A 45,301-nucleotide genomic window follows, 5' to 3' on the forward strand; every position below is an offset into this window, starting at 1 on the left:
TGCAGTTTTCAAGGTTCAAAGAACTCTAACTGAGTTCAAAATATATCTAAAAATACATTTCTGTACTTTATTCAAAAAATATCATTTTAGGGCTTGACTTTTAATAGTTAGTCTCCTTACATATATTGTTTTATTTGCTCTTTTTTCTCTTCAATAATAAGATTATACAATGCGTCAGGCCCATTATACGCAATAAAATCCAAAAAGGAGTTATTGCGATAATCTTTCAAACCATATGTATCTCCTTGAATAATTTTGGAATAATCGTAATATATTATATTAATCCCCGCTTGTTTAAATACATCTTCATCAATATACGTTTTTCCCCCAGAACCACATACATAATTAGTACAATTACTCTTAATACATAACTCAATTAGTTTTCCATTACGGTCAGTAGAATCAATCCCCATTTTTGATGAATATTTTTCTTCCGGTTTAAATCCTAAAAGATCAAAGGCAATATTCATGCAACTAACATTATATGAAGCTAAATCAAATATATTGTACGTTTCTTTTATTAAAAGTTCTAGATAATCTAATACCCACTTATTATATGGTGCTTTTGAATAGTTACACTGAAAATGCTTATACAAATGTTCATTTAAGGAACGTGTATCTTTCAACTTGATATTATTTATTTTTTCAAAATAATCAGCTTTTTCTATCGGAGCAGTAAACAAAACAGGACGTTGTTCTGAATCTCTAAGGAAAACCCTATTCTGCCACTCTCGTCTCACATATTGAACATTATCATAAATCACCCATATATCTGAAATAGCAATTTTAATAAACACTTTCATCCTTGGAAGAAAATTTGGTTGATGTATAACTATTGTATTATTCACAGACTCCACCTCCTTAAGTATCAATAATTTCATACCTATATTGCTCATTATCTAAAAGAAGCATTTTTTTTTGACCTTCAAATTTAAAACTATTGAAAAGACTCATAGCTCGTTTAAAATATGACTTACTCAAATCATACTCCTTTGTCAAAAAATAATATTTTGCCATATCCTTATAATACATTCCAACATATATTTTATCTAATTTTTTACCAAGAAGTCGAATAATAGTTTCCAATTCCTTTTGAAGTTCTGTTGCATTTTTACTATCATTCATCTGAAGATAAAATTGAAACAGCCGTCTTTTATTTTGAAACATTTCAAATAAGTCTGTAGTTGTAGATGTCTTATTAATATCGATTATGATATCCTTATCTTTTGTCAATAAATATAACTGTCTTGTTAATGTATCTGAACTATTGAAAATATATTTCTTTTTAGAAATATCATGTATAGCGTCAACACATATCCTATATGCCTTTTCAATGTTCCCTCTATGCTCAAACACAATGGAATACAAGTAGTATATTCCACAATACAATTCAACGTAATCTTGAGACGCATAAAATAGATTTTCAACAATATTAATTGCTTTCTCAAGATATGATTCTGCCTCTTTAAATTTTTCAATATTACCGGTATTAATTATTAAATAAGCAACCTGTTTATATAATTTTGCCATTTCAAATGAATAGTAATTTTCTGTTTGAACTTCATATTTACTAATATGAAATTCATATATTTTGATTAGTTTTTCATAACTTGCATACGTTAAATAATCCCTTTGCAAATTAACATTAATAGCAGCAATGGTTAATTCTAAGTTAGCATAAACCGGAGCAATAATATGTGATTCACTTATGGGTTTTTCTTTTTTTTTAGTTCTTCTAATAAATCCAGAATCCCCTCATGAGAACCAGTTTTATTTTCATACTCTATAATAGTAATATTTTTATGTTTACGTAAATATTTCCTTTCAAGACTTGAAAACTTCCCCTTTTCCACTGCCATATAATGATTTCTATTATTTCCACTACTTATAGCGTTTATATAATCAATCAATTCATTCATATCTGGATCTGACATGCTATATCCAATAAAAAGAAATGTATTTGTCAATAACAAAGACTCCATCAATTCTTGCATTACTTGATTTTTATATATACACTCCAAATATCCCTGAAGCCCTAATACAATTGTTGCCTGACGTTCATATGTTCCATGTAATTTTAATAAAAACTTATCTTCAATCTGACATAAATTTTCACTAATATCATTTTGAGTCCAAGCTTTAATCTTTTTAGGTGCATATCGTTGAAATGCATCTTCAATTAAAGTATCAAAATTAGTTGTTACAATTGCCCGAAAATTCATTTTACAAAGAAGCGGGTAAATTGGGTCATTTGGTTCTAATCCATGAAACATCTCAGACAGGAACGACTGAAATTCTGTTTTTTTCAATTCATCAATTACTATTTGTGCCACAGAGATAGACTTATTATCTTTAAGCATTTCTAATAAAATTTGTTTTTCTGTAGCATCAAAATAATCTCGTCTATATGCATATTCAACGAGTTGTTTTACAAACTCATTCCAATTTGGAACACTTGTACCGTCAACCCGTTTTATGCGTGAAGAAATTCCCGCACCTACAAACAAAACACATTTTTCCTTTATATAATCTTCTTCTAAAGGATATGGAATCATAATATCAACTCCCTTCTAACACAAATAAATTTTTCTATTAAATAAACAAAGCTCTGCCAAATTTCGTCCCTACAAATGTCTTATCAGGTCCAAAAGTTGACAGAGCAATTTCATCGGTTGCTCATTCTGATTGTTTCAGAATATGGTTGTCAGTTCATTTTACTATATTCTATCCTATAACGCTAAAAATTTCAATAGTTCAGCAACTAATCTGACATTTTTCTTATCTCAGAAAAGGCTCTATTCACCTTTCCTAATATTACCTTCACATCACTACCAATATTACATTTAAACAAAGCATTTACAACCGATCCAAATTCATCATTTATACATAAATAGTCAAACCCTTCACTAATAACATTGTTTAATTTGTCTAGCGTATATTCCCAAAAATCCTTACTTAAAAAATCTGCCCGTAATTCTAACAAATCTGTCTTATCTTCGACAGCTTCATAAATATGTTCATAATAAGGGGTTATTAACCAATATGCAACTTGTAGCGGTCTGTATCTCTCAATCGTATCGTAACTGTGTATTGTTTTTTGTCCTATTACATCATTAAAAAATGCACCAAAATGAGGATGTTCTCCTGCTATCCGTTCTGCATAATGTTTTTGATAACCATGAATAAACCTATGCATTTTTTCCGTTTCACTCTTTCGAATTGTCATATAAATCAATGTACACATATCTAATAACAACTCAATTGAAAAAATCTCAGCATCAATTACATCCTTGAAGATACTCCTATAGTTTCCATGTGCAATTTTATTACGAATGATATTATTAAAATAATACATGAAGTATTCAACAACTTCTGTATAGATTTCATCTCCTATATCTAACAAATATTGTATCTTCTCTTGCAATACTGCACTGGTATACATTTCTAATTTTGTGAATCGTCTAAATGTTGTACTATCCATCAAATAATCAGCAAACATGCCTTCAATCTGTATTGGAACAACATGATTAAACATTTCAAAGTCACTATTTTGAAATAAGGTCAAACATTTATTCAGTATATCTTTCCGATTCCTTAAGCAAACACTCTCTTCAATCATTATTTTAACTTCTTCGAATAGTGCATAATCAGATATAAATTTCTTTAAAGTTTGAAGATAACCTTCTTTATCCACTTCCTTCTGGGAGTTCATATCATCTATTGCCGGAACTTTACTTATGAATTCTCGATATTCGTTTATACGTTCTTCCTCTGTTTTTGTGTACGAAGTCATATAAAAATTTTTCCGGGCTTTTCACCTATAACATATATTTTAATTTTATAGAACAATGCATATGGTCTATCCAAATCATCTTCAACTATCTCTATAATACTGCGATATGATGAAAACTCCATTTCAGCATTGACTATTGTATCTGTAGATAAATATAATGCCTTTTTCCTTAACTTATCATCAATTTCATCTGCAGTCTCACAATTACATAATTCTGCTAAAGACTGCTGCAAGTACTGCCTTTCAAATTGAATAATCGCCTTTCTCGTCCTAAGAGAATTACACTTTTTTGCGGATGTAAGTACTTCTGTCTCATCATCACTCAAATCTCGCATTAAAGAATATGTAGATTTTCTTCTTTGTAATTCCTTCATTCGATCTTGCGTTATTCGTAAATCTTGATTAATGTGCTGAATTTCAGAATCTATTCTTGTAATCAGATTCGTATACCTCGTTCCAATCAATTCATCATACTGCTCTTTTACCGCTGTGAACTGCTCTTTTGGAAGTTTTTCAATTCCTAGAATTTTACAGCATCCCAAATAATAATCATCCATACTGTCAAATTTTAAATTCTTTGGTGCTATTGTACGAATAACTGCTTTTACAAGAGCATCTCTCGCATTATCTACATCTAACAATTTATTAAAATAATATTTTCCCAACTGTGTAATTGATGTCTGTGCAAAAATATCTGGCTCAATACTTTTTCCAAGGATATCAATTAAATGTACGTGTATCTTCCTACAAATCTTATTTTCTTCTTCTGTCATATTTTGCCTCGACTTTATATTTTATTTGGATTTATTCTACCATATCCACCTACATTTTACTATCCAAAAAAGAGCAAGAAAAAAAGCCGATCAGGAATCGCAACTCCCAATCGACATCTTTTCTTACTCCTCTCCATTTTTACATTCAATCTCCGTTCCGTCCAAGAAGACCACCAACAATGTTCCATCTTCAAAAACCTTGATGTGGTCCAGTGTTTTCAGCATGAAGTCCGTATCCATCTCCGTCAAAGGCTTTGCCCCATCGGTATATTCTATGAACTTCTCCGCCCGATAACTTTCCAAGAGGTTCTCGCTCTGCAGCTGTTCCGTCCACTGCTCCATAAAGTCCTCTCGGTTCTCCACCAATGCGTTCCAAGCCATCAGATAAGCCTTTATCAGCGTTTCTTCCTCTACGTGGCGGTTGGCACATCCCATAACTCCTTTGACCTTGTAGCGTTCACTGCATTGCCATACCTTACGGTCAACTCCCGTACTGCTCCGCCAGCCTTTCCGTGCAAATACTTTATTACAGTCTCCGCAAATTATCTTGGATGCAAATGGATTGCTTTCCGGCCGGTGGGAATAGGAGTTTGTCCCATGCTCCTCCAGATACTTTTTCCTGCGTTTTATTTCAAGCTGTACACATTCCCATATCCGCTTTGAAATGATGGCATCGTGGTCATCCTCCACATAAAACATCTGAATTTCCCCTTTGTTCTGTGTACGTTTCTTGGTGAGGAAATCCACCGTATAACTTTTCTGCAGTAAGGCATCACCCTTGTATTTTTCATTCTCCAACATACTCATTAAGGTTGTGGACTGCCACTTCGTACCGCCATCCCAATTTTTCACACCTTACCGTTCAAAAATCCTCTTGATGTAATCGGTTGTTTTTCCGTCCATGAATTCCTGATACAGCCGAACCACAATCGACTCCTGTGTCCTATTGATTACCAGCTTCCCCGTTTCATCCGTATCGTAGCCAAGAAAACGCTTTGTATCTTAACTTTGGAGACAGTTCATCACAAAAACCTATAAAATACCAATCTCTTAAAGAATCCGAAAAATTGTTTCTTTCAAAATAACCATAAATCCCCTTGTACTGAGGTGTGTATAATCTAGTATGGAAGCAGACACATTTGTTTTCCAAATGAAAAATACTGTCTGCTTTTCTTGGATCACTTTCTGAATTAAAGTCAATAACCTGCTTGCGAAAAATTGTATGTATGTAACGTTCTAAAATGGGGGTGCCTGCATTCTTTGTTTCCCGGCTCGGCTTTCGGAACTTCCATGATTCCGGCAATGCCAATCTCTCCAGTTCCGCTAAATATCCGTACCAATCCGGTACATATGCAAATTCAAATAAATCCGGTGCTATCATCTGTTTCCTCTTTTCCTGTGGTTTTCTGTACTCATATCTGTTTTCTGTCTTTGCTTCCATCTCTTTCATCATGAGCCTCCTTTTTATTTTCTCTTGAAATATAAAATAGGTGTATCGCAATTCTATCGTTCTGTGAATTGCGATACACCTATCAATGCGTTTTTATCCATGAACAAATTTCAGTAACTTCAACAAACATCGTATTCTGTGCTGTTTCCTTGCTTCCATGTAATTTCTCCTTTTATGGTGTAGTTCGTTTCATCTTACACCTGTACTCTATTGTAATTCATAATATTTACCCTGTAGTGTAAACTAGCACTGAGGTGAATTGTAATGCATGACTATGTAAAAAATCTTGCGAAGGTAGTCCGGGCTGCCAGAGAAGAATCCCATCTATCTCAAGCAGCATTAGCTGAACAAATAGGTTGTGATGAGCGTACAATACTAAATATTGAAAACGACCGTGGTAATCCCAAGTTCGAAGTATTGTGCCAGATCATCGCTTATTTACACATTCATGCAGACCGTATTTTCCACCCTGACACTGCTACGGATGGGGTGAAAAAACAAAAACTGTTATTGATGCTACAGGAATGTGATGAGCAAGAGGCAGCCGAGATTCTTCCAGAAATTGAATACCTCTTAGCACTCATACATAAAAGAGGTAATTCAAACGAATAAAGGAACCAGCTAATCCGTTGTGATTCTGGTTCTTTTCTTTTTGTTGCCATCTCCAAATCTTACTCTTGTAATATTTCAATTATTACACGAGTAAGATTTCAAGTCAATATGTTTTTTATGAAATTGACAACCACATAAATAACGTCTATAATATATTTATTACAGCCGTAAGATTTAAGGAGGGATTTGAAATGAGCGATTTACCACAGATTTCTGAAGCTGAATTTGAAGTTATGAAAATCGTATGGAAACATGCACCGATCAGTACCAATGAAATAACAGATAAATTATTACAGACCACAAGCTGGAGTCCTAAGACGATACAGACTTTAATCAAACGTCTCGTAACAAAAGGCGTTCTGACTTATGAAAAACAGAGCCGAGTGTTTGTTTATACCCCAGTCGTGAAAGAAAGCGAATACATCGGCCAGGAAAGCAACTCTTTTCTGGAACGATACTATGACGGGGATATCACTGCCATGCTGTCTGCCTATATAGAAAATGACAGACTGTCTGAAACAGAAATAGACACCCTACGTTCCCTTCTTTCCAAGAGGTCAAAAAAAGGAGGAAATTAACGTGGCTAATTTTATGATACGCTTTTTAATATGCAATGTATTTATCAGCGGTATCATCGGAATTCTTTTGATAGCCAAGCGGATATTCAAAGGCAACCTATCCAGCCGGATGCAGTATAATCTGTGGTTCCTGCTACTTGGATTGTTAGTAGTTCCTTTTATACCGTTCCGTTTAATTGGGTTTCCGCAAATCCTCTCGTGGCTCAGTAGCCTGAAAAGTTCTCCTACTTCTGGCACCAGAACCGCCATAGGAGAAGCTGCGGGGATCAATCCAGCCGGAAATTCAGACTGGATGAATGACTTTGCCCTTTCGGTAAATAGTGAGACTCCATCCAGCATCGGATACATACTATTTGGAATATGGCTTGTAGGCATCCTTGCAATGATTATATTGGTAATCAAATCCTCTATCCGCTTACAGAACTTGAAAAAATCTGCACTTCCCCTTCAGAACCCGGAAGTCCGAAAACTATATCATCGATGTATGAAAGAAATGGGAATTAACAGAAATATCCATGTTTACAGTACTGCATTTTTGAAATCTCCGATTATTGTTGGGCTTTTGAAACCTTGTATTTATCTGCCGATTCATCTCATCTCAGATTATAACGAATCGGACATGCGATACATGCTGTTACACGAGCTACAGCACTATAAGCACAAAGATGCTATTGCCAACTATCTAATGAACTTTGCCGGAGTAATATATTGGTTCAATCCTCTTGTCTGGTATGCTCTGAAAGAAATGCGTAATGACAGAGAGGTTGCCTGTGACACCTCTGTTTTAAAGATGCTTGAGGAGGATGATTATGCAGATTATGGTAATACACTGATCAATTTTGCGGAAAAGATTTCACTTACTCCATTTCCGTTTGCCGCCGGTCTTGGTGGAAACATGAAGCAGATGAAACGGAGAATTATCAACATTGCATCTTATGAGAAGCCGACATTTATAAAAAGAGTAAAAGGTATGACTGCATTCATGTTGACTGCTGTCCTTCTCCTTGGATTCGCACCTTTTATTTCTACATACGCAGCAGATGGAAGCCACTACCAATGGGATTCCTCTTCTGAGAATATTTCCTATGTAGACCTCTCCACATACTTCGGAGAATACGAAGGCAGCTTTGTTTTATACGATTTGGAAAACGATGCATGGAGTATACATGACATGGAGCATGCCACCTTACGGGTTGCTCCAAACTCCACCTACAAGATATACGATGCTTTGTTCGGATTGGAAGAAGGCGTCATTACACCGGAAAATTCGTTCATTGCATGGAATGGAGAAACCTATCCATTTGAAGCATGGAACGCAGATCAGACCTTACAATCTGCAATGAACTCCTCTGTGAATTGGTATTTTCAAACAGTAGATGAACAGCTTGGAGCCTCTGACGTTTACAGCTATGTTCAAGAAATCGGATATGGTAACGAAAACATGAGTGGCGATTTCTCCTCTTATTGGATGGAATCCTCCTTGGAAATATCTCCAATAGAACAGGTCGAACTTTTAACCAAGCTACAGAATAACAGTTTCGGCTTCGCCCCTGAAAATATCAATGCAGTAAAAGATGCCATCTGCCTTTCAGCTTCCGATGCCGGAACATTCTACGGAAAGACCGGAACTGGCCGTGTAAATGGTCAGGATATTAATGGATGGTTTGTTGGCTTTGTCGAAACGGAAGATAATACATACTTTTTTGCCACAAATATTGGAGCCGATAGAGATGCTACCGGAGGCAACGCAACTGAAATAACCATGTCTATCTTGTCAGACATGAATATCTGGGTATCACAGAAATAACAAAAACGAGTAAAGGTTAACTGTAGAATTAACTTTTACTCGTTTTTTTCCATTATCTTATTAATTGTTTTTTCTTTTTTAACTACTACTTTTTGCAATATTCATAAATATTAAATGGTTCTTCTCTTTTTTCAAATAAGATATCAGCTTCTTTAATAATCTTAATAAGTTCTTCTGTCTCTACACCTACTGTTTTTAGTACAAGTAACTTTTTTTCATTCGTTATGAGAAAGAAAAAACCTTTGTACAAAAAGACTCTATCTATTTCTTTAAGTTCACAGATCTTTTTATCTTCTAATTTTATTCCCTGAACATCAATTTCCACTTTGTTATATCTTGATTTATTCCATACAAATTCATGGACATTATTTTCAAATTTTTTTCCCTTAGATTGAAACCAAATAATCCAAATCAATGCAATAATAGAAATCCCCATTTCCACATAAAACATCGGATAACTCTTTACAAAATAGCAGCCGATTGATAACAAAAATAATACTGGTGTCATTATATAAATAATTTTCCTTCTATTATTTTTTGTCTTAAGTAATTGATATGGCATAGCATATTCTAACGAAAGCATATACTCTAATGCTTTTCTATCTTCATCGGTCATAATAGACTTTATAATCATTTTTACACCATCCTTCCATATTGGCATAAATGCCATAATTGGCACAATAGAAATATGTAAAATATGAAGCTACTGATTTTACTGATTTTGGAAATATATTTCATAATTCATCTTGCTCCTTTTTAGTGTCCACGAATATCTATCTCTTTCAGCAAAGAATTCCCATCTCCCCACGAATACACAATGTAATATCCTTTACTCTCTATCTGCTCCGCAAATTGCAATGTACTATGATCGACCACTTCAATCTCTTGTCCTTCTTGGATATCTACAAGATATTCCCACTCATTACTTCTGTACCCTGAATAGTAAGCATCCAATTCTTCCAAAGACAAATCACTTCGAATTAAAATTGCTCCGAAATACTGCATTCCATTTCCGTTACCTGTCAGCTTCCCTGCCCGTGATATTGACTCTATCAATTCCGTTTTCTCTGGCAGTGGTGTTTCACATAATTTCTTTTCCACTTTATAAGCAGTGTGGTTATTTATAAGCGGAATTGAAATCACACCGCCTATTAATACAACTGCTGCCAATATTCCAACTAGTTTTAATTTCTTCATGTGTCCTCCTTCCTTTTCTTACATCTGTAAGATTACCACAAAACACAACTATTATCAAATCATTCTTTAATTCGGTATTGGTAGTCTGGTATGTGCATAATTCCGTCATTCAGAATTTCATTCCCTAAATACTGAAAACTGCCATCCTCTGCAAACCTTATCGTAAGTTCATGAGTTATAACTGCATCATCACATATAACCATATCACAAACTGCATCAACGGTTAGTGTAATTGTTCCATCTCCATTTTCTCTTATATCAATTACTTCTGGCAAAGAAGTACCAAAGAACGTTGGTGCATAATTAAGGCAACCAAGACGCACCCAAGCGTAAGTCTGGTTTTCCTCATCAAATACTGCATATTCCCGTATCTGCTCTGCCGTCACCGGAAGATACTCCATAATTAAATTTTCAAATTCCTCTTTTGGTATTCCATTTGGGTAATTCTCAGAATTAAACTTTTCCTGGTATTTCATTGCATACAGATATTCATATATCCCATTATAATCCAGTTCTTCCATATGCTCTGTATCCCAATTGGAACATAAGAGGTTATTTCCCTGATATCCCAGACCACGCACGCATTTTTCAGACATTTCACGCTGTTCCTCTGTCATTGGCTTTACTCTGATCAGACAGCTCCCATCCACCATCTCAGTTACTTCCGGATACTCTGGTACACATAGTTCATAACAAAACCACCCTTTACCCGTATATTTCCACTCTTTGATTCTGGTGTAAGAAATGTATGATGTTCCTGGTGTATTATTATCATTCCAAACGCCTCTTGTACTTACGATGTACATATCTGTTCCATCGAAAATAAATTTCATTCTTCCTACGCCACCATCATCATATATCTCATAAATTACTACAGCGCCGCTTTTCCCATCCATGCATTCATTGAGAAATTTATCTACATTTTCATAATTTCCCATATTAGAATACAAAACCAATGTAGCAACCGGACATCCTGTTTCCATTATTTTCTTCTGCATTTTAAAAATTGTTTCATCTTCCAAAACAACATTAGAAGCTGCTCCTTTATCTGCATCTCCATAAATGTCAGAAATACGTTCCATCATTTCTATACAGTCATTTTCAGCTTCCACCGCTTCCTGTTCGTCCACGGGAAGATTGTAGCCCTTTTCCCACTGTTCTGTAGCCTCTTCCTCTGCACTTTTTGTTTCCTCTGTGGAAGATACCTCTTCTGTATCTTTCTCAAGAGTTTCGCTTGTAATACTATCTTCCTTCCCACAGGCACACACACAACACCCAATCAGAAATGCCGTAATCAGTAAAATATTCATTTTCTTTAATACCATAAAATTATCCTTTCCTTCGAAATCACCTTTGCTGTGATTTTGCTATTGGCGGCAATTCCAATTCTATTTGCTCTATAGAATTAGAAAGATACCTGAAAGTTCCGTCTTCAAACGGCTGAACTACAACCGTATTCCTAAAAGCGAGGTCAGAATTATAATCCGGCCATACACCATCCACGATAAGTGTGAGCGTTCCATCCACATTTTCCGTATAATCTACTACTTCTCCAAAAGGTGGATACGGGCTGGCATAAATCATTTCATATTCATAACTGTTGCTGTCTTTATCATATCCACAATGTTCTCGCAACTGTTCTATAGATACCGGAAAATAAGTGGTCATTATCCTTTCATATTCCTCTGCCGGAATCTTCCAATCTTTAGTTTTGAGATTTTCGCCTGTATAAATCCGATAGATATCTTCATACATACAAGGCATAAGAATATCCTCTACATTACTGCTGTCCCAATTTGTGACAAGCACATTATAATTCACATAGCTTAGTCCTGATATGTATTCTTGCGTCAATTTCCGGCAGTCTTCCGGAAGCGGCTCTATTCTCCAATACTGTCTCAAACTTGCATGTGTAATCACATATTCATATGCGTAGATAAAATACCCTTTTTCTGTAAGTTTAATTTCTGTCACATTACTTATGGAAGTTCCCTGTATTTCGGGTATTCCACCTTTCCTCCACTTAATTCCAATATAATAGGTCTGTAATTTATCTTCCCTATATATAAAAGTTATTACTCCAATCAGCCCATCCCGCTGCACATCAAATATTGTAACCATCGAATCCTGACCATTCTGATAATCTGCATAAAAGTTTTCTACTTCCTCATGGTTCTGCATATTGGTATCTTCTTCCACACTTACCAGACCACTCTTCCCCAATTCCTCCACCACCATTTTTCGTTGCTCGCTAGTAAATTCACTAATGCCAGAAAAGTAACTTGACTCATCCACAATTTCAACATCTTTATATATCCCGCTAACTGATTCTGCCGCTGCCAAAGCTATGCTTTGCAGATGCTGCTTTTCCTCATCAGAAATAAGACAATCACTGGCTTGCGGAATAAACCAATATGCTGAATCTATAGAAGTTTCCGTATCACTTTCTTCTTTCGTTATCGTTTCACTGTCTTTGATTTCCACCGGAGGCTCCCACACTTCTTCTGTCGCCTTCTGTTCTTCCGTGTGCTGCTTTCCCCAACAAAGCACTCCTGCTATTACCGCAATTAGCAACATCAAAATCGAAAATCCCCATTTCTTCAACAGCCAATTTACATCTTCCATCATTCGCCTCCATACATTTCTTCCCGTTCCTCTGCTGTCAAACGGGGTGTGTGCCATGTTTCCTCACTATTATCCTCGGAAGGTACTCCTGTTTTGGAATATAATCCATGTACTCCACCAAAAGTTCTTCCGGTGTCCTCCAGACATTTCCCTTTGTTGCTAACATTCCTGCCACACATACTGCAGAAATTACCGCAGCTATTCCTATAACAGCACTCACAATCCATAGGAGCCTGCTTCTTGTTTTCTTTCGCTTGATTCTGCTTTTTCCTTTCTTCATATTGACCTCCATTTATTTTCATTGCTGATATGGTCATATTCTATTTTCAATGTTCGTCTCCATTCTCAAATATTACATTCGTAAGATTTGAGAATAAAAAAATTTCCTTTTTTAAATTCTATTCTCTGTTTCATATTCCTCCTTCTCTTTTATTACATGCGTAAGATTTCAAAGCAAAAAAATTTTGCATTGGAATCTGCTGCACTTGTATAAATATTACATCAGTAAGATTTGGAAGTCAAGTTATCTTTATATAAAAAGGCTTCTGTCGAGAAGTATCATACATTTTCGCAAAAGTGATACCATTTAGCAAAAGCCTATTATTCAGCAGAGTTTCAAAACACCCCACTGCTTCAATATTCAAATGTTTCATTCAAAAGACCAGAAAACACACGTCCATTATCTTTCTTTATTATCCCACAAACCGCAGAAAATCAAGGTTTCTTTGAAAGCAGACAAACGGTTTCAATATTCCCCTTGAGTTTTATTTTATACTACATAGCGAAAATACTTCTACCTTGTCAAAAGTGGGGTAAAGAATTTACCACTGTAAAATTGGCAACACCACTTACTTATGTATCTTTACTTAATCTGTAGCAGCAATGGTAATAATGCAATCCCTACATCTACACCTTTATCAGCTATCCACTTAACAATGCCTTTTGCATTCTCCCACTTTTTTGATTTACGATCTGAAGATTTAACAATTTTCTCTAACTCATTTATCTTATTCAAAATTTCTTCTATTTCGCCATCTGGCAATGCCGACATATTTTCAATTTCTTTTCTAACATCACTAAAGGAAATATTGATATCAACTTTGTTTTCATTTGTATTTGTTATCTGTACCATTGGCATACTTTGTGGAATTGCCTCCTTTAAAGAAGGATACCCCAAAGCTTTGAACGATAGCAATTTATTATATACTTGTTTAAGATTATGGAATAGCGATTCTCCCGAAACATCATCATAAAATGCATATGCTTGAATATAGTCATATAACCCATCGCTAAGTTTTGGTACATACGGATGATACTTTGCAGTTACATCTTTATATAACTGCAGCTTTGCTGATTCTGGTGTTTCATTATTAGCAGAATCTGCAATAGACTTTCTCAGAGATTCTGTTATTCATCAAATTACCTACTCTCGATTACGCAAAAATCATTCAAATTAAAAGAAGGTACAGACCAAATTATTCTGATGTATTATACGTCAGATTGTTTTAGCCTGTACCTTCTGTTATTATAGCCTAGTCACCCATAAATAAAGGAAGCAGGAACCAGCCCCTACCACAGTTCGGTTTCCTGCCTCAACCATCAGTTATGAGCATGCTCACAACTTCAGCAAAGTTATGATAACAATATTAGTAGAAGAAAACAATACTTTAACACCAAATTTTTATAATTCATTGATAAATAATCTCCAGTTTCACCGCCTTACCTGTCCATGCGGTCATTCCGGATGTCTGTCTGTACACGGCTATTATCATCGCTATATCAAGACCTGTTCAGGCAGAGTATGCTTTCGTATCTGCCGCGTTAAATGTGAATGCTGCGGACATACACATGCCATACTTTTATCTTCCATGATTCCTTATTCCCAGATTTCCCTGGAAAATCATATTTCCATTATTCATAATTACGAACAGCATCAGTCCCAGGAACCGGTTATGAACAGCTGCCCTTCCATTGATGAAAGCTGTATTCATGCCATCATCAGAAAATATCTTCTTTGCTGGAAACAGAAACTGCTTAGCGAAAGAATCTCCTTTACAGATGTTCCGGCATTTGTCTTCTCCTGTTTTTCGCACTTTAACAGGCAGTTTATGCAGATTAAAAATATACCAAATATTCTTTTTCTTAATACCACATAACTTTACACGACCTTTCTTTCGTTTCTTCTTATACTTAAGAAAAAACATAGGAGGACCCACAAATGGATCAGGAAAAGAAACAGGCAATTGCACTTATGCGTTATTCATCCGGATGGCTCCATTAAACACTATGCTCCGGCCACTTTCGAAAGATGGTACCGCAATTATAAGAATTCGGGTTTTGATTCCCTTATACCTTCAGGAAGGGAAGACCAGGGCATACCACGTAAGCTTGATTATGAACTTCAGGAACAGATTAAATATCTCAAAACCAACTATCCACACATGTCTGCTTCTGCTATCTACAGACAGCTTCACGAAAACGGAAGCATCAAAAAAGGGGATGTATCTGAATCCACGGTTAACAGATATATTAATCTCCTGGCTCTTAAGCTCAAAACAACCAGCAATCAGGATATGCGCCGCTATGAAAGACCTCACATAAATGAAGTATGGTGTGGTGATTCAAGTGTTGGTCCTTATCTGAAAACTCCTGATGGTAAAAAACATAAGGTTTATATCATTGCACTTATAGATGATGCAAGCAGATTTATTGTTGGTATTGATGTGTTTTTTAATGATAACTTTGTAAATCTTATGTCTGTCATTAAATCTGCTGTTGCAAAATATGGCCGTCCTAAGATTTTTAACTTTGATAACGGTTCCAGCTATAAAAACAAACAGATGGAACTGCTGGCTGCCCGTATTGGCTCTGTTATTCATTATGACCAGCCTTATACTCCAACCCAGAAAGCCAAAATCGAGAGATGGTTCCGCACCATGAAGGACCAGTGGATGTCTTCTCTTGATATCAGGGATTTTCATTCCCTTGATGAACTTCGTGGTAACCTTTTAGCTTATGTCCAGAAGTATAATCAGTCTGTCCATTCTTCACTGAAAGGATTATCACCTCAGGACAGATTTTTTTCTGAACCTGACCATATAAGGTGCTTATCAGACGAAGAAATAGAAAAAGATTTTCTTCTTGAAATTGAACGCCGTGTATCTTCCGATAGTGTTATTGTAATTGACCAGATAGAATACGAGGTTGACTGCAGGTTTGCAAAGCAACGTATTAAACTGAGATATTCTCCTGATTTTGAAGATATATTTATTATGGAATCTGATGGCACTCTGACGCCAATCAGACTTCTTAACAAAACTGAAAATGCATTTATCAAACGTGAAAAAATACATTTATGCAGAGGTGAAGAATAATGGACTATTTTACAAGATATGGTCTGGAATTCAATCCGTTTATAAAGAATTCCAAAGAAATCCCTGTTAATACATCTGAATACAAAGAAACTTTATTCAGACTGGATTATCTTGCAAAAACCAAAGGATTTGGCATACTTACAGGAAGTGCAGGCAGAGGTAAAACAACAGCCATAAGAAACTGGGCTTCAACTCTGAATCCCTCACTTTATAAGGTTGTTTATTCTTCATTATCAACCCTTACGCCTAATGATTTCTACAGAAATCTGGTAAAAGAACTCGGTAATGAGCCTGCTTTTAAAAAACCTGATAACTTCCGTATTATTCAGGAAGAAATCACCCGACTGTCCATTGAAAAGAGAAAGACGCCTGTAATCATCATTGACGAAGCCAATTACATTAACAATGCCATCTTAAATGATTTAAAAATACTTTTTAATTTTGAGATGGATTCCAGAGATCGTGCCGCCATTTTACTTGCCGGGCTTCCAAAACTTAACTCAACTCTCCAGTTACAGATTCATGAACCATTAAAGCAGCGTATTGTTATGAATTATAATCTCGATGGACTTTCAAAAGATGAAGGAAAAGCCTACATATATGAGAAGCTCAAAGGTGCAGGCTGTAATCAGACCATCTTTGAGGAAGCTGCTATTGAAGCTATACTTAATGCCGCTGATGGCACACCCAGATTAATTAATAAATACTGTAATGCAGCCATACTCATAGGTGATACACACAAAGTAAATCTCATCACAACTGACATTGTTATGCAGGCAATCAACGATTGCGAACTGGGTTAATCACGAAATTCCTCATTCACTTTATTTGAATGGGGAATTTTTTATATGCATAATCCATTGCAAACAATGTGCAGATATATCTAAAAGCTATACTTTTTTTACTTTATTTAATGTGAAAGATGAAGCATCATTTAATGTGCTAAACAACACTTTATGCATCCTTCTTTCCATTGTCTGAACACGAATGTTCTCACGTTCAATCTCTGCCACTGCTGACAGAACAGATATCATAAGCTTTCCGGCATCTTTGGATGAATCTATTCCATCCTCTACACAAATCAGGTTCACTCCAAAATCCTGCATTACTTGTAATGTTGCAAGTACATCTGCCGCATTTCTGCCGCATTTCTTCCAAATCTAGAAAGTTTAAATACAAGCACATAAGATACTCCATCTTTTCCTGACTTAATATCCCCCATCATCTGATTAAATGAAACTCTTCCCTCTATTGATTTGCCGGATTTTCCAGCATCCTCATACTCACCGGCAATTTCATATTCATTATAGTCGCAGAACGCTTTCATTTTTGTTTTCTGTGCATCCAAAGAATAGCCGTCTATCTGCATGGTTGTGGAAACACGGGTGTATAAATATACTTTGATTTTTTCTTTCTTCAATTTATGTATCACCTCCAGGAAGTGCAGAAACCACTGATAAATTGATACTGGCTAATGTATCCATCTGTCTGATTGCCAAATTTCTAAGCAATATAAGTCTTTCCGATTGAGGTTTCCCCTGCTCAATTAAAATTGCATTATAGCTCTCCATATTTGCCAATACCAACAACTGATTTAAATTTGCGTCATCACGCACATTCCCTTTTTTACCCGGATTATTATTTTTCCATTGCTTGGCAGTCTGACCAAATAAAGCTACATTTAAAAGATCTGCTTCACTGGCATATGTATAAGCAATCTGCTCCGGTGTCAGCTCTGGTGGAATCAAATTTTCCTTCACCGCATCCGTGTGAATACGGTAGTTCACCTTTGATAAAGCTCTGTTCAAGTTCCAGTCCAATGAAAGGCGACTGTTTTCATCTTGTTTTAACCTGCGGTAATCTTTCATAATATACAGTTGAAATTCCGGAGAAATCCATGTAGCAAATGCCATTGCAATATCGCTATGTGCATAAGTTCCTCCGCCATATCTGCCTGCTTTTGACACTATTCCAATAGCATTGGTCTGTTCAATCCATTTGGTTGGCGTCATAACAAACCTGTTTAATCCCGCCTCACTTCTAACCGCCTCGAATTGCATACGGTTAAAATCTGGATTATGAAGTTCTTCCCAAACAGCCAAAAACTCAACTGTATTTCTGTTTCGCATCCAGTTCTGAATGACAAATCTGGGATCATTATCATTTCTATATTTCGCAATATCTGTCAACGAAATATATTCATTTTCAAAATCTTTCGTGTAAATTCCAATATCAATTCCTTTTGCGTGAATAATTTCCCTAACTATTTTATTCGCCATCTCTATTCCTCCACCATATTCTCCATCTGTTCCAACTTCTGCAAAGCTTTCATATACGCCATGAGTCTTTTATATTGCTCATCTCCAAGGCTGTGAATCTGCTTTAAAATCTTAATATCCGACCTGGTTACTTCATAATTTGCATGTTCATCTTTATATTCAGGATCAATTCCATTTCCTGTCAAAAGCTGTTCGGGAGTAATCTCCAATGCATCACATATAGACAACAGGCAGTCCGCTTTGGGATTTGTCTTTTTCTTCTTCCAGTCACTAATATTACTTGTTGCAATCCCGGTCCTTTTTGAAAGTTCCAACTGGGTCATGTTCTTCTTTTCCATCATATAAAAAATTCTTTCACTGATAATCATCTTTCCCTCCATCAGCATTTCATCTATCCGTATTTTCATTTTTCAATTCCGTATTTACGGTTATAATATCATGCGACAACTTTTCTTTCAACAGATATTTTTGTATTTCTGAACTTTATTATATTCTTCTCTTTATATAGCTCCGTGTACAACTGTCTTATTCTTTCCCTACGAAGATAAAAATCCGGATCAGGCAAATTATCCAAACAATCGATATGCTAATAGTTCCCCCTTTTAATCACATATCATTATAAATCCATAATGTCATAAGTATCATATATGTATGAACTTGTAAATCGCTCCTTTTGCGACTTGTCTAGGTCATGCAGATTGTCCGTATATATAGGTGGGTGCGGTTACAATCTCGCTTTTCATTTCAAGAAATATCGTGTAACTACTTCTCAAAATTTTATATATTTTTTCCTCTATACAGGCGATTTTCATGGCTTTTCACTCTTAAAAGCATTAAAAAAGCACTTTCAGCTTTTTATAGCCAAAAGTGCAATTTATATACCTGCAAACTATCTATTCAAGTTACCATTCCATCATTTCTTTTATTGCAAAAGGTAATACATACAATCCATTACGAGGTGGTCTTGCCGTTAAAATTCTCTCGAATACCCTATGCTCCCAATCACCATATTTTATAGTGGACTCTACATCGTAATCTTTTTCACAATCCGCCTTATCACCATAATTTCTATATGACCAACATAACGATGGTCTTACTTTGTAAATCGAACAGCTATTTTCTTCATCTAAAAAAACACACGGCATTTTTAATTTAAAATACTTGTCTTGAATAACCTCTTCCTTTCTTGTAGTATTTATTACTTTATTGGTAATATTATTTTCCTCCAATATATGACATTGTTCTAAGACTTTCCTTTTCAGCTTTTCTCTTTCATCTTTAGAAAGGTTTTCTATGTAAGGCTTTATTGCCAAACATTCCGACATAGATAATGCAATTAACTGTCTACAGCATGCCGAGCAACCTTTCTCACATGTGCATTTAACTTCAAATTCCTCTTCAATCAAATCAATTTGTTTTTCTACCTCTTCTATTTCTTTTGAAAGCCATTTTGAAAGTTTTAAAGGATTAGGTCTTTTAGGTATTTCCTGTTCAAATTTATAATCTTTTGCAGTCATACCCGACTTGAAAATAAGCCTATCTACAATCTCTTTTTCCATAATTATCTCTCCTCCTTGTATCTTATATAATTTTATTTCTTGACATGTCTACCACTACCAGTTCTATTCCGACACTCACAGGAATTTCTCTTTTTAACTCCTTTTCCAGTACATTTTCTGCATTTGGTGTAAATACAAAATGGTCGAAAAACTGCGTAAAATCAAGAATTTCTAGATATCTGTGCGACATAGCGACACGGCAACCTCCACATGATACGTTCCTGGAAACATGTCCACACAGCACCCACGCTCTACCTCGTAGCCGTAGGCCTGCAGCATCTCTAGGTCACGAGCGAGTGATGTCGGTTTACATGAAATATAGACCATGTGGTCAACACCATAGTCGATAATTTTCTTTAACGCCTTAGGGTGGATTCCGTCACGCGGAGGGTCAAGCACGATTAAGTCAGGACGTTCATTTATGTTATCAAGAGCCTTTAAGACATCTTCAGCGATGAATTCACAATTTGAAAGTCCGTTAAGTCTGGCATTTTCACGGGCGGCATCGACGGCCTCGGCAACAATTTCCACACCGATTACCTTCTTTGCCACAGGTGCAAGAATCTGGGCAATTGTACCTGTACCGCTGTAAAGGTCAAATACAATCTTATCTTTTGTCGTTCCGACATATTCCCTTGCCTTTGAATAAAGAACTTCTGCCCCGAGCGAGTTCGTCTGGAAAAATGAAAATGCAGAAATATTAAATGTAAGTCCTAGCAGCTCTTCCTGAATATAATCCTGTCCGAAAAGTATCTCTGTACGCTCATTTTTTACAACATCAGCAATACTGTCGTTATAAGTATGCAAAAGCCCGACAAATGTTCCGTCAAGCTGAAGATTTCGTAATTTTTCAGTGATTTCAGACATATCAAAATCAAGCTGGGTTGTTGTTACTATATCAACAAGAATCTGACCTGTTTTTACTGCTTTTCTCACAAGAAGATGTCTTAAATATCCCTCATGTGTCATCTTATGAAAATATGGCAGATTTTTCTCTTTAAAATAGCTGCATACACAATCAAGTATTCTGCTGAAATCGTTATCCACAATTTTACAACCGTTTACTGTGACAATATCATATGTACTGTTTCTTTTATGAAGTCCGAGTGCAAGTTCACCGCCTTTTACTTCATCGCCAAAAGTAAATTCCATCTTATTACGGTAGCTTTCATTAACGGGACTTCCGATTATTCCTTCAAATTCAAAATCACCTTTTACAGCTTCGTCAAGTATGCTTTTCACCTGACTTTCTTTCATCTTTAACTGCTCGCTATACTCCATGCTCTGATATACACAACCGCCACATTTTCCAAAATATTTACAGACTTTTCCCTCTTCATAACACTTTTTTTCAAGAGGTGAATTTTCGAGAACTTCAAGCAGTCTTCCTTCACATTTGTCTTTGCGTTTTTTGTTAACTGCAAATCTTACTTTCTGTCCCGGCACTGCATTTTTAACTATAACTCTTGTCTTCATGCCATCCTCATCAACCCACACATACCCTTTATTAGGAAAATCAATTTTCTCTACATATCCTTCACAAATATCGCCTTTTCTCACATATGCTCCTTCCAAGCCTGACAGCTTTAATCTCTATTTTCTCACGACCTGCATAATCCAACATTCTCAGCTTCTACAGGTACAAAATTTATCCGCTTCATACGTAAAATATGCCACCAGCCGAACAGACGCACGACCGGTGGCAACATTATACTTCCAATTGAATATGATAATTACTTATCTTCTTCTTCAAAGTCATCCTCGAAATCATCTTCAAAATCGTCATCATAATCATCATCAAAATCATCAAGATAATCTGGTGTAAAATATCTGTATACACCATATGCAATTGCTGCTATAGCAGCTACGGCACCGATTACTGCAAGAACAATAAGCACCCATTTACAGCACTTATTTTTTTCTTCCTCTTCTTCCTTCTTGTGGAGAAGTTCACCAAGCTTGCTGGCTGCAATTAATTCTTCAATCTTATCTTTATTCATAATATATGCCCCTTTCATTTATTTCTTCAATTTCATCATTTCAATTTTTTATAAAATCATTGTATCATAAAAAAAACGATTTTACTACTGTTTTTTTAATCGTGCAAAGCCTGCAAGCATCTTTTTTATGCCATACTCCTGAAACTCCACAGTTACCATGTAGTCTCTTGTTGCCGCATCGATTGAAAGCACTTTTCCTTTGCCGAATTTCACATGTGAGACCATGTCTCCCACATTATAACCAAGTCGTGACGAAAGACCTGAAGATGTCTGTCCTTGTGGTTGTGCACCAACACCCGTTTTTGCACTCGGATTATCAACATTTTTTGATATGTTTGAAACAGTTTTCCCTGACTTTTTCAAATCGAATATATCCATAGGAAATTCTTTACCAAAGCCTACTTTTTTATTCGTCGATGCAGAAGAAACATTTTTTACGGCATCACGCTGTACACCCGTAAAAGTTCTTCCCGCACTACTATAACCTGTTGATGTACTTCCGTAATTTGTAACATTTCCTCGTTTTGCATATCCTGTTTTTCCCGAAATACTCACACGGTTTGTATTATAGCTTGAATATGAAGTTGTATTGCCGCTTCCATATCTGCTTAATGCGTCTTTTGCACTCGCACGGAAATTAAATTTCGATGACTCTCCGGGCTCTGTCTCACCGCCAAAAGCAATCTTTGACTTATTATAACCTGTTGCCTGATTTTCAATATTTAAAAGTTCCTTTGGAATTTCATTGACAAAACGTGATACTTTATTCATCTGTGTTTCACCATGAACCATACGCTGTTTTGCACTACTTATGTTCAGTTCTTTCTGTGCACGCGTAATTCCCACATAACAAAGACGGCGTTCTTCTTCTACATCCGTCGGGTCATCGGATACGATTGTCATATAGCTCGGAAAAAGTCCATCCTCAAGTCCTGTCATGTATACAATAGGAAATTCCAAACCTTTTGCACTGTGGAGCGTCATAAGCATCACCTGATTGCCTGACTGGTCAAGATTATCAATATCAGCAATAAGTGCAACTTCAGACAAAAATCCGCTCAATGTAGGCTTAAAATGTTCATTGTCAGCAACCTGAACATCCTCTCTGCCACCTGCAACAGATGTCGGTTCCAAAGTATTATTTACTGAATCATCAAAATCATTTTGTGCATCTCCCACCTCGTAACTTACAATTTTATTGATAAATTCATCAATATTTTCCTGTCTGTTTTCTACTTCTTCTTTTGTTTCACTCTCAGACAGATATTCTATATATCCTGTGTCTCTTACAACCGACTCAGTAAGTTCCTGTATTGACATATATTCCTGTTTTGCCTTAAATCCCAGAATAAGTGTCACAAAATTTTCTATCTTATTAAGAGAGCGTCCGATGTCAGGAATCTGCGAAGCATTACACAAAGCATCCCAGAATGTACATCCGTTATAATCTGCAAAATTCTGTATACGTTCGAGTGTTGTTGCACCGATTCCACGCTTTGGGACATTAATAATACGATGTACTGCCTGTGCATCCATTCCATTATCAATTGTTTTAAGATATGCAAGTATATCCTTAATCTCTTTTCGCTGATAGAAATTAACACCACCATATATCCTGTACGGAACATTTCTTACAATAAGACGTTCCTCGAGAAGTCTTGACTGTGCATTTGTTCTGTAAAGGATAGCTATATCATTATAGTTCCATCCATCTCTTACCTTTGCACAGATTCCATTTACAACGCCTTCCGCTTCTTTATATGCATCTTCATAAAGACAGAAATTAATCTTTTCGCCTTCATTATTAGCTGTCCAGAGCGTCTTGTCTTTTCTACCAAGATTATTTTTAATAACACTGTTTGCCGCTTCAAGAATAGTCTTAGTTGAACGGTAATTCTGCTCAAGCTTTATTACTTTTGCAGAATCAAATGTATTTTCAAAATTAAGAATATTCTGGATATTGGCACCTCTGAACTTATATATTGACTGGTCATCATCACCGACAACACAGAGATTTCCATATTTTCCGGCAAGCATACTCACAAATTTAAACTGCACTGTATTTGTATCCTGATACTCATCCACCATGATATAGCGGAATCTTTCCTGATATGCAAACAAAATGTCGTCATTTTGTTTAAAAAGCTCGACAGTTTTAAATATCAAATCATCAAAATCAAGTGCATTATTCGTTTTGAGCGTTTTCTGGTATTCACGATAAACACCGGCGATTCTTTTTGCATTATAATCGTTGCCTGCATTTATCTCCATCTCATCAGGAGTGACAAGCTCGTCCTTTGCCCTTGAAATCGCACTCATGATTGTGCGTTCTTTAAGCATTTTTGTGTCAATGTTAAGTTTTTTGCACGCTTCTTTTATAACACTTTTCTGGTCATCCGTATCATATATTGTAAAATTAGTATCATAACCCAGACGGTCTATGTATCTTCTAAGAATTCTTACACATGTCGAATGAAATGTACTTACCCACACCTGGCTTCCGAGCGGTGTTATCTTTTCCACACGCTCTTTCATCTCAGCTGCAGCTTTATTTGTAAATGTAATTGCAAGTATATTATATGGTGCAACATCGCAGTCCTCAATAAGATAGGCAATCCTGTGCGTAAGCACGCGTGTTTTGCCGCTTCCGGCACCAGCTATTATAAGAAGCGGTCCTTCAGTTCTCTTGACTGCTCTTTTTTGCATATCATTTAAACCGTCTAAATTCATCTTACTTCTCCATATATTAAAAGTCAAAATAACTGCCACGAAGTCACGGAGTTCATCCTATGCAACGCGGCAGTTTTATAATTAATATAAATTAACCGATAAGTTTTTTACCACAGTTCGGGCAGAACTTGGCACCATTTACAGGTGTTCCGCACTCAGGACAGAACTTTGGTCCGTTACCTGTCTGTGCTGTTCCCGCCTGAGGCATGCCAGAAGCTGTATTAGCCTGATTCATATTATTCATCATCTGCTGACCGATTGCCATTCCCATCTGCATGCTCATCATATCACCCGCAATATTAGAACGTCCACCACCTTTTTCAAGTGAATCAGCCATAGCCATCTGTGAATACTTATTCATATCACCAACCATAGACTGTGAAGCAGCTTTAGTCTGCATCTTCTGAATCTCTTCAGGATATGAAAAGCTTGAAATCATGAAATCTGTTATTGTCAGACCAAGCTTACAAATCTGCATATCAAGGTCTTCCTTAATACCATTAGCTATCTCATATGCATTAGCCTGAAGATTGAACATATCTTTGCCTTCTTTACTTATCCACTTCATAAGAAGCTGATCAAGAACAGCAACTACACGTTCCTTAACATCATCAACTTTATAAATCTGCTTTACACCGGCAATCTTATCAATAAGTGCTACATAATCATCTACCTTGAATGTAAATGTTCCGAAAGCTCTTATAGGCATACCACCCGGTGTTGCTGCTGACTGTGTTGGTATTGATATAGGATTCTTAGTTCCCCATTTAACTGTGAATTCCTTAGTATTTACAAAAAGAACTTCCGCTCTCATTCCACTGTTAAATCCAAACTTAAATCCCTTTAATGTAGAAAGGAATGGTATGATATCTGATTCAATATCAAAACTTCCTTCTTCTTTAAATATTCCTTCTATAACGCCATTATACATAAAAATGGCATCCTGACCCGGTCTTATGATTAAGCGGCTTCCCTTTTTAATCTCGCGGTTAGTCCATTTCCAAAAAATAATGTCATCTCTGTACTCTTCCCACTCAACGACGTTGGCCAGCTGTTTACCAAATAAACCCATTATTTTACTCCTTTAACTTATAAAAATTATAAGCCCATCTTAGCCTTTAAAGCTGCAAGTTCATCATCAACAGCAGCATTATTTGGTGCTTCATCGTACTTTGCTGCAAGATTATCAATATTGGTATCTTCCTGTGAAGAATTGAGTTCTGCCATTGCATTAGCCTCATCAAGCATCTTGTTTGCCTTTGCTTCCATTCTTGTAAATGCTTCCATGCTGTTATTAGCACCTGTTACGCTTGTGCCAACTTTATTAATTCTCTCTTGAGCTTTTGCGGCCTTAACTGTAGCTTTAATTGCTGCTCTTCTTGCCTCAAGATTATCAATATCTTTTACAAGCTTATCATGCATCTGGCGCATCTTTGATGCATTATCTGCTGCCACATTGTATGCCTGCTGAAGTGCTGTCTGAGTTGTAACAAGCTGCTGCTTCTTCTCAAGAAAACTTCTTGCATCAGCTTCATTGCCTGCTGTAAGTGCCTTCTCAGCATATGACTGCATCTTATTAATCTGCTCTGTACACTCGTCAAGTTCTCTCTTTGCTCTTGTCTCTTCTGCCATAACAGAAGCAGTTTCAGCCTTTACCTTGCCAAGATCGCTCTCTAAATTTCTCATGTACTGATCAATCATCTTTTCAGGATCCTCACACTTATCAAGAAGTGCATTGATATTAGATGCCATAATGTCCTTAAATCTTGTTAAAATACCCATAAAATCCTCCTCTGCAAAAGCCCCACATTTACACAATGGATTTTGCTAAAAATATTTTTTATCATCGGCATTTTGCCGTGCTATGAGATAATTATATAATATATGTACTTAATTGTCACGCTATTTATTCAAGATTTAATTTTCTGTCCAAAATATAAATACTTATAAAATTATATACTATTATTAAAATCACAGATATTATGCCTGCCATTATAAAAGTGCCCTTTACAAAATCAATTGTTGCGGCATCTGACTGCGGCATCTGCATAACCTCCATAAAATTACCTCCATACATAATAATACAGAGAATTACAAGTCCTATAAGCGAAAGAATCTGTCCGACAAAATAAAGAATTATATACCACACAAAAGCCATAATTCCTTTACTTGAATATGACAGGCTTCCCAGGTCAAGGCATACATAAAATGTGCTCAATGCCGAAATTATCGAAATAATAATATATAACACTGTAATTGCAACAACAGTCCCTGTTATACCTGATATAACCATCCCTGTTGCAGTTCCGTCTGTCTCTGCCGACATGAACATTTTAAGTTTTTTTATCCATGAATATTTTAAATCACCTGTGATAAATCCTATTGACAGCATCAAAACAATGAAATCTGCAGCAAACCATATTATTGAAGCAATCATTTTACTAAAATGAAGGCTGGCTGCAGATACAGGAAGTGTGTGCATGAGATAACCTTCATCCTTTAAAAGATTATTCCTGTATCTTAATATTGACATTACAAGTGTAATAATAAACATCACAATAAGTGCAATAACAGCTCCTGCAACAGCAAATCTGTAAATTGTTGAAAACACAGGATTGCCACCCATAGCTGTATTTATCTTATATGCACCAAATGTAACAATACTTAAAATCATAACAACAATATATATACCGGCATACATAAACCCTTGACTTTTCATCTCATATTTTATAAGTTTACCTAACATGCGAATACCTCCCTGAATAACGAATCAATACTCATATTTTTTTCTTCCCTGATAACATCAACATCCTTATGAAAAACTATTTCTCCATTTTTTATAAAAACAACATCATCCAGAACTTTCTCAACATCACTTATAAGATGCGTTGTAATAATAACACTTGCATTTTCGTTATAATTTGTAAGAATAGTCTTTAAAATATAATCTCTTGCCGCCGGGTCAACGCCACCCATAGGCTCATCTAAAAGATACACCTCTGCTTCCCTGCTCATAACAAGAACAAGCTGCACTTTCTCCCTTGTTCCTTTTGAAAGCTGTTTAATTTTTGAATTCTTTGAAATATTAAGGCTTTCAAGCATCTGTTCAGCCCTGTCTCTTCTGAAATCTTCATAAAAATCCTCAAAAAAGTTAATTGTATCTTTTACTCTCATATTTGGTGAAAAATATGTACGTTCCGGAAGGTATGAAACAATCTTTTTGGTCTCAATTCCTATACTCTTTCCGCTTATTGTCACTTCACCATCATTTTTATTTAAAATACCGGCAAGTATTTTTATAAGAGTTGTCTTTCCACTTCCATTCGGTCCAAGAATTCCTATTATTCTTCCTCTTTCGAGTGACAAATCAAGTTCTTTTATAACCGGAATTTTTCCATAACTTTTTTTAAGTCCCTTACATTCTACTAATACATCCATAAAAATCTCCTTATTTCCCTGTAAGATTTAACATCCTGTTCGTTATCTTATTTACTGCCTGATATATAATCTGCAAGAATCTTTACTACTTCATCTTTTTCATAACCAAGGCTTTTCATATTTTCAATAAAGGCGTCCGCATATTGTTTTGTAAGTTCTTTTTGAAGCTGCTGCGACTTATCAGCCTGTTTGCTCACATAACGTCCGGAAGTTCTTATTGAGTAAAGATAACCTTCATTTTCAAGCTGTGACAGTGCTTTCTGCATTGTATTCGGATTAACTCCGGCTGTTACTGCCAGCTCCCTGACAGCCGGAAGTTTCTCATCTGCCTGAAGTTCACCAGTTGCAATACACTTTTTTATCTGTTCAATTATCTGTAGATAAATAGGTGTATTCTCATCAAAGTTCCATTCCAAATAATCACCTCTTATTTTGTATTATTGTATTACTCATATAGTACAATAATACAGTTTTATTTTTTTGTCAATAAGATTTTTATATAACATTTTTTACTTTTGGATGTATATGCCTCTTGTCATATGGTTTTTAATACTATATAATAGAGTACAGACATAAACTTTAAGAAGAAACGAGGGTTACTATGGCTAACGATAACAAAGAGCTTGTATCATCAATGCTTCGCAAGATGACAAAGCTTAATTATATAAAGCCGGGCGATGTTCCCGGCATCAATCTTTACATGGATCAGGTTACAACTTTTATGGATGAACATTTAAGTGACAGTAAACGCCATGAAGATGACAAGATTCTTACTAAGACAATGATTAATAATTATACAAAAAACAATCTTCTTCCGCCTCCCGTCAAAAAAAAGTATTCAAGGGATCATCTTTATATTCTTGCTTTTATTTACTACCTGAAAAATCTTCTTTCAATAAGCGATATACAAAAGCTTATTAATCCGCTTACTGAAAATTGTTTTGATACAGACAAAACACCTGATATGGAAGATATATACAGAGAAGTATTTAACTTATGCAAATCACAAGCCGCAGCTCTCTCAAGAGATACACTTGAAAAAGCACGCATTGCCGGCAAGTCATTTGAATATGTTGAAGATGAAGAACAGCGTGATTTCCTTGAGTTATTCAGTCTTATATCACTTTTAAGTTTTGATGTTTATATGAAAAAAAATATGATTGAAACACTTATTGATGATTACTCTTCAAAGCATATCAAAGACAATAAATCTAATGAAAAAGATAATAAGAAATAAATATTTTTATCAGAATTTTATATTATAAAATCCCGGATGATTGTGACGAGTCCATATACTAAATTATGGAAAATCATTTTATACAATCATCCGGGATTTTTATTTACACAATTATCATTTATTCTTCTGTTTCTTCCAGCATATTGAGTCTTTTAAATACTCGGTCATATCCATCGTTGCCATAATTAAGTGAACGATTTACCCTGCTTATTGTTGCAGTTGATGCTCCTGTCTTTTCTGCTATATCAAGATATGTCTTATGTTCCCTTAACATCTTTGCAACTTCAAATCTCTGAGCCAATGAGAGTAATTCATTGATTGTGCATACATCTTCAAAGAAATCAAAACACTCATCCTTATTTTCAAGACTGAGAACAGCCTCGAAAAGCTGCTCAACCGCCGGAGTTTTTAATTTACTGTTCATACACCTACCCCATTTCTGCGACTTTAACACAAAAGCCTTTTTAAATAACCATTTAATATTTTAACACAGTAAAGTTTGAAAGTAAATAGCCTGTAAATCATATTATTCTGTTCTTAATGCAACAACCGGATCTTTCTTTGCCGCCATCTTAGCCGGAATAAGTCCTGCTATTGTTGTAAGCAGCATGCTTATAATAACAAGAATCACTGCACCTGCAACAGGAAGCTGTGCCACATTAGAAATATCTGTTACATTTTTTATAACAGCATTAGCCGGTATACACAAAATCAATGTTATTATTATACCCATCGCCCCTGATACAAAACCTTCAATAAGAGTTTCTGCATTAAATACTCTTGATACATCCTTCTTTGATGCACCTATACTTCTTAAAACACCAATTTCTTTTGTTCTCTCTAGAACTGAAATGTATGTTATAATTCCAATCATTATTGATGAAACCACAAGGGAAATCGCTACAAATGCAATTAAAACCGAAGAAATTGCTGTAATAATAGTACTTACAGATGACATAAGGATTCCTACATAATCAGTATAATTTATTGTATCCTCATCTCTTCCATCAGCTGTTACTTCGTCATTATAATTCTTAATAAAATCCTGAAGTTTTTCTTTTGAATCAAAATCTTTAGCATATATATCAATCTCTGAAGGGTTGTCTTCACTTGCTATGCCAAGTAATGATTTGTTATTTTCAAGTGTTGAAATTGATGTCTTATCATTATCAAATGACATTCCTGTAAATACATCTTTTTCAGGGTCTGCGAGCTGCTGTTTTACAATCTGTGTTTCATTTACTTTTTCAATTATATGAGGCATTAAATCCTTTGTATATGCAACACCACTGCTTACTGAAACACTTGCCGCGTCAGGATTTTTTCTTATAATTCCTGCAATCTTAACCTCTTCAGCATTATTCACAACTGTTGTCATATATTCATCATCATGTGATGCATCTTCCCATATTCCAAATGTGTCATTATATCTGTACAAATCTGTAGGAAGAACAAGTTTGAACTTCTTGTCAAGGACTTCATCATATGTATACTGTGTTTCTTCTGTCTCATATGAATTTCCAGCCATAACATTCTTAAAAATTTTCTTTACTTCGGCCGGATCCTTAAATCCAAGTGAATACAATGTATAGTCATCTATCTCATTATTTTCATCTACCACAAGCATAACTTCGTTGTAATTATCTGCCCAGCTTCCGGCTATAAGATCATACTGTTCATCAAGCATCTGTCTGTTATCAAAAAGACGTGACCATACACTTGTATTCTGCATGCCCGCTGACATCATGCCGTCACCTGATACAGACATTCCATACATATTTTCCATAACAGAACTTGGATTAAGCTGTGTAACACCATCTGATGTATCAGTTGAATAAATGTATAACGGAACATCATAACTATATTGTATATCACTTATATAACCATCAACATCACTCTTATGATTTTCAAGATATGACTTAAATGCTTTAAGATTATTGCTGTTTACCTCAGCAACCATACTGTTTACCATATCAGTCATAATGTTATTACTGTAAATCTTATCCTTGTCATGATCAACATTTTTATCTTTATTACCCATCATATTCTCAATCATGCTGCTGACATCGACACTTTCTTTCTGAAGCTGTATAGGATAACTTGAAAGTGTATCTCTCTGCACGCGGTCAATATAATTCTGAATACCATTGGATATTGACAAGATAAGTGCAATACCTATAATTCCGATACTTCCAGCAAAAGCAGTAAGGATTGTCCTTGTCTTTTTTGTCATAAGATTATTAAGACTAAGGCTTAACGCTGTAAAAAATGACATAGATGTCTTCTTTTTCTTTGTTTTACCAGACTTTTTATCAGTTAAAGAATCCTCATCTGTCTTCGTTGCAATATTATCGTCTTCACCATTATATGGATTACTGTCATCCGTTATTGTTCCATCAAGAAGTCTTATTATTCTTGTTGAATACTGTGTTGCAAGTTCCGGATTGTGCGTTACCATTATTATAAGCCTGTCTTTTGAAATCTCTTTTAGCAAATCCATTATCTGGATACTTGTCTGTGTATCAAGTGCTCCTGTAGGTTCATCTGCAAGAAGTATATCCGGGTCATTGACAAGTGCTCTCGCTATTGCAACTCTCTGCATCTGTCCACCTGACATCTGATTCGGTTTCTTATGAATCTGCTCCTTGAGACCTACTTTTTCAAGTGCTTCTGTTGCACGCTGTCTTCTCTCGGCTTTTGACACACCAGACAATGTAAGTGCAAGTTCAACATTTGACAAAACTGTCTGATGCGGAATAAGATTATAGCTTTGGAATACGAATCCAATAGAATTATTTCTGTATGCATCCCAATCCCTGTCTTTAAAATCTTTTGTCGATCTGCCATTAATCTTCAAATCACCGCTTGTGTACTTATCAAGTCCTCCTATTATATTAAGAAGAGTGGTCTTTCCACATCCTGATTGGCCCAATATTGAAACAAATTCACTGTCACGGAACTTCAAATCTATCCCTTTAAGAGCTTCAACCGATGTCGTCCCCGTAACATAAGTTTTTCTTATTCCATTTAACTCAAGCATAACATTTCCTTTCCCGAAGCAATGTATTTTTGCCTATATCTCGTCCAAAAGCTGCTGTCTTGCATTATCTCTTAACATATTCTTATTGTAATAATAAAATTTATCACAACCATTCTCCTGTATAAATGATATACTGTAAAATCCTGCTGCCAGCTCAGTCACAAACAGAACCATCTCCGGTCCATGTCCAAACGCTTTCTCGGCAAAATCAAAAGCATTGTTTAATTCTAACATAATCTGTTGTGATAATGCCTCACGTTTATCTGAAAGTTTCATAAATTCTGATGAAATTATTGTAAACACATCTGTATGTTCACTGACACCTGCATTTTTTACTGCCAGTTCATAATCACCAATTTCACGTATTACAGCCGCATTAACAGCCTGTGCATCTTCATCCCACAGGCCTTTTTCTTTATCACGCAGATATGTGTTTCTCATATCTTTAACAACATCCGAAAATACAAGTGCTTCATTTTTCTGAAAAAACTTTAATTCATCGAAAAGTTTCTGTGCCGTCATTGTCATTCTGTAATACTTTTTAAATTCAGCATTTAATGCTCCCAGGACAAGACTCACTACACTTATTCTCTCATCAAATGGTGCTTTTGCCAGACGAGTATACACACTCTGTGCTGTATTTGCCAAAAGAATATCTTTGACATTGTAAGATTTTTCATATTTGTAATACAATGCAAGATAATTGGCAAAATCCATAGCAGTATCTTCATCCTGAAGATACTGTGAAATCACCTGCTCATCCACAGAAATTCCAAGCTTTTCATATGCCTTTATTATATCAGACAGATCTTCCCATCCTCTGGCTGTGACAAAACGCTTGCCTTCAACCGTAGTTTCTATCTTATAAAAGTTCTCCTGTCTTGCATCAAGATAAGAAAGAACTGCTGCATGTATGCCTTTTTTTCGTGCATAATTCTTCCAAATATCATAATCCGGCGTAACTTCTATATACTTGACACGGTCAAGTGTAACAACGTCAAAATCCCTGACTGAACGGTTATATTCCGGTGGATTCCCCGCTGCAACAATTATCCATCCATCCGGAACTTTCGTATTTCCAAACATCTTTGCCTGAAGAAACTGAAGCATAACAGGTGCAAGTGTCTCAGATACACAATTTATCTCATCTATAAATAAAATACCTTCTTTTATTCCTGTCTTCTCAATCTTATCATGCACAGATGCAATAATCTCACTCATTGTATATGATGTAACTGAATATTCATTTCCATCATATACCTTTTTATCAATAAAAGGCAGACCCATCGCACTCTGTCTCGTGTGATGTGTCATAGTATATGCAGCAAGTGATATACCACATTCTCTTGCTGCCTGATCCATTATTGCAGTCTTACCAATTCCCGGAGGCCCGATAAGCAGTACCGGTCTTTGATGCACAGACGGAATAAGCGGATTCCCATCCTCATCTTTTGCAAGATATGCTTTTACTGTATTCTTTATTTCTTCCTTTGCTCTTTCAATATTCATGTTATTCCTCAACTTTCCATTCAACTCTTATTGCCCAGCCCGGCACAATTCTGTCTGCATCATACATTTCAGGAAAAACAAATGCAACATCATATGGTGGCTTATGTTCAGGATAAATTCCATATCCGTCCGTAAAATAAAGCACACCTTTAAGACTTTTGAGTTCTCCCATCTGTCTTAATTTTTCTATATAATTAAATGCCGGCCGGAAATCTGTTCCTCCAAAACCTTTTACAGCAAAATTATCCTTGAAACTTTCTGCCTGTTTCAAATCATTTATAACAATATCTTCCTGAACCTGATTATCACACTGTATAATATGCAGTCTTATTTTTTCAAAAAACAAATCTGATTCTGTAAGAATTCCCAAAGTCTCATTAATAAACTTCTGGACAAGCGTAAATGCACATGACCCTGATGTATCTATCACTATAACAAAATCCTTAATCCTGCTCTCTTCCCTGTATTCAAGTTCTTCTATAAGAGGCATATTACCATACACAGTCATTCCGTAATTATAAAATCCATAATCAAATGAATCCATATCCACATGCATACTTTCTCTTGTCACAGCAGATTTTCTCAAAAAATCACGATAAGATATTTCCTTGTGATTAACTGCTTTGAGCATCTTTAAAAGATTGCCTTTTGTATCTCCTCTGCCCGAATCAAATGTCATTGCCGACTGCATCTTCTTTGCAGCATTCTCCCACTTTTCTTCCTGCTTATTATTATCTTCATCTGAGCTTGTGTTATCTTTATCGCTCTGGTCTGCATGCCAATATGCATGGTCGTCAACTTCAAACTCCCCTGATGCAATCCACATCTGTGCCTGATTATTCATCTGCGTCTTTAATATATAAAATATATTAGCTGCACTAAGCACACGGCTTTTAGCAAGAATCTCCTTATATATCTGCTGCCGCTTTGTATTCTCCGGCTTTATAACACAGCTTAATTCAATTCCATCAACAAGATATTCTGCACATATGTCACATGACAGATTCCAAAGCTGTATATCGTCTTCGTCTTTATACTTTTCTGCGTCATATATATGCCTGAACAGACAGTGCATTATCATATGTAAATACGCCCTGTTGACATCTGTCGGATTCTTTTTGTAATTTTCTATAAGAAGAACAGGATTATAATAAAGGAATCTGCCGTCTGTCGCCACAAACCTGATACGCCTGTCCGCCTTATACCCAAGCATATTCAATGCAAGAAACATATAACGCATTCCAAGAAAAAGTTCCTGTTTTGCCATATCAAGAACCTTTATTCCCGTCTTTTCCCAATCTCTTTCTTCTTTGTTCTTAGTATTAATATTGTCTTCCACTTATCTTTCCTTAACTATAATAATAAAGTTGCCACTTTGTTTGTTGATAATATCAATATATCACTTTTAATATCATTTTGCATTGGATTCAAAATTCAAACTTTCTGTGAGAAGGTGCAAAATGCTGTTTCTGATATGCAAGAAGCTGCCCCAGCCCCTCCATATGAGAATTTTCTCTTGCAGTATCTATACATGACATACATGATTCACGGTCAAGTATTTCCATGGAAAATATAAGGTTTAAACCGTCATAATCTTCATTTTTCACCATATCATTCACTATCTCAATAATATTTTTATTAAGATAATCTTTATACTGCCGTTTTGCATCTTCAGATAATTTATATGGATACTTCAACCTGTAACATGCAATCTTATACGATGCATCTTTAACATCAATATACATTCCTGCCTGAAATAATCTGTCATACTGCATATAATTAACATCAGTACCGTCGACACATTCCCTGTACTGTATCCCTGAACCTTCCGTAATCTGATTAACAATTCTTGCCGGCGTATTTTCTTCATAATTATAAAGATAATATGGAAATACCAGCACGGCATCATCATCGTCGTAATGTATAGTCACCTTAACTTCATTATTTACTTCCGACAAAACACCTTTTAAACACTTGGTGTTCAGACCTGTTCCGATTATATTTATGTCATGAAGCCTGTAACAGTTTTTAAATGCACCATCACCAATATCCGTAACGGTATCATAAAGTGTTATTGATGCAAGATTCCTGCAATTGTAAAATGCATGTGCACCAATCGAAACGACTGTCTCCGGCAGTGTTATTTCAACAATTTCCCTATGCTCACTAAACGCAAATGCCCCAACTGAAACTATCTTCTTATTATCTATTTTTTCCGAAATTGTAATTTTTTCTTCTTCTCCTGAATATTGTTTTAAAACAGCTTCGTCCATATTCAAATCATCAAGTTCGTACATATCATTCCTCATATATTGTTTATTTTGTTAATAATAACACTTTAAAACGTCTCTTGCAATTTTATCCAATGGACTTTATAGTACGCTTATATTATAATTATGCTAATAAATGACATGATTTTTAAGGAGTTTTATTTTGGGATTTATTTTAAAAAGGCTTAAAAATTTTATAACATATAAAAAATATATATTAGCTGCCTGCACTTTGAGTCTGTCTCTTACAATTCCATATATTTCATATGCCACTACACAGGATAACCTTGACGATGCAAATCAGAAACTTGAGGAATTAAGGCAGCAGCAGGCGGATATCTCATCCGATATGTCAGACCTTGTCTCACAGATTGATGATATCAACAGGTCTCTTACTGAAATTGACGAAAAGATGCAGGATTTATCAGATAAAATTGACGACCTTTCTATGCAGAAAGAAGAACTTGACAAACAAAAAACCGAACAATACGCTGCAATGAAATTACGGATCCAATATATGTATGAACATGGCAGCCAGAATGCCCTTGATATCATTCTAAGTTCACAGGGACTTTCCGATTTTTTATCAAAATCAGAATATGTGACGCAATTGTCTTCATATGACCGAAGAATGCTTGAAAAAATGGAAAATATAATAACGCAGATAGCCGAAAACAGTGATGAACTTGAAAAAGATTATGCTTCTTTAGATAAATTAAAGTCTGAATCATCCAGACAGTCAGAACGACTTAATGCACTTCTTGATTCAAAACAACAGGAGCTTGCATCTAACAGTGATGATATTACAAAGTTTGAAGAACTTGCCCTCCAGTATGAACAACAGCTTGAAGAAGAGCGGATACGTGAAGCCGAGGAAGCTGCCAGACGTGAGCAGGAAAAAAATAACAGTTTAAATGCCGGGGGAAACAATTATCCCCATATAGATTATACTGCTTCTGACATTGATATGCTCGCAGCTATTATTGAATGTGAAGCCGGAAACCAGTCATATGAAGGAAAATGTGCTGTGGGAAGTGTCATTATAAACCGTGTACGCAATCCACGTTTTGCCAATACAATACAGGAAGTCATATTTGCTCCCGGACAATTTTCGCCGGTTGCAAGCGGACGTTTTGCAATAGTCCTTGCAAGAGGTGCAGATAGTGCATGCGTTGAAGCTGCAACAGCAGTCCTTAATGGTTATATTAACGTAGACTGCCTCTATTTCCACGCTTACCGCGGAAGCATTGATGATGATAAATTAATTATTGGCGACCATGTATTCTTCTAACATGCGGTCTATTTTTACTTTTATGGGGGACATTTCCCCCATTCTTTTTTGTGCATCTTCCATATTCTGTTCCATCTGTGACAATTTTTGTGAGTCTTTGCCAACAGCATATACATTTTTATAAAATGCCGCCTTATAATAATCCGCAACAGCCACACACTCTTTAAAATCCTGTGTTGCATTCTTTTTATTTTCTTCAAGTTTTAATGAATATTTCTGTGCATAATCAACAGCTTTTCCATACTCATCTTCACCATATAACTTCATCAGGAAATATGTTTTACTGTCAACATTAATATTATCACTGTTTTCTTTTATTGCTATTATCATGCAGGCATTAACCAGGACGAGAAGCACAATAATAATGTCCATTATTACAATTTTTTTCTTAATTTTCATGTAAGCTCCTCTCTATAAGACATCTGCTTATTGATGCCTGCGAATACTCTGCTATTTTATCTAAATCATCATCAATAACATGATAATACTGCTTTAAAAGATTCCCCATATCTTTTCTCATCTTATCAAGATATGATTTATTTTTATCTGATATTGTACTATTTTTATCGTTATATGCTGAAATCTGGGAGTAATAATAAAATTTTGAAAGATATTCACTTAAACCGGATATATCCTGCTCTTCAAGGTTATAATTATTATCCTGTTTATTCATAAATGACTGCGACCATGAATAATATCTTGCAGCCATAAGTACCGGATATTCTTCTGAAAATGAATTGTTATCCAATGCATCAATTGAATCACTATACTTAGATAAACCTACATAGTCACCATTATCAAGATAAGAATATATCTGTTCACTAATCTTAACTTTACTGCTGTCAATCTTTGATTTTTTTACTGCCTTATTAATCGGTTCAACCAAAAATGCTGATATGAACAATATAAGTAATACTGCCGGTATAACAGCAGACAGAGCAGTTTTAGAAGCAATTTTTTCACGTTTCTGTGTCTTTTTATAAACTTCTTTTTCTGTCCTGTTATATTCTTTATCAAAATTATTCATTGATGCTTTGTGGCTTTTTTCACTGGATTTCATTAATAATATTCCCTCTCATCTCATTTATCTGCTTTGAATAATTATTTTTGTCAATTGATATAATTGTAAAAATCACAGCTATTATAACTGCTATTACGGCAGCAGTAATTCCGGCAATTTTCAAGATTTCTTTTAAAATTATTTTTTTGTCAATATAAGCAAGGGATGCCAGTCTTTTTCTTATCTGCGACATTCTCTGCATATATATTTTTTCCTGACCGTAAAAATTGGCATTGCCACAATATGGACAGTTTGCAAGTTCTTCAGGATACTCTGCTGAACAATATTTACATGTTACTGTTTTTTTCATATCACTCATTTTATGTCTCCTTGCGAATCATGTCTGTTAATACTATCTTCAATCACTGTCTGTATCTGACTTCTGCTCATGTTTTTTATGTTTTCTGATTCTTCGTCATTAATATAAAAATACGTCTTTAATATCAGACACATATCATCATGGATTTCTCTTACCTTTGTGTCAGAATCTTCGCCATATGCCGGCTTTCCATATATATAGTGAAGATTATTGTAATCATAGAATTCCGCAAGGAGACTACAGGCATCCGACAATGCCCTATTCTTATCATAAATATTATCAGAAGCAAGATATTTTGCAATATAATCATTTACAAATATATAGATCTGTGCAGCCTCTATCTGTGGATGATATGAAAGAAATGGTCCGTCTGACCAGCCGGCGATTTCAAGATTATCACAATAATTATAAAATCCATAATAATCTTTGTAATTCCAATATCTGTCAAGCTTCTCCACTACTTTATCATAATTTTGTGCCGCCTTTTTTTGTTTCTTTGCAAATTCTTTGCCACTTACAGTCATATAAACGGCAAGCCCCAGAAAAACAGCCAGCAATATAATTATATATATTCCACGCACATATACTTTCGCAGTATATGACTGGCTCGTCATCACTCTGGCATCTGCTGCATCTGTTCTTTCCTGATATTTTTTCATATCAGCATTATATTTTTTTCCAAGTGGATTTTCTTTTCCACAATGCGGACATACTGAATCTGTCAAATTAACAATACCACCACAAAAGCGGCATTTCATTTCATCTCTCACCCAACTGCACTCCTGCATATTTTATTTTTCTTTTGCAGCATTAAACTCTTCTTTTATTTCTTCTAAAAGTCCCGGATTAGTAAGCACATCACTTATTGAATCCGCCATGATTTTAGCTGCATAAACAATTGCATCATGTGCCGCCTGTGATTTTCCGGCATCAAGATATTCCTGTGAATGTGGCTGTGCATCAGGCTGTGTAAAAGCAATTCTTATACATGAACCCGGCACTTCATACAGCACATTTCCAAAATCTGTTGAGCCTGTTTTCTCACGCGGAGGTGCAATTGCAGGTGCATTTTCATATGACGCATTTTCCATCAGAAGATTGTTTACCTTATGGCATACAACTTTACTCTTAAACGGAAGGTCCCTTTGAATTTCATAAGTTGTATCCGTCATAAGCGAAGCACCTTTGATTATATTATAAAACCGCTCAACAACTTCATCAAGATATTTTGTACTGTAAGATCGAAGTGTATATTCCGCAACCGTTAAATCCGGCACAACATTTGGTGGACCTCCTGCATTACGGATTGTATAATGCATGCGTGTATCATCTTTTACATGTTCACGAAGCATTTCTATTGCATGAAATGATAAAAGTGCCGCATCTAATGCACTTCTGCCCTGTTCAGGACTTATTGCGGCATGACTCTTTATGCCATGAAAAGTTACAACAAAATTCTCAAGTGCCATACATTTTTCATCTACAGAAGTATTAGGTGAGCCATGTGACATAAATGCAAGATCAAGTTCTTTCATATATCCTTTATCAAGCATAACTATCTTTCCACCAAGAGTTTCTTCTGCCGGAGTTCCATACACAACAATTGTGCATGGATACTCTGACATACATTCTTTTACTGCTATTGCTGCACCAATCCCTGCCGGTCCCTGAAGATGATGCCCACATGCATGTCCTATCTTTTCAAGTGCATCATATTCAACAAGGATTCCGATTACAGGACCTCCGCTTCCATTTCTCCATTCAGCACGAAACGCTGTAGGAAATCCCGTTCCTCTTTCCACCTCAAACCCTTCTTTTTCAAGATAGCTGCAAAGAAGTTCTGCGGATTGATATTCTTCGCCGCTCACTTCTGATAAATCAAATATTTTATCAGCCATTGCCGTAAGCTCATCGCGGCGGTTTTCTATTGATTTTCCAAGTTTTTGTTTTAAATTATTCATCATTTTTATTTCCATTTTAATATCCTATGATAAGTGCCCCAAGCATAAATAAACAGCCCAATGCAGTCCATATAAGGAAAAGCGGCATCATAAATTTGAGCCATTTGCTGTATGGAATCTTTGATACTGCAAGATATCCCATAAGTGATGATGACATTGGAAGCACAGAGTTAGAGAAACCATCTCCAAGCTGGAATGCAAGAACTGCTGTCTGGCGTGAAATTCCAACAAGATCTGATACGGGTACCATAAGAGGCATCGTTACTGCTGCCTGACCTGTTCCTGATACAATTACGCAATTGATAAGTGACTGGCATATAAACATGCCGACTGCTTTAATTGAACCCGGCATAACATTAACAATATTAACAATTCCATAGACAATTGTATCAAGAATTTTTGCATCACTTAATATAACTTCGACTGTACGTGCGATACCAATTATAAGACATCCAACAACAATACCTTTTGCTCCGTTGCCAAATTCCTTTGCAATCCTGCTTGGTCCATAACCACTTACAAGCCCACAGGCTATTCCCATAAAAATAAATAATCCCGACATTTCCTCAAAATACCAGCCTTTTTTAGAAAGTCCGTAAATAAGTATTCCAAATCCTGCTGCCATGATTACAAGAACTGCTATCTGGCTCTTTGATATACTGTCAGATACATCTTCAAATGTATATTCTGTATCTTCCTGAATTCCATATATAACACTCTTTTCAGGATTCGCTGCTACTTTTTTTGCATAAATAATTATATATGCACTTGTAGCGGCAAGAAGAATGACAAGGATAACTATTCTGTAAGCCATTCCAGAAAAAAGCGGAAGTTCTGCTATATCCTGTGCCACACCGACATTGAAAGGATTAAGTATACCCGCCGTAAAGCCTACTGCTGCACCAAGTGCAATCATCGCTGTTCCTGTAACTTTATCAAGTCCAAGAAATAAAGCAAGTGTTATTCCGATTGGCACAAATATCATTACTTCTGATGACATTCCCATTGTAAATCCAAATATTGAAAATAAAGTTAAAAATACAGGAATAACTGCATATTTATGTTTTGAAAATGTCTTTGAAAGTTTTTTACATAATGCTGTCAAGGCACCTGTTGATGTAATTACTTCAAAAGCACCTCCGATTATAAGCATAAATGTAATTGTTGATGCCGACTTTACAATTCCTGTGTATATAGCTGACGGAATTAATAAAGGATTGAGCGGGTTAGATGCAATTCTGTGATAACTGCCCGCCTCGACAAGTGTTTTTCCTGTTGCCGCATCTTTAAATCTTGTAAATTCACCTGCCGGTATGAGATACGTTGCTATTGCTGCAATAATGATAATTGCAACAAGAATTACAAACGTATGCGGCGTTTTCCATTTTTTCTTCTGCTTTTCTTCTGGCTGCATAATTTTTTCCTTCCTGATTATAAATAAATTCGACTAACATTTTATCAGTAACCGTAATGTTATTGACGATTGTCTTTTTATATTTTAATATAGTAAAAACCAAAAGTGAAATTATATGTTTTTATCGAAAGTATAAATTAAATTTATACTTTCACATGGAGAAATTTTTATGATTACAGAAAAGGATATGCAATATATACTTACTATAGCCAATTACGGAAATCTCACAAAAGCCGCTGATGCACTGTTTCTATCACAGCCGGCTTTAAGCATTCATTTGAAGCAGCTGGAAAACTCTCTCGGTCTGCAGCTTTTTGAGCGTAAGGGCCGGAAAATGATACTTACATATGCCGGCGAAGAATTTGTCAAATCAGCAAGAGAAATTACGATGAAATGCTTTGAACTTGAAGACAGGATGATTGACATCCGAAAAAATGTCGCAGTCAGGCTGCGTATCGGCTATATGGTACGTCAGGTAGAATCTCTTTTCCCAACTGTCATGACTAAATTTAACAAACTTTACCCTCAATCTGTTGTTTATGCAATAGATGGTCATCTTCCTGAGCTTGAAGAGCAGCTTATTGCCGGTGACATTGATATGTTTTTTGGATATAACAGTATAATTAACTCACGGCTTACATATGAAACGATTTACAATGACTGCCTTGTTGCAATTCTTCCCAAAAACCATCCTGCCGCATCAATGACCGTAAAAAAGGACACTTGTAGTTATCCATGGCTTGATTTGTCCTATGTAAAAAAAGAACGATTTATCTTACAGCACAGCAATCAAAGCATTCGCCAGCTTGAAGAAGATGCCCTTCTTTATGCAGATGTTCTTCCGGAACTTACTTATAAAATAAGCAGTATTGATGCCGGAGTCCGTCTTGCCGAACAGGGCTACGGAATTGCATTTACGTTAAACAGCTACCTTTCTTCCATGAAATTATCAGATAACTCTGCCATAATGCAGGTTGGTGACCCCAATCTTTTAATTCCATTCTCTGCCGCATATCGAAAAGAAGACTCCGCCCGCCGTGAAATTCACGAATGGATAAAACTTACCTGCGATATAACCAAAAATAAAACAATCACATCATTGTAGTTTTTTAAATTTTATGTTAAAATATGTCTGAATAAATAAAAGAAAGGGGCTATTATTATAATGAGTAATATAGCAGATAAGTTTGAAGAACTTGGAGTAATTCCAGTAGTAGTATTAAATGATTCAAAGGATGCTCTTCCATTAGCAAAGGCTTTAGTTGAAGGTGGTCTTCCATGTGCAGAAGTTACATTCCGTACAGAAGCTGCTGAGGAATCTATCCGTCTTATGCACGAAGCATATCCTGATATGGTACTCGCTGCTGGTACTGTACTTACAACAGAACAGGTTGACAGAGCTGTTGCAGCTGGTGCATCAGTTATCGTAAGCCCAGGTTTCGATCCTGAAGTTGTAGATTACTGTATCTCAAAGAATATTCCTGTTATGCCTGGTATCGTAACACCTTCTGAGCTTGCTCAGGCTGTTAAGAGAGGTCTTACAAGAGTTAAATTCTTCCCTGCAACAGCAGCTGGCGGAATCAAGATGATCAAAGCTATGTGTGCAGCTTACACAACAGTAAGAATTATGCCTACAGGCGGTATCAACACATCTAACCTTGAAGAATTCTTATCATGTGACAAGATTTTCTGCTGCGGCGGTTCTTGGATGGTTAAAGGTGATATGATTAAAGCTGGTGAATTCGACAAGATTCAGAAGATGACAGAAGAAGCTGTTGCTTTAGTTAAGGAAATCCGTTCTAAGTAATTCAGACTTGTTCCTGAATTATTCATCCCGGTCTTGTCCCATTACTTACATATGTTTTGTATGTAATGTGGACAGACCGGGATTTTTTATGATTCTTTGTCAAGAGTAGTGATACAATCCTTTTTTATAATATTTATTTCAAATATTGGCCATCATAAAACGGTTCGTTCAAGTGCTCTATCATCTCGCTTAAAAGATTATATTCAAACCAACCTCTTTCTTATATTTTAATACTAACATAACTCGTCTATAATTGCAAGTATTAATATTATTTATTTATTTTAAATATTACTTGCATACTTTTAAAACATATGTTATAAGTATATCTATAGATATGCATATTTATATATTTTTGTAATTTATACTATTACAATCAAGTCACTTTACATTTTTAACGTGAAAGAAAAAACATCGATGTTAAGGATTTTTATTGAAAAATAAACAAAACAGCTTTTCTTTTTATAACGATGATAATAATGTCGTTATATCTGATGCAGTGGGCAATTTTGATATGTCAGATAATCCTGATATGTCGGATAATCCTGACACTTTACGCAATTACGAAGCCGCACTGCATTCTCTTGCAGATAATCCATCAACCAAACATCTGTATGGTTATCTCATGTCTGACAAAGAGTGGTTTGACCGTTTTACCGGCTTCTTTGCCGGAAAGAAAACCCTGCCCCTCTTATATGACCCATTTTTTAAAATGATATTTAACCCGGTTGAATCAAGGGCAAGGCTTTCCGGGCTTGTAAGCTGCATCCTCGGCCAGCATGTAACTGTTATTGAGGTATTTCCGGATACCAGTTACGCATTTGTTAATTCTTTTGTAATTATGGATATGGTTGTAAGGCTTGATGACGGCAGCATCACAAATATTGAGATTCAGAAAGTCCCTTATGATTTTCCGGCAGCAAGAATCTCATGTTATTCTGCTGACCTTGTATTAAGGCAGTTCCGCATGCTGCAGGGAATGAATGAAGGACAAAGAAACGATTATTACGACGATGCCGCGGCCGGGAAAGCCGGAAATGAAACATCTCAAGCAGCTGATGATTCATCCAGCAAGCCTTCTTATGAAAACATGAAAAAAGTACATACCATCATATTTTTTGAAAAAAGCAGCAGTTCACTTAAAAGCCCGAAAGACAAAAGACTGTACTTCCATGTTGGAA

At 35.7% G+C, this 45,301-nt stretch carries 45 protein-coding genes and 3 pseudogenes; 11 read left to right on the plus strand and 37 right to left on the minus strand.

Going from position 1 to position 45,301, the window contains the following annotated elements; all coding sequences use genetic code 11:
- Positions 1-116 precede the first annotated feature (116 nt).
- The 7 genes from H8S01_RS12860 to H8S01_RS12890 all read right to left on the minus strand — a co-directional run bounded on the left by H8S01_RS12860 (position 117) and on the right by H8S01_RS12890 (position 6,016).
- A complete protein-coding gene (locus tag H8S01_RS12860; protein WP_186837442.1) occupies positions 117-848 on the minus strand; it encodes a WbqC family protein in 732 nt (243 codons plus the stop codon).
- 13 nt (positions 849-861) lie between these two features.
- Positions 862-1,638: a hypothetical protein gene (locus H8S01_RS12865; RefSeq protein ID WP_186837443.1), complete on the minus strand. Its 777-nt coding sequence runs from the start codon at positions 1,636-1,638 to the stop codon at positions 862-864.
- A gap of 68 nt (positions 1,639-1,706) precedes the next feature.
- The gene (locus tag H8S01_RS12870; protein ID WP_186837444.1) at positions 1,707-2,555 is read right to left on the minus strand and encodes an SIR2 family NAD-dependent protein deacylase; all 849 of its coding nucleotides are present in this window, start codon (positions 2,553-2,555) and stop codon (positions 1,707-1,709) included.
- Between the two features lie 206 nt (positions 2,556-2,761).
- On the minus strand, positions 2,762-3,793 hold the full coding sequence (locus H8S01_RS12875) for a hypothetical protein (RefSeq protein WP_186837445.1): 1,032 nt from the start codon (positions 3,791-3,793) through the stop codon (positions 2,762-2,764).
- Positions 3,790-4,566, minus strand: coding sequence for a hypothetical protein (locus tag H8S01_RS12880; RefSeq protein WP_186837446.1), 777 nt, complete (start codon positions 4,564-4,566; stop codon positions 3,790-3,792). The genes H8S01_RS12875 and H8S01_RS12880 overlap by 4 nt, the downstream gene beginning before the upstream one ends.
- A 123-nt stretch (positions 4,567-4,689) precedes the next feature.
- Complete coding sequence (locus H8S01_RS12885) at positions 4,690-5,418, minus strand: recombinase family protein (protein WP_330605623.1); 729 nt, start codon at positions 5,416-5,418, stop codon at positions 4,690-4,692.
- 115 nt (positions 5,419-5,533) lie between these two features.
- A complete protein-coding gene (locus tag H8S01_RS12890) occupies positions 5,534-6,016 on the minus strand; it encodes a DUF3825 domain-containing protein (protein ID WP_243204390.1) in 483 nt (160 codons plus the stop codon).
- 264 nt (positions 6,017-6,280) lie between these two features.
- Between H8S01_RS12890 and H8S01_RS12895 the strand changes: the two genes are divergently transcribed.
- The 3 genes from H8S01_RS12895 (at position 6,281) to H8S01_RS12905 (ending at position 9,013) form a co-directional block, all read left to right on the plus strand.
- A complete protein-coding gene (locus tag H8S01_RS12895; RefSeq protein ID WP_186837447.1) occupies positions 6,281-6,628 on the plus strand; it encodes a helix-turn-helix transcriptional regulator in 348 nt (115 codons plus the stop codon).
- A gap of 191 nt (positions 6,629-6,819) precedes the next feature.
- Complete coding sequence (locus H8S01_RS12900; protein ID WP_004059103.1) at positions 6,820-7,206, plus strand: BlaI/MecI/CopY family transcriptional regulator; 387 nt, start codon at positions 6,820-6,822, stop codon at positions 7,204-7,206.
- A 1-nt stretch (position 7,207) separates the two neighbouring features.
- Positions 7,208-9,013: a BlaR1 family beta-lactam sensor/signal transducer gene (locus H8S01_RS12905; RefSeq protein WP_186837448.1), complete on the plus strand. Its 1,806-nt coding sequence runs from the start codon at positions 7,208-7,210 to the stop codon at positions 9,011-9,013.
- A gap of 85 nt (positions 9,014-9,098) precedes the next feature.
- Here the strand turns inward: H8S01_RS12905 and H8S01_RS12910 are convergent, their stop codons facing one another.
- The 6 genes from H8S01_RS12910 to H8S01_RS12935 all read right to left on the minus strand — a co-directional run bounded on the left by H8S01_RS12910 (position 9,099) and on the right by H8S01_RS12935 (position 13,973).
- The gene (locus H8S01_RS12910; RefSeq protein ID WP_117482133.1) at positions 9,099-9,647 is read right to left on the minus strand and encodes a hypothetical protein; all 549 of its coding nucleotides are present in this window, start codon (positions 9,645-9,647) and stop codon (positions 9,099-9,101) included.
- Between the two features lie 122 nt (positions 9,648-9,769).
- Positions 9,770-10,210 (minus strand): hypothetical protein, encoded by a 441-nt coding sequence (locus H8S01_RS12915; protein ID WP_118371773.1) that lies wholly within the window; start codon positions 10,208-10,210, stop codon positions 9,770-9,772.
- 59 nt (positions 10,211-10,269) lie between these two features.
- Entirely contained in the window at positions 10,270-11,535 is a 1,266-nt protein-coding gene (locus H8S01_RS12920; protein ID WP_186837449.1) for a DUF6070 family protein, read from the minus strand.
- 22 nt (positions 11,536-11,557) lie between these two features.
- On the minus strand, positions 11,558-12,835 hold the full coding sequence (locus H8S01_RS12925) for a DUF6070 family protein (RefSeq protein ID WP_186837450.1): 1,278 nt from the start codon (positions 12,833-12,835) through the stop codon (positions 11,558-11,560).
- Between the two features lie 37 nt (positions 12,836-12,872).
- Positions 12,873-13,115, minus strand: a complete 243-nt coding sequence (locus H8S01_RS12930; RefSeq protein ID WP_243204392.1) for a hypothetical protein — start codon at positions 13,113-13,115, stop codon at positions 12,873-12,875.
- Positions 13,116-13,697: 582 nt separating this feature from the next.
- Positions 13,698-13,973, minus strand: a complete 276-nt coding sequence (locus H8S01_RS12935) for a hypothetical protein (RefSeq protein WP_186837451.1) — start codon at positions 13,971-13,973, stop codon at positions 13,698-13,700.
- A 496-nt stretch (positions 13,974-14,469) separates the two neighbouring features.
- On the opposite strand from H8S01_RS12935, the gene H8S01_RS14545 reads away from it, so the two are divergent.
- From H8S01_RS14545 to H8S01_RS12950, 3 genes and pseudogenes are all read left to right on the plus strand, one after another.
- Positions 14,470-14,991, plus strand: a complete 522-nt coding sequence (locus H8S01_RS14545) for a hypothetical protein (protein ID WP_420323507.1) — start codon at positions 14,470-14,472, stop codon at positions 14,989-14,991.
- 99 nt (positions 14,992-15,090) lie between these two features.
- Positions 15,091-16,209: pseudogene (locus tag H8S01_RS12945) on the plus strand (DDE-type integrase/transposase/recombinase); the annotation flags it as partial.
- Positions 16,209-17,012, plus strand: coding sequence for an ExeA family protein (locus H8S01_RS12950; RefSeq protein WP_186837453.1), 804 nt, complete (start codon positions 16,209-16,211; stop codon positions 17,010-17,012). The pseudogene H8S01_RS12945 and the gene H8S01_RS12950, both read left to right, overlap by 1 nt.
- A 150-nt stretch (positions 17,013-17,162) precedes the next feature.
- Here the strand turns inward: H8S01_RS12950 and H8S01_RS12955 are convergent.
- The 13 genes and pseudogenes from H8S01_RS12955 to H8S01_RS13015 all read right to left on the minus strand — a co-directional run.
- A pseudogene (locus tag H8S01_RS12955) lies at positions 17,163-17,629 on the minus strand (recombinase family protein); the annotation flags it as partial.
- A gap of 1 nt (position 17,630) precedes the next feature.
- On the minus strand, positions 17,631-18,488 hold the full coding sequence (locus tag H8S01_RS12960) for a KilA-N domain-containing protein (protein WP_186837454.1): 858 nt from the start codon (positions 18,486-18,488) through the stop codon (positions 17,631-17,633).
- Positions 18,489-18,490: 2 nt separating this feature from the next.
- Positions 18,491-18,856 (minus strand): helix-turn-helix domain-containing protein, encoded by a 366-nt coding sequence (locus H8S01_RS12965; protein ID WP_186837455.1) that lies wholly within the window; start codon positions 18,854-18,856, stop codon positions 18,491-18,493.
- Positions 18,857-19,390: 534 nt separating this feature from the next.
- Entirely contained in the window at positions 19,391-20,047 is a 657-nt protein-coding gene (locus H8S01_RS12970) for a YkgJ family cysteine cluster protein (protein WP_186837456.1), read from the minus strand.
- A gap of 22 nt (positions 20,048-20,069) precedes the next feature.
- Positions 20,070-20,237 (minus strand): hypothetical protein, encoded by a 168-nt coding sequence (locus tag H8S01_RS12975; protein WP_186837457.1) that lies wholly within the window; start codon positions 20,235-20,237, stop codon positions 20,070-20,072.
- Positions 20,219-21,607, minus strand: a complete 1,389-nt coding sequence (gene rlmD / locus H8S01_RS12980) for a 23S rRNA (uracil(1939)-C(5))-methyltransferase RlmD (RefSeq protein WP_186837458.1) — start codon at positions 21,605-21,607, stop codon at positions 20,219-20,221. Before rlmD ends, H8S01_RS12975 begins: the two co-directional genes overlap by 19 nt.
- Before the next feature lie 173 nt (positions 21,608-21,780).
- Entirely contained in the window at positions 21,781-22,047 is a 267-nt protein-coding gene (locus tag H8S01_RS12985; protein WP_243204398.1) for a DUF4366 domain-containing protein, read from the minus strand.
- Between the two features lie 84 nt (positions 22,048-22,131).
- Positions 22,132-24,777, minus strand: a complete 2,646-nt coding sequence (locus tag H8S01_RS12990; RefSeq protein ID WP_186837460.1) for an ATP-dependent helicase — start codon at positions 24,775-24,777, stop codon at positions 22,132-22,134.
- 91 nt (positions 24,778-24,868) lie between these two features.
- Positions 24,869-25,849: an SPFH domain-containing protein gene (locus H8S01_RS12995; RefSeq protein WP_186837461.1), complete on the minus strand. Its 981-nt coding sequence runs from the start codon at positions 25,847-25,849 to the stop codon at positions 24,869-24,871.
- A 26-nt stretch (positions 25,850-25,875) separates the two neighbouring features.
- On the minus strand, positions 25,876-26,559 hold the full coding sequence (locus tag H8S01_RS13000) for a PspA/IM30 family protein (protein ID WP_021866663.1): 684 nt from the start codon (positions 26,557-26,559) through the stop codon (positions 25,876-25,878).
- A gap of 124 nt (positions 26,560-26,683) precedes the next feature.
- Positions 26,684-27,523: a hypothetical protein gene (locus tag H8S01_RS13005; RefSeq protein WP_021866662.1), complete on the minus strand. Its 840-nt coding sequence runs from the start codon at positions 27,521-27,523 to the stop codon at positions 26,684-26,686.
- Entirely contained in the window at positions 27,517-28,215 is a 699-nt protein-coding gene (locus tag H8S01_RS13010) for an ABC transporter ATP-binding protein (protein WP_021866661.1), read from the minus strand. The genes H8S01_RS13005 and H8S01_RS13010 overlap by 7 nt, the downstream gene beginning before the upstream one ends.
- 47 nt (positions 28,216-28,262) lie before the next feature.
- On the minus strand, positions 28,263-28,631 hold the full coding sequence (locus tag H8S01_RS13015) for a GntR family transcriptional regulator (protein WP_186837462.1): 369 nt from the start codon (positions 28,629-28,631) through the stop codon (positions 28,263-28,265).
- Between the two features lie 185 nt (positions 28,632-28,816).
- On the opposite strand from H8S01_RS13015, the gene H8S01_RS13020 reads away from it, so the two are divergent.
- Positions 28,817-29,452, plus strand: coding sequence for a DUF1836 domain-containing protein (locus tag H8S01_RS13020; RefSeq protein ID WP_021866659.1), 636 nt, complete (start codon positions 28,817-28,819; stop codon positions 29,450-29,452).
- A gap of 118 nt (positions 29,453-29,570) precedes the next feature.
- Here H8S01_RS13020 and H8S01_RS13025 read toward each other — a convergent pair whose 3' ends face one another.
- The 5 genes from H8S01_RS13025 to H8S01_RS13045 all read right to left on the minus strand — a co-directional run bounded on the left by H8S01_RS13025 (position 29,571) and on the right by H8S01_RS13045 (position 36,298).
- Positions 29,571-29,876 (minus strand): YerC/YecD family TrpR-related protein, encoded by a 306-nt coding sequence (locus H8S01_RS13025; protein WP_186837463.1) that lies wholly within the window; start codon positions 29,874-29,876, stop codon positions 29,571-29,573.
- Positions 29,877-29,978: 102 nt separating this feature from the next.
- Positions 29,979-32,492, minus strand: a complete 2,514-nt coding sequence (locus H8S01_RS13030) for an ABC transporter ATP-binding protein/permease (RefSeq protein WP_186837464.1) — start codon at positions 32,490-32,492, stop codon at positions 29,979-29,981.
- A gap of 33 nt (positions 32,493-32,525) precedes the next feature.
- Complete coding sequence (locus tag H8S01_RS13035; RefSeq protein WP_021866656.1) at positions 32,526-34,001, minus strand: ATP-binding protein; 1,476 nt, start codon at positions 33,999-34,001, stop codon at positions 32,526-32,528.
- 1 nt (position 34,002) lies between these two features.
- Complete coding sequence (locus tag H8S01_RS13040) at positions 34,003-35,340, minus strand: VWA-like domain-containing protein (RefSeq protein WP_186837465.1); 1,338 nt, start codon at positions 35,338-35,340, stop codon at positions 34,003-34,005.
- An 88-nt stretch (positions 35,341-35,428) separates the two neighbouring features.
- A complete protein-coding gene (locus H8S01_RS13045) occupies positions 35,429-36,298 on the minus strand; it encodes a leucine-rich repeat domain-containing protein (protein ID WP_186837466.1) in 870 nt (289 codons plus the stop codon).
- A 136-nt stretch (positions 36,299-36,434) separates the two neighbouring features.
- Here H8S01_RS13045 and H8S01_RS13050 point away from each other — a divergent pair, with 136 nt between their 5' ends.
- Positions 36,435-37,562 (plus strand): cell wall hydrolase, encoded by a 1,128-nt coding sequence (locus H8S01_RS13050; protein WP_186837467.1) that lies wholly within the window; start codon positions 36,435-36,437, stop codon positions 37,560-37,562.
- On the opposite strand, the gene H8S01_RS13055 is transcribed toward H8S01_RS13050, so the two are convergent.
- Genes H8S01_RS13055 through H8S01_RS13080 form a run of 6 tightly spaced genes read right to left on the minus strand, consistent with a single transcriptional unit; the run spans position 37,533 to position 42,316 of the window.
- Positions 37,533-37,961, minus strand: coding sequence for a hypothetical protein (locus H8S01_RS13055; protein WP_186837468.1), 429 nt, complete (start codon positions 37,959-37,961; stop codon positions 37,533-37,535). The two genes, H8S01_RS13050 and H8S01_RS13055, sit on opposite strands and share 30 nt — an antisense overlap.
- The gene (locus H8S01_RS13060) at positions 37,951-38,622 is read right to left on the minus strand and encodes a hypothetical protein (RefSeq protein ID WP_021866651.1); all 672 of its coding nucleotides are present in this window, start codon (positions 38,620-38,622) and stop codon (positions 37,951-37,953) included. Before H8S01_RS13060 ends, H8S01_RS13055 begins: the two co-directional genes overlap by 11 nt.
- Complete coding sequence (locus H8S01_RS13065) at positions 38,609-38,941, minus strand: hypothetical protein (protein WP_021866650.1); 333 nt, start codon at positions 38,939-38,941, stop codon at positions 38,609-38,611. The genes H8S01_RS13060 and H8S01_RS13065 overlap by 14 nt, the downstream gene beginning before the upstream one ends.
- A complete protein-coding gene (locus tag H8S01_RS13070) occupies positions 38,938-39,711 on the minus strand; it encodes a hypothetical protein (RefSeq protein WP_021866649.1) in 774 nt (257 codons plus the stop codon). The genes H8S01_RS13065 and H8S01_RS13070 overlap by 4 nt, the downstream gene beginning before the upstream one ends.
- Positions 39,712-39,732: 21 nt before the next feature.
- Positions 39,733-40,917, minus strand: coding sequence for a M20 family metallopeptidase (locus H8S01_RS13075; protein ID WP_243204404.1), 1,185 nt, complete (start codon positions 40,915-40,917; stop codon positions 39,733-39,735).
- Position 40,918: 1 nt separating this feature from the next.
- Entirely contained in the window at positions 40,919-42,316 is a 1,398-nt protein-coding gene (locus tag H8S01_RS13080; RefSeq protein WP_021866648.1) for a YfcC family protein, read from the minus strand.
- 169 nt (positions 42,317-42,485) lie between these two features.
- Here H8S01_RS13080 and H8S01_RS13085 point away from each other — a divergent pair, with 169 nt between their 5' ends.
- The 3 genes and pseudogenes from H8S01_RS13085 to H8S01_RS13095 all read left to right on the plus strand — a co-directional run.
- Positions 42,486-43,421: a LysR family transcriptional regulator gene (locus H8S01_RS13085; RefSeq protein WP_021866647.1), complete on the plus strand. Its 936-nt coding sequence runs from the start codon at positions 42,486-42,488 to the stop codon at positions 43,419-43,421.
- 60 nt (positions 43,422-43,481) lie between these two features.
- Positions 43,482-44,123: a bifunctional 4-hydroxy-2-oxoglutarate aldolase/2-dehydro-3-deoxy-phosphogluconate aldolase gene (locus H8S01_RS13090; RefSeq protein WP_021866646.1), complete on the plus strand. Its 642-nt coding sequence runs from the start codon at positions 43,482-43,484 to the stop codon at positions 44,121-44,123.
- 430 nt (positions 44,124-44,553) lie between these two features.
- Positions 44,554-45,301, plus strand: a pseudogene (locus tag H8S01_RS13095) (hypothetical protein); the annotation flags it as partial.

The sequence above is a fragment of the Lachnospira hominis (ex Liu et al. 2021) genome (genome assembly GCF_014287955.1).
GTDB lineage: Bacteria > Bacillota > Clostridia > Lachnospirales > Lachnospiraceae > Lachnospira > Lachnospira hominis.

Coding starts and splice junctions, on each gene's coding strand:
- H8S01_RS12890 (WP_243204390.1), bottom strand. CDS start 6,016: ATGAAAGAGATGGAAGCAAAGACAGAAAACAGATATGAGTACAGAAAA.
- H8S01_RS12880 (WP_186837446.1), bottom strand. CDS start 4,566: ATGACAGAAGAAGAAAATAAGATTTGTAGGAAGATACACGTACATTTA.
- H8S01_RS13075 (WP_243204404.1), bottom strand. CDS start 40,917: ATGGAAATAAAAATGATGAATAATTTAAAACAAAAACTTGGAAAATCA.
- H8S01_RS13005 (WP_021866662.1), bottom strand. CDS start 27,523: ATGTTAGGTAAACTTATAAAATATGAGATGAAAAGTCAAGGGTTTATG.
- H8S01_RS13030 (WP_186837464.1), bottom strand. CDS start 32,492: ATGCTTGAGTTAAATGGAATAAGAAAAACTTATGTTACGGGGACGACA.
- H8S01_RS13025 (WP_186837463.1), bottom strand. CDS start 29,876: ATGAACAGTAAATTAAAAACTCCGGCGGTTGAGCAGCTTTTCGAGGCT.
- H8S01_RS12875 (WP_186837445.1), bottom strand. CDS start 3,793: ATGACTTCGTACACAAAAACAGAGGAAGAACGTATAAACGAATATCGA.
- H8S01_RS13065 (WP_021866650.1), bottom strand. CDS start 38,941: ATGAGTGATATGAAAAAAACAGTAACATGTAAATATTGTTCAGCAGAG.
- H8S01_RS13055 (WP_186837468.1), bottom strand. CDS start 37,961: ATGAAAATTAAGAAAAAAATTGTAATAATGGACATTATTATTGTGCTT.
- H8S01_RS13085 (WP_021866647.1), top strand. CDS start 42,486: ATGATTACAGAAAAGGATATGCAATATATACTTACTATAGCCAATTAC.
- H8S01_RS13060 (WP_021866651.1), bottom strand. CDS start 38,622: ATGAAATCCAGTGAAAAAAGCCACAAAGCATCAATGAATAATTTTGAT.
- H8S01_RS13000 (WP_021866663.1), bottom strand. CDS start 26,559: ATGGGTATTTTAACAAGATTTAAGGACATTATGGCATCTAATATCAAT.
- H8S01_RS14545 (WP_420323507.1), top strand. CDS start 14,470: ATGATAACAATATTAGTAGAAGAAAACAATACTTTAACACCAAATTTT.
- H8S01_RS13045 (WP_186837466.1), bottom strand. CDS start 36,298: ATGTACGAACTTGATGATTTGAATATGGACGAAGCTGTTTTAAAACAA.
- H8S01_RS12960 (WP_186837454.1), bottom strand. CDS start 18,488: ATGGCGAATAAAATAGTTAGGGAAATTATTCACGCAAAAGGAATTGAT.
- H8S01_RS13035 (WP_021866656.1), bottom strand. CDS start 34,001: ATGAATATTGAAAGAGCAAAGGAAGAAATAAAGAATACAGTAAAAGCA.
- H8S01_RS12910 (WP_117482133.1), bottom strand. CDS start 9,647: ATGATTATAAAGTCTATTATGACCGATGAAGATAGAAAAGCATTAGAG.
- H8S01_RS12920 (WP_186837449.1), bottom strand. CDS start 11,535: ATGGTATTAAAGAAAATGAATATTTTACTGATTACGGCATTTCTGATT.
- H8S01_RS12870 (WP_186837444.1), bottom strand. CDS start 2,555: ATGATTCCATATCCTTTAGAAGAAGATTATATAAAGGAAAAATGTGTT.
- H8S01_RS12950 (WP_186837453.1), top strand. CDS start 16,209: ATGGACTATTTTACAAGATATGGTCTGGAATTCAATCCGTTTATAAAG.
- H8S01_RS13090 (WP_021866646.1), top strand. CDS start 43,482: ATGAGTAATATAGCAGATAAGTTTGAAGAACTTGGAGTAATTCCAGTA.
- H8S01_RS12925 (WP_186837450.1), bottom strand. CDS start 12,835: ATGGAAGATGTAAATTGGCTGTTGAAGAAATGGGGATTTTCGATTTTG.
- H8S01_RS13010 (WP_021866661.1), bottom strand. CDS start 28,215: ATGGATGTATTAGTAGAATGTAAGGGACTTAAAAAAAGTTATGGAAAA.
- H8S01_RS12930 (WP_243204392.1), bottom strand. CDS start 13,115: ATGAAGAAAGGAAAAAGCAGAATCAAGCGAAAGAAAACAAGAAGCAGG.
- H8S01_RS12975 (WP_186837457.1), bottom strand. CDS start 20,237: ATGTCGCACAGATATCTAGAAATTCTTGATTTTACGCAGTTTTTCGAC.
- H8S01_RS12895 (WP_186837447.1), top strand. CDS start 6,281: ATGCATGACTATGTAAAAAATCTTGCGAAGGTAGTCCGGGCTGCCAGA.
- H8S01_RS12985 (WP_243204398.1), bottom strand. CDS start 22,047: ATGAATAAAGATAAGATTGAAGAATTAATTGCAGCCAGCAAGCTTGGT.
- H8S01_RS13020 (WP_021866659.1), top strand. CDS start 28,817: ATGGCTAACGATAACAAAGAGCTTGTATCATCAATGCTTCGCAAGATG.
- H8S01_RS12970 (WP_186837456.1), bottom strand. CDS start 20,047: ATGGAAAAAGAGATTGTAGATAGGCTTATTTTCAAGTCGGGTATGACT.
- H8S01_RS12915 (WP_118371773.1), bottom strand. CDS start 10,210: ATGAAGAAATTAAAACTAGTTGGAATATTGGCAGCAGTTGTATTAATA.
- H8S01_RS12965 (WP_186837455.1), bottom strand. CDS start 18,856: ATGATTATCAGTGAAAGAATTTTTTATATGATGGAAAAGAAGAACATG.
- H8S01_RS13080 (WP_021866648.1), bottom strand. CDS start 42,316: ATGCAGCCAGAAGAAAAGCAGAAGAAAAAATGGAAAACGCCGCATACG.
- H8S01_RS12900 (WP_004059103.1), top strand. CDS start 6,820: ATGAGCGATTTACCACAGATTTCTGAAGCTGAATTTGAAGTTATGAAA.
- H8S01_RS12990 (WP_186837460.1), bottom strand. CDS start 24,777: ATGAATTTAGACGGTTTAAATGATATGCAAAAAAGAGCAGTCAAGAGA.
- H8S01_RS12995 (WP_186837461.1), bottom strand. CDS start 25,849: ATGGGTTTATTTGGTAAACAGCTGGCCAACGTCGTTGAGTGGGAAGAG.
- H8S01_RS12935 (WP_186837451.1), bottom strand. CDS start 13,973: ATGCCAATGGTACAGATAACAAATACAAATGAAAACAAAGTTGATATC.